55 protein-coding genes (2 of these 55 cut by a window edge) are annotated in these 57,671 nt (G+C 39.7%); 18 read left to right on the plus strand and 37 right to left on the minus strand.

Annotated features, from left to right (window positions below; translation table 11 throughout):
• Window positions 1–40 carry the 5' end (the start) of a sulfite exporter TauE/SafE family protein gene (locus tag JGE69_RS15595; RefSeq protein ID WP_199114092.1) on the minus strand. It extends 764 nt beyond the left edge of the window, so 40 of the gene's 804 nt are visible here — the first part of the coding sequence; it begins with the start codon at window positions 38–40; the stop codon falls past the left edge of the window.
• Between the two features lie 30 nt (window positions 41–70).
• On the opposite strand from JGE69_RS15595, the gene JGE69_RS15600 reads away from it, so the two are divergent.
• Window positions 71–823, plus strand: a complete 753-nt coding sequence (locus tag JGE69_RS15600; RefSeq protein ID WP_019767930.1) for a biotin--[acetyl-CoA-carboxylase] ligase — start codon at window positions 71–73, stop codon at window positions 821–823.
• A 15-nt stretch (window positions 824–838) separates the two neighbouring features.
• Window positions 839–1,573, plus strand: coding sequence for a pantothenate kinase (locus tag JGE69_RS15605; protein WP_039756295.1), 735 nt, complete (start codon window positions 839–841; stop codon window positions 1,571–1,573).
• A gap of 49 nt (window positions 1,574–1,622) precedes the next feature.
• Here JGE69_RS15605 and ffh read toward each other — a convergent pair whose 3' ends face one another.
• Window positions 1,623–3,035 (minus strand): signal recognition particle protein, encoded by a 1,413-nt coding sequence (ffh, locus tag JGE69_RS15610; protein ID WP_199114094.1) that lies wholly within the window; start codon window positions 3,033–3,035, stop codon window positions 1,623–1,625.
• Between the two features lie 140 nt (window positions 3,036–3,175).
• Here ffh and JGE69_RS15615 point away from each other — a divergent pair, with 140 nt between their 5' ends.
• Together JGE69_RS15615 and JGE69_RS15620 are read left to right on the plus strand one after the other, a co-directional pair.
• Window positions 3,176–3,985 carry an inner membrane protein YpjD gene (locus tag JGE69_RS15615; protein WP_068556772.1) on the plus strand — a complete coding sequence of 270 codons (810 nt, stop codon included), beginning with the start codon at window positions 3,176–3,178 and terminating at the stop codon, window positions 3,983–3,985.
• Window positions 3,986–4,070: 85 nt separating this feature from the next.
• Entirely contained in the window at window positions 4,071–5,015 is a 945-nt protein-coding gene (locus tag JGE69_RS15620) for a tRNA dihydrouridine synthase (protein ID WP_068550862.1), read from the plus strand.
• Between the two features lie 80 nt (window positions 5,016–5,095).
• Here JGE69_RS15620 and JGE69_RS15625 read toward each other — a convergent pair whose 3' ends face one another.
• The 7 genes from JGE69_RS15625 to JGE69_RS15655 all read right to left on the minus strand — a co-directional run bounded on the left by JGE69_RS15625 (window position 5,096) and on the right by JGE69_RS15655 (window position 14,572).
• Window positions 5,096–6,049 (minus strand): DUF6160 family protein, encoded by a 954-nt coding sequence (locus JGE69_RS15625; protein WP_199114095.1) that lies wholly within the window; start codon window positions 6,047–6,049, stop codon window positions 5,096–5,098.
• A 161-nt stretch (window positions 6,050–6,210) separates the two neighbouring features.
• Window positions 6,211–8,622, minus strand: coding sequence for a DUF6160 family protein (locus tag JGE69_RS15630; RefSeq protein ID WP_199114096.1), 2,412 nt, complete (start codon window positions 8,620–8,622; stop codon window positions 6,211–6,213).
• A 32-nt stretch (window positions 8,623–8,654) separates the two neighbouring features.
• Window positions 8,655–9,380, minus strand: a complete 726-nt coding sequence (locus tag JGE69_RS15635) for a DUF6160 family protein (protein ID WP_069124188.1) — start codon at window positions 9,378–9,380, stop codon at window positions 8,655–8,657.
• Between the two features lie 15 nt (window positions 9,381–9,395).
• Window positions 9,396–11,432, minus strand: coding sequence for a hypothetical protein (locus JGE69_RS15640; protein ID WP_199114097.1), 2,037 nt, complete (start codon window positions 11,430–11,432; stop codon window positions 9,396–9,398).
• A 217-nt stretch (window positions 11,433–11,649) separates the two neighbouring features.
• A complete protein-coding gene (locus JGE69_RS15645) occupies window positions 11,650–12,990 on the minus strand; it encodes a hypothetical protein (RefSeq protein ID WP_060466141.1) in 1,341 nt (446 codons plus the stop codon).
• Window positions 12,991–13,294: 304 nt separating this feature from the next.
• Window positions 13,295–13,864, minus strand: coding sequence for a dCTP deaminase (gene dcd / locus JGE69_RS15650; protein WP_003653416.1), 570 nt, complete (start codon window positions 13,862–13,864; stop codon window positions 13,295–13,297).
• 114 nt (window positions 13,865–13,978) lie between these two features.
• Entirely contained in the window at window positions 13,979–14,572 is a 594-nt protein-coding gene (locus JGE69_RS15655) for a LysE family translocator (protein WP_005071033.1), read from the minus strand.
• 362 nt (window positions 14,573–14,934) lie between these two features.
• Here JGE69_RS15655 and JGE69_RS15660 point away from each other — a divergent pair, with 362 nt between their 5' ends.
• Entirely contained in the window at window positions 14,935–15,501 is a 567-nt protein-coding gene (locus tag JGE69_RS15660; protein ID WP_063098197.1) for a DUF2062 domain-containing protein, read from the plus strand.
• 32 nt (window positions 15,502–15,533) lie between these two features.
• Here JGE69_RS15660 and JGE69_RS15665 read toward each other — a convergent pair whose 3' ends face one another.
• The 3 genes from JGE69_RS15665 to JGE69_RS15675 form a co-directional block, all read right to left on the minus strand.
• Entirely contained in the window at window positions 15,534–16,406 is an 873-nt protein-coding gene (locus JGE69_RS15665) for a 5'-methylthioadenosine/S-adenosylhomocysteine nucleosidase (protein ID WP_069124185.1), read from the minus strand.
• 144 nt (window positions 16,407–16,550) lie between these two features.
• Window positions 16,551–17,741, minus strand: a complete 1,191-nt coding sequence (gene apbC, locus JGE69_RS15670) for an iron-sulfur cluster carrier protein ApbC (RefSeq protein ID WP_039756274.1) — start codon at window positions 17,739–17,741, stop codon at window positions 16,551–16,553.
• A 145-nt stretch (window positions 17,742–17,886) separates the two neighbouring features.
• Window positions 17,887–18,387 carry a hypothetical protein gene (locus JGE69_RS15675; RefSeq protein ID WP_199114098.1) on the minus strand — a complete coding sequence of 167 codons (501 nt, stop codon included), beginning with the start codon at window positions 18,385–18,387 and terminating at the stop codon, window positions 17,887–17,889.
• Window positions 18,388–18,671: 284 nt separating this feature from the next.
• Here JGE69_RS15675 and metG point away from each other — a divergent pair, with 284 nt between their 5' ends.
• Window positions 18,672–20,738: a methionine--tRNA ligase gene (gene metG, locus JGE69_RS15680; protein WP_199114139.1), complete on the plus strand. Its 2,067-nt coding sequence runs from the start codon at window positions 18,672–18,674 to the stop codon at window positions 20,736–20,738.
• Between the two features lie 82 nt (window positions 20,739–20,820).
• Here the strand turns inward: metG and JGE69_RS15685 are convergent, their stop codons facing one another.
• The 3 genes from JGE69_RS15685 to JGE69_RS15695 form a co-directional block, all read right to left on the minus strand.
• Window positions 20,821–21,156, minus strand: a complete 336-nt coding sequence (locus tag JGE69_RS15685) for a calcium-binding protein (RefSeq protein ID WP_199114099.1) — start codon at window positions 21,154–21,156, stop codon at window positions 20,821–20,823.
• Complete coding sequence (locus JGE69_RS15690) at window positions 21,137–21,325, minus strand: NF038215 family lipoprotein (protein WP_199114100.1); 189 nt, start codon at window positions 21,323–21,325, stop codon at window positions 21,137–21,139. Before JGE69_RS15690 ends, JGE69_RS15685 begins: the two co-directional genes overlap by 20 nt.
• 162 nt (window positions 21,326–21,487) lie before the next feature.
• On the minus strand, window positions 21,488–22,111 hold the full coding sequence (locus tag JGE69_RS15695) for a LysE family translocator (RefSeq protein WP_199114101.1): 624 nt from the start codon (window positions 22,109–22,111) through the stop codon (window positions 21,488–21,490).
• A gap of 180 nt (window positions 22,112–22,291) precedes the next feature.
• On the opposite strand from JGE69_RS15695, the gene JGE69_RS15700 reads away from it, so the two are divergent.
• From JGE69_RS15700 to JGE69_RS15720, 5 genes are all read left to right on the plus strand, one after another.
• Entirely contained in the window at window positions 22,292–22,861 is a 570-nt protein-coding gene (locus JGE69_RS15700; protein ID WP_002120318.1) for a TetR/AcrR family transcriptional regulator, read from the plus strand.
• Window positions 22,858–24,501, plus strand: a complete 1,644-nt coding sequence (locus tag JGE69_RS15705; protein WP_199114103.1) for an MFS transporter — start codon at window positions 22,858–22,860, stop codon at window positions 24,499–24,501. Before JGE69_RS15700 ends, JGE69_RS15705 begins: the two co-directional genes overlap by 4 nt.
• A 39-nt stretch (window positions 24,502–24,540) precedes the next feature.
• Window positions 24,541–25,659 (plus strand): HlyD family secretion protein, encoded by a 1,119-nt coding sequence (locus JGE69_RS15710; protein ID WP_199114105.1) that lies wholly within the window; start codon window positions 24,541–24,543, stop codon window positions 25,657–25,659.
• 65 nt (window positions 25,660–25,724) lie between these two features.
• A complete protein-coding gene (locus tag JGE69_RS15715) occupies window positions 25,725–26,606 on the plus strand; it encodes a 1-aminocyclopropane-1-carboxylate deaminase/D-cysteine desulfhydrase (RefSeq protein WP_199114107.1) in 882 nt (293 codons plus the stop codon).
• Window positions 26,607–26,723: 117 nt separating this feature from the next.
• A complete protein-coding gene (locus JGE69_RS15720; RefSeq protein ID WP_199114109.1) occupies window positions 26,724–27,923 on the plus strand; it encodes an NAD(P)/FAD-dependent oxidoreductase in 1,200 nt (399 codons plus the stop codon).
• Window positions 27,924–27,935: 12 nt separating this feature from the next.
• Here the strand turns inward: JGE69_RS15720 and JGE69_RS15725 are convergent, their stop codons facing one another.
• The 3 genes from JGE69_RS15725 to JGE69_RS15735 form a co-directional block, all read right to left on the minus strand.
• Entirely contained in the window at window positions 27,936–28,106 is a 171-nt protein-coding gene (locus tag JGE69_RS15725; protein ID WP_199114112.1) for a hypothetical protein, read from the minus strand.
• Between the two features lie 127 nt (window positions 28,107–28,233).
• Window positions 28,234–29,937 carry a mechanosensitive ion channel gene (locus tag JGE69_RS15730; protein WP_199114114.1) on the minus strand — a complete coding sequence of 568 codons (1,704 nt, stop codon included), beginning with the start codon at window positions 29,935–29,937 and terminating at the stop codon, window positions 28,234–28,236.
• 225 nt (window positions 29,938–30,162) lie between these two features.
• Window positions 30,163–30,390 carry a hypothetical protein gene (locus tag JGE69_RS15735; protein ID WP_005803268.1) on the minus strand — a complete coding sequence of 76 codons (228 nt, stop codon included), beginning with the start codon at window positions 30,388–30,390 and terminating at the stop codon, window positions 30,163–30,165.
• 290 nt (window positions 30,391–30,680) lie between these two features.
• Between JGE69_RS15735 and JGE69_RS15740 the strand changes: the two genes are divergently transcribed.
• On the plus strand, window positions 30,681–31,100 hold the full coding sequence (locus JGE69_RS15740; protein ID WP_014205905.1) for a hypothetical protein: 420 nt from the start codon (window positions 30,681–30,683) through the stop codon (window positions 31,098–31,100).
• Between the two features lie 48 nt (window positions 31,101–31,148).
• Here the strand turns inward: JGE69_RS15740 and JGE69_RS15745 are convergent, their stop codons facing one another.
• Window positions 31,149–31,910, minus strand: a complete 762-nt coding sequence (locus JGE69_RS15745; protein ID WP_199114115.1) for a ferredoxin--NADP reductase — start codon at window positions 31,908–31,910, stop codon at window positions 31,149–31,151.
• 86 nt (window positions 31,911–31,996) lie between these two features.
• On the opposite strand from JGE69_RS15745, the gene gigC reads away from it, so the two are divergent.
• Window positions 31,997–32,881, plus strand: a complete 885-nt coding sequence (gigC, locus tag JGE69_RS15750) for a LysR family transcriptional regulator GigC (protein WP_002120024.1) — start codon at window positions 31,997–31,999, stop codon at window positions 32,879–32,881.
• Between the two features lie 19 nt (window positions 32,882–32,900).
• Here gigC and JGE69_RS15755 read toward each other — a convergent pair whose 3' ends face one another.
• From JGE69_RS15755 to ndhC, 15 genes are all read right to left on the minus strand, one after another.
• Window positions 32,901–33,194: a cold shock domain-containing protein gene (locus tag JGE69_RS15755; protein WP_032004297.1), complete on the minus strand. Its 294-nt coding sequence runs from the start codon at window positions 33,192–33,194 to the stop codon at window positions 32,901–32,903.
• A gap of 116 nt (window positions 33,195–33,310) precedes the next feature.
• Complete coding sequence (gene upp, locus JGE69_RS15760) at window positions 33,311–33,946, minus strand: uracil phosphoribosyltransferase (RefSeq protein WP_002120045.1); 636 nt, start codon at window positions 33,944–33,946, stop codon at window positions 33,311–33,313.
• Between the two features lie 100 nt (window positions 33,947–34,046).
• Window positions 34,047–35,540 carry an NADH-quinone oxidoreductase subunit NuoN gene (nuoN, locus tag JGE69_RS15765; RefSeq protein ID WP_002120035.1) on the minus strand — a complete coding sequence of 498 codons (1,494 nt, stop codon included), beginning with the start codon at window positions 35,538–35,540 and terminating at the stop codon, window positions 34,047–34,049.
• Between the two features lie 2 nt (window positions 35,541–35,542).
• Window positions 35,543–37,141 (minus strand): NADH-quinone oxidoreductase subunit M, encoded by a 1,599-nt coding sequence (gene nuoM, locus JGE69_RS15770; protein WP_199114117.1) that lies wholly within the window; start codon window positions 37,139–37,141, stop codon window positions 35,543–35,545.
• Window position 37,142: 1 nt separating this feature from the next.
• Window positions 37,143–39,032 carry an NADH-quinone oxidoreductase subunit L gene (gene nuoL / locus JGE69_RS15775; RefSeq protein WP_199114119.1) on the minus strand — a complete coding sequence of 630 codons (1,890 nt, stop codon included), beginning with the start codon at window positions 39,030–39,032 and terminating at the stop codon, window positions 37,143–37,145.
• Entirely contained in the window at window positions 39,029–39,337 is a 309-nt protein-coding gene (gene nuoK, locus JGE69_RS15780; protein WP_000529822.1) for an NADH-quinone oxidoreductase subunit NuoK, read from the minus strand. Before nuoK ends, nuoL begins: the two co-directional genes overlap by 4 nt.
• Complete coding sequence (gene nuoJ / locus JGE69_RS15785) at window positions 39,337–39,855, minus strand: NADH-quinone oxidoreductase subunit J (protein ID WP_014205902.1); 519 nt, start codon at window positions 39,853–39,855, stop codon at window positions 39,337–39,339. Before nuoJ ends, nuoK begins: the two co-directional genes overlap by 1 nt.
• The gene (gene nuoI, locus JGE69_RS15790; RefSeq protein ID WP_002120012.1) at window positions 39,855–40,397 is read right to left on the minus strand and encodes an NADH-quinone oxidoreductase subunit NuoI; all 543 of its coding nucleotides are present in this window, start codon (window positions 40,395–40,397) and stop codon (window positions 39,855–39,857) included. Before nuoI ends, nuoJ begins: the two co-directional genes overlap by 1 nt.
• Window positions 40,398–40,415: 18 nt before the next feature.
• Window positions 40,416–41,432, minus strand: coding sequence for an NADH-quinone oxidoreductase subunit NuoH (gene nuoH / locus JGE69_RS15795; protein WP_004703499.1), 1,017 nt, complete (start codon window positions 41,430–41,432; stop codon window positions 40,416–40,418).
• 3 nt (window positions 41,433–41,435) lie between these two features.
• The gene (gene nuoG / locus JGE69_RS15800) at window positions 41,436–44,120 is read right to left on the minus strand and encodes an NADH-quinone oxidoreductase subunit NuoG (RefSeq protein WP_014205900.1); all 2,685 of its coding nucleotides are present in this window, start codon (window positions 44,118–44,120) and stop codon (window positions 41,436–41,438) included.
• An 11-nt stretch (window positions 44,121–44,131) separates the two neighbouring features.
• Complete coding sequence (gene nuoF / locus JGE69_RS15805) at window positions 44,132–45,463, minus strand: NADH-quinone oxidoreductase subunit NuoF (protein ID WP_002120030.1); 1,332 nt, start codon at window positions 45,461–45,463, stop codon at window positions 44,132–44,134.
• Window positions 45,460–45,969, minus strand: coding sequence for an NADH-quinone oxidoreductase subunit NuoE (nuoE, locus tag JGE69_RS15810; RefSeq protein ID WP_199114121.1), 510 nt, complete (start codon window positions 45,967–45,969; stop codon window positions 45,460–45,462). Before nuoE ends, nuoF begins: the two co-directional genes overlap by 4 nt.
• A 13-nt stretch (window positions 45,970–45,982) precedes the next feature.
• Window positions 45,983–47,770, minus strand: coding sequence for an NADH-quinone oxidoreductase subunit C/D (gene nuoC / locus JGE69_RS15815; RefSeq protein WP_002120052.1), 1,788 nt, complete (start codon window positions 47,768–47,770; stop codon window positions 45,983–45,985).
• An 84-nt stretch (window positions 47,771–47,854) separates the two neighbouring features.
• Window positions 47,855–48,532, minus strand: coding sequence for a NuoB/complex I 20 kDa subunit family protein (locus JGE69_RS15820; RefSeq protein WP_002120034.1), 678 nt, complete (start codon window positions 48,530–48,532; stop codon window positions 47,855–47,857).
• 6 nt (window positions 48,533–48,538) lie between these two features.
• Window positions 48,539–49,090: an NADH-quinone oxidoreductase subunit A gene (gene ndhC, locus JGE69_RS15825; RefSeq protein ID WP_002120061.1), complete on the minus strand. Its 552-nt coding sequence runs from the start codon at window positions 49,088–49,090 to the stop codon at window positions 48,539–48,541.
• A 424-nt stretch (window positions 49,091–49,514) separates the two neighbouring features.
• Between ndhC and JGE69_RS15830 the strand changes: the two genes are divergently transcribed.
• The gene (locus tag JGE69_RS15830) at window positions 49,515–50,933 is read left to right on the plus strand and encodes a sensor domain-containing diguanylate cyclase (RefSeq protein ID WP_199114123.1); all 1,419 of its coding nucleotides are present in this window, start codon (window positions 49,515–49,517) and stop codon (window positions 50,931–50,933) included.
• Between the two features lie 92 nt (window positions 50,934–51,025).
• Window positions 51,026–51,379, plus strand: coding sequence for a hypothetical protein (locus JGE69_RS15835; RefSeq protein WP_199114125.1), 354 nt, complete (start codon window positions 51,026–51,028; stop codon window positions 51,377–51,379).
• Between the two features lie 21 nt (window positions 51,380–51,400).
• Here JGE69_RS15835 and bfmS read toward each other — a convergent pair whose 3' ends face one another.
• Genes bfmS through JGE69_RS18165 form a run of 3 tightly spaced genes read right to left on the minus strand, consistent with a single transcriptional unit; the run spans window position 51,401 to window position 53,978 of the window.
• Window positions 51,401–53,050 carry a sensor histidine kinase BfmS gene (gene bfmS / locus JGE69_RS15840; RefSeq protein WP_002120020.1) on the minus strand — a complete coding sequence of 550 codons (1,650 nt, stop codon included), beginning with the start codon at window positions 53,048–53,050 and terminating at the stop codon, window positions 51,401–51,403.
• Window positions 53,051–53,082: 32 nt separating this feature from the next.
• Window positions 53,083–53,799, minus strand: a complete 717-nt coding sequence (bfmR, locus tag JGE69_RS15845; RefSeq protein WP_000076440.1) for a response regulator transcription factor BfmR — start codon at window positions 53,797–53,799, stop codon at window positions 53,083–53,085.
• The gene (locus JGE69_RS18165; protein ID WP_320158877.1) at window positions 53,796–53,978 is read right to left on the minus strand and encodes a hypothetical protein; all 183 of its coding nucleotides are present in this window, start codon (window positions 53,976–53,978) and stop codon (window positions 53,796–53,798) included. The genes bfmR and JGE69_RS18165 overlap by 4 nt, the downstream gene beginning before the upstream one ends.
• A 353-nt stretch (window positions 53,979–54,331) precedes the next feature.
• Here JGE69_RS18165 and JGE69_RS15850 point away from each other — a divergent pair, with 353 nt between their 5' ends.
• From JGE69_RS15850 to JGE69_RS15860, 3 genes are all read left to right on the plus strand, one after another.
• A complete protein-coding gene (locus JGE69_RS15850) occupies window positions 54,332–57,166 on the plus strand; it encodes a ribonucleoside-diphosphate reductase subunit alpha (protein WP_199114127.1) in 2,835 nt (944 codons plus the stop codon).
• A 55-nt stretch (window positions 57,167–57,221) separates the two neighbouring features.
• Window positions 57,222–57,356, plus strand: coding sequence for a hypothetical protein (locus JGE69_RS15855; RefSeq protein ID WP_002120013.1), 135 nt, complete (start codon window positions 57,222–57,224; stop codon window positions 57,354–57,356).
• Between the two features lie 138 nt (window positions 57,357–57,494).
• Window positions 57,495–57,671: the 5' portion of a ribonucleotide-diphosphate reductase subunit beta gene (locus tag JGE69_RS15860; protein ID WP_199114129.1), read on the plus strand. 1,107 nt of this gene lie beyond the right edge of the window; the window shows 177 of its 1,284 coding nt (coding positions 1–177); it begins with the start codon at window positions 57,495–57,497; the stop codon falls past the right edge of the window.

Here is a 57,671-nt window from a genome sequence, read left to right on the forward strand (position 1 = left end):
CAGCAATTGCACCAATGAGTAAATATATGATTAACTCCATAAATGTTTTACCACTCTGCTCATATTCAACATGGATTTAGAGACTCGCCAACTACAACAACTTTTAAGCGCAAAAAACCAGCTTCCAGAAGTGGTTTTATTAAAAGCAACCACAACTTCGACCAATGATGATATTCGTGAAATTGCCCAAAAAGGCATTACAACGGGCTTGGTTTGCAGTGCTCAACAAACTCAAGGGCGAGGTCAACATCAACGGCAATGGATTTCACCTGAAGGAAACATTTATTTAAGCACATTGGTGCAAACTCGAACACCCTTAGATGGTCGCTTAGCACTTGAAGTTGCTCTGAATATTTTGCAAATCCCCCAGTTACAAGCTCTTAATCTGCAAGTGAAATGGCCAAACGATTTATATAGTGCTCAGGGTAAATGGGGTGGAATTTTAGTCGAACCACTGTCTCAGCATCAGGCTATTGTAGGTGTAGGCATTAATTTAAAAACACCACCAGTGACTGATAGTGACCAACCGATTACGTCTCTAGAGGATTTAGGTCTAGAGCAAATGGGTCGTCTTGAGTTAATTTCAGAGCTTTATGTTGCTATTCAAAATGCTGCTCGCTGGTTTGATCATGGCTGCTACAATTTAGCGGGACGTTTTAACCATCATGCGGCATGGATTAATCAGCTAGTTCAGTTTGAACATAGTCAGGGACTGGTACATGGTCGTTTTGTTGGAATCTCCAATGAAGGTGCAGTAATTCTTGAAACTCCAGAACCACAGCAGTTTTATCAAGGTCGCCTAAGACCACAAACAACTCAGTAATCAGGTATTTTCCCCATGAAAAGTTTATGGCTTGATATCGGAAACACCCGTTTAAAATACTGGATTACTGAAAATCAGCAAATTATTGAACATGCAGCTGAGCTACATTTGCAGTCTCCTGCCGATTTATTACTTGGGTTAATCCAACACTTTAAACATCAAGGCCTGCATCGAATCGGGATTTCTTCGGTACTCGATACCGAAAATAACCAACGTATTCAGCAGATTTTAAAATGGCTTGAAATTCCAGTAGTTTTTGCGAAAGTTCATTCTGAATATGCAGGCTTACAGTGTGGTTATGAAGTTCCGAGTCAGCTCGGAATTGACCGCTGGTTACAAGTACTCGCTGTAGCTCAAGCAGATGAAAACTATTGTATTATTGGTTGTGGTACAGCGCTCACAATTGACCTAACCCAAGGTAAACAGCATTTAGGAGGTTACATCCTGCCTAATTTGTATTTGCAGCGAGATGCTCTTATTCAAAATACCAAGGGTATTAAAATTCCAGACTCAGCTTTTGATAACCTAAATCCGGGCAATAACACTGTAGATGCAGTACATCACGGTATTTTATTAGGCCTCATTAGTACCATTGAAAATATTATGCAGCAATCTCCTAAAAAGCTGCTGCTAACTGGTGGCGATGCAACACTATTTGCCAAGTTCTTACAAAAATATAAGCCTGTTGTGGAAACCGACCTTTTACTCAAAGGACTACAGCAATATATTGCTCATTATCCTAAAGACTAAAATACACAACAAAATAAAAGGCGCTATATGCGCCTTTTATTTTATGGATTTATTTCTTTTGGTCATTGTTACCAAACAGTGGTCCCATTCCGCCACCGCCGCCGCCAAATTGCTTTTGCATATTGCCTAATGAACGCATCATTTTGCTCATACCAGATGGATTCGCAAATTTCTTCATCATTTTAGCCATTTGCGCTTGTTGCTTAATGAGTTTGTTCACTTCAGCAACATCCATACCACAACCTGCCGCAATACGTTTTTTACGACTTGGGCTCATCAGGTCTGGATTACGGCGCTCTTTAACAGTCATTGACTGGATAATCGCTTCCATCTTCTTGACTTGTTTTTCAGGGTTCGCTTGCTCAATCGCTTGCTGAATTCCTGCACCGCTCATGCCAGGCAACTTGTCTAAGAAGCCCATCATGCCGCCCATTTTTTTCATTTGCTCAAATTGCATCAGCATATCTTCAAAGTTGAAGCTACCGCCTTTTTGCAATTTTTTCGCCATTTTTTCGGCTTTTTCTTTGTCGATTTTACGTTCAACTTCTTCGACTAAAGAAAGTACGTCACCCATGCCTAAAATACGTTGAGCAACACGGTCTGGATGGAATGGTTCTAAAGCGTCAAGCTTCTCACCCATACCCAAGAACTTGATTGGCTTACCAGTAATAGCACGCACAGAAAGTGCAGCACCACCACGTGCATCACCATCAGTTTTAGTAAGAATCACACCGGTAAGTGCTAAAGCATCATTAAATGCTTTTGCTGTATTTGCAGCATCCTGACCTGTCATGGCATCAACCACAAACAAAGTTTCAGTCGGCTTAACTGCTGCATGCAATTCTTTAATTTCATCCATCATGTCTGCATCGACATGTAGACGGCCTGCCGTATCGACAATCAACACATCAGCAAACTGGATTTTTGCCTGTTCAATTGCACGATTAACAATATCAATTGGCTTTTCAGAAGGATCTGAAGGAATAAAGCCTGCACCAACTTCATTTGAAACAGTTTCTAACTGTTTAATCGCTGCCGGACGGTAAACGTCGGCAGAAACAGTCATTACTTTTTTCTTTTGACGTTCTTTTAAGAAACGTGCCAACTTGGCAGCAGTTGTGGTTTTACCTGCACCTTGTAAACCAGCAAGTAATACTACAACAGGAGGTTTCGCACTTAAATCAAGTGTTTCATTCGCCTCACCCATCATCTTGGTGAGTTCGTCATAGACAATTTTTACAAATGCCTGGCCTGGTGATAACTGAGTCATCACTTCTTGGCCCAATGCCTCTTCCTTAACTTTCGCGATAAATTCACGAGTTACAGGTAACGCGACATCGGCTTCAAGAAGTGCCATACGTACTTCACGTAAGGTATCTTTAATATTGTCTTCGGTCAGCTGCCCTGAGCCAGTAACATTTCTTAAACTCTGTGTGAGTCGTTCTGTTAAGGTATCAAACATTGCAAAATCCGCTTAAAATGGCTAGTTGCAAAAAAATCTTTCTCGAAATAGAAAATTTATGCATAGAATGCTATAGGATACTTTAGTTCGCAGCGAATTTATATCTTATATAGATGAATTAATCCTGAAAAAGGTTTGACATGATTAGCCTCCCCTTGGTTTATACAATTTTGGCACTCATCGCATATACCACTTCTTTCTGGTATCTGTTTATTCGTTTAATGTCAAAACGTGAACCAAACTCATGGTTATTTGCTTTTGTTACTATCCTGGCATTAGTACTACACAGCACTGTTTTATGCGATGCCATGCTTACACCAGCAGGAATTAACTACGATGTATTTAACCTGATGTCTTTTACATCGGGGCTTATGTTATTGTTAAGCTTAATTTTTAGTACTTTCCGCCCTATTCTGCCGTTAAACTTGTTAGGCATTCCTGTCGCAGCTATTGGTCTTATTTTAGGATTTGCCTTTAGTCGACCAGATCAATTTATTGAACAGCATTCGTTAGGACTTGATACTCATATCATTCTTTCGCTTTCTGCCTATGCAGTTTTACTGATGGCAACCATACATGCGATCTTGATGTGGTTCCAAAATCGTGAACTCAAAAAGAAACAAAAAAAACGTTTCTGGGTCAACTTACTCCCGCCGATTCAGGCAATGGAATCTTTATTATTTGATCTGATCATTACAGGTTTTATTTTATTAACGATTGCGCTTACATTTGGTTTTTTAACAATTGATAGCTTCTTTGCTCAGCATCTCGCTCATAAAACCGTATTTAGTATTATTTCTTGGTTTATCTATGGCTCATTACTGATCGGCCATTACAAACTTGGCTGGAGAGGCCAAAAAGCAATTCGTTTTACCTTAATGGGTTTTGTACTTTTAGCGATCGGATTTATCGGTAGTAAATTTGTGCTTGAGATGATCTTAGGGCGCTAGGAAAATTAAAATTTAATCGATACTAGACAGCGTTATGCATATCCCGTATAACGCTGTTTTTCGTTTTACTCAGGTGACACAGACTGTGAAACTCATACTCGCTCCAATGGAAGGTTTAACTGACCCGATCATGCGGGATACACTCACATCTGTTGGTGATTTCGACTGGTGTGTGACCGAGTTTATTCGCGTTACAGACAGTATTTTGCCAGACCACATCTATTATAGTTTTTGTCCTGAACTAAAAAATGATGGTAAAACAGCAGCAGGTACGCCTGTTCATGTTCAGTTCCTAGGTAATAACCCAGATATGCTGGCAGCAAATGCAGCAAAAGTTGTTGAATTGGGTGCACCTGCAATCGACCTTAATTTCGGTTGCCCTGCAAAAACCGTTAATCGACATCGTGGTGGTTCAGTACTTCTCGATGAACCAGACGTGGTACATCTGCTGATTAAAGCAGTAAGAGATGCGGTACCTGAACATATTCCTGTTTCAGCAAAAATGCGTTTAGGTTATCTTGATGAAAACCATACGATGGAAAATGCCCACGCTGTTGAAGATGCAGGTGCCAGCTGGTTAACTGTACACGCTCGAACTAAAGCAGATGGCTATACACCACCAGCTTATTGGGAAAAAATTCTACCCATTAAAGAAGCTTTAAAAATTAATGTCATTGCTAACGGTGAAATCTGGACCAATGCTGATGCTAGAGCTTGTCAGCAACAGTCTGGTTGTGAAGACTTAATGATTGGCCGTGGTGCGGTAACGACTCCAGATTTAACCCAATGCATTCGCCAAAATATGGATGAAGCATTATTTAATTGGGAACAACTCGTTGACTTACAAATTCGCTTTTTAAACGGTCAAGCAAAAACAGAAATTGGAATGGTGGGTCGTTATAAGCAGTGGTTAGGCATGATGACCAAAGCCTATCCTCAAGCGAAAGAATTATGGGACCAAGTGAAACGTATTAAAGCTTTAGATGAAATTGTTCAACAATTAGAACACACCAGATCAGATACTATTTAACTCGGCATAGCCTTTAAAAAAAGAGGGCGATTATTTTCATAGTCGCCCTCTCGTATTTCAGGTTAAGCTATTATTCTTTTTTAAAAGCCGCTTACTTTCATTTTAAAGTCAGTTACAGAAACGCCAGTGACACCAAAACTCCCCATAGAACCATTAGGTAAATTATTAAACGTTGTTGTATTTTGAGTACCCATATTTCCTAAAGTGACATTATTAAGTGAAGCATCAAATTTACTAGATGCACCTGTATTACCAAAAGTTAATCCAGTTGGATCAACTCCTGCATAAAAACCATCTAATACAAAACCAGTTGAGGTATTTGTTCCTGCAAACTTAAACCCAAATGTAGCACCTGTATTATCGGACACTAAAGTAATTGGACAACCCGTAGCAGCAGAACAAATAGATTGAATTGCTCCACCAAATTTAACCATAACGGACTGGGCAGCATGACCCAGTTGAATGTTTAAACGGGGTTTATTGGTTTGTACAAAGTTAATATCTAGATTTCCAGTAGAACGAATGATTTCTTTTACACCTGCATTTACTGTCATTCCCGAACTAAAAATTGATTTTGGTGCATAACTTGTTAATGCATAATCGGATGGGTTAGATAAAGATGTACTTGGGGCTAAATAAACTGAAAAAGGTAGAAGTCGAATTCCGTTTACATCATTCCCCATAGATATAGCTAAATTTAAAAAAGGATTTCCCCCCCCAGCATCGGTATCCATTGCAATATTAAAAGAAGGATTACCCGATACAGCGGCTTTAATAAACTCTATACCAGGAACTGGATTAGTAGAGTTTCCAGCAATGACAAAACCAGCCTTACTGTTATAAGAAGTTGAAGCAATACCGTTAGTATCAATGAGTGCGACTTGGTTAAATTTAACTTTATCGGCCTGAATTCCTAAAGTTAAGCCATTTTGGCCCGTCGCTGCTGCAAGGCTTTGATCATCCAAAGGTTGCATTGCAAATACACTTGAACTACTGGCAAGTAGCAGCCAGAACCCTATATTTTTATTCTTCATGTCGCTCTAATCCTTAAGAGACAAACGCTTATTATTTGTTCAGACTATCAGAATAATATTCAAGTACAAAGCAATTATCTCTATAACCCGACGAATGCAAATCCAATCACACTAAAATAAAATTTATATAAAAAAGTGACGATAATCGTCACTTTTATTTATTAGTTAAAGGCCCCATTTCTAGGCACAATACTAAAGCTACTATTTAAACGTCCACCAGTAATTGCAAGCTCACCTAAACGTGCTCCAGCTCCTGTTGAAGGTGGATAGAAATTAATATCTTTAACACGTAATGCGCCGTCAATGCTCTTATCAGGGTTGAAATAAACCGCTGTATTTACCCCAACTTTACCTAAACCACTTGTTGTATCTTTACCCACAACCAAAGCGGTATTAAACGCTAGCTTTCCTGTAATACTGTCAAAACCAATTGCAGAACCATCAATCGGATCACTAATTTGAACCGTATTTCCAGTTGCTGTCGCAGGCACTGTGAAATCGCCTAGTACAGTTAAAGCACTACCATCTGCAATTGAACTATTTGGCACAATTGATAAGTTAAGATCGCCACCTAAACGGAGTTTTAGACCAAATAAGACATCATTATTTTTGGCAAAATTATCTATAGGTGAAGTACATGAACCCGTCGCTGGACAAGTTTTATATTTAGCCCCTGGTAAATAACCAGCTGCAATTTCTGTTGATAAAGCAAGTAGCATCTCTTTTAAACTAATATTAAGACTGCCATTTTCTAAACCAATACTTCCATTGCCTTTGAGGAACATATCGATATTACGTAAGCCCATGTAATAATCAGTAGGACTACCACCATTATTAGCATTTGGAGAACCATCAATTAATAAAATTGAAGTTGTTTTAGTTCCAGTCGCATCACGTCCCGTAGTTCCAGCAGCAATACCAAAACCTAAACGCGAAGTCGTTCCAGATGTAGCCACAACATTTCGAATAGGCTTACCATTTGCATCTTTGGTATAGTAATAAGCACTATTTGCTGGTGCATCTAAACCATATACAGCAGCGTTAGCATTTAAATTATAAAAAGGTAATGCTAAGCCCCACTGGTTATTTGCACCATTGTCTGCAAACTGATTGGCAGCAGCAACATTTGCACTTGTCGTAAAACGACCGCGTCTTGAAAATGCTTGAAACTCTGCTCCACGCATCGCAAGAATTAAGCTAAACGGATTAGTGACCGTATCACGGTGAATGTTATGTTGATAATCAGCAGTTGTTGTTAAAGTACCCGACCCTAAACGAATTGCATTTAAAGTCGCGTTGTTTGGCATTAATAACGTTTTTGTATCAGCAAGATTTAAATAAATATTTCCGCTATCAAAATAACCACGCGTAGCTGAGTTAAGGCCTGTTAAATTACCAAATTCGAAACCATAAGCATTCAGACCTGCTCCACCAATTTCTAAAGTGGTTGCTTTGCCATCTGAGCCTAGCATTGAGTCATTATCTTTAGTGAATTCACCTTTCATACGAAAGGCAATTCCAGAATTACCTAAAATACTATTACTTGAGCCCGTACCCGCAGCGGTATTTGCTGTACCTAATATTGTTGTATCTGACGTACCATCCATACCACGGACTTGTAAATAACTATTTACCATACGTCCGCTAGCACCTAAACGAATCAAGCCTTTCGCATTTTGGGGACTATTGGTTGCATCTAAAGCATAAGGGTTAGTTTTATCGACATTAGAACTTAACATGACCTCAATATTCAGGCCTGAATTAGTTACTTTTCCACTACTGTCTACATATGTGCCTGCTGTTAGACCAGAAGCTGAATCTGCTACACGATTAAAATCAACATAGCCATAGGTACTATTTGGGGTTTGTCCTACACCAGCGACATTAGTTCCAGTATTTGTCTGTAAAACCACGCCACGAATTGGGTCAATCAGCATGGCTCCTTTACCGACAAAATTAAAGTTAAAATTTCTTAAAATTAACTGATTTAGCTGACTACGAGCATCTAATTGCCCTAAATAAATATTGGCATTATTAATACCAAGCGTCATGCTTGACTGACTATTTGCATTAAATAGACCATCTTGGGTTGTAAGTGCCAAATTTAGAGGAGAAGTCGTTTGAATAGCCAGCTGGCCCATTGTTGGTGAACAAGTAGCAGAGGTATTACATACTTTAAAACTATTTACAGTTATAAGTGATGGACTGCTTTGCATAGAAAAGTCGAGTCCAGTTTTACCCGTAGTTGGGTTACTCCCTACATCTAAACGGTAATTTGTACTTAAAGGCTGACTAGATGCATTACTTTTTTGAACTTTTATCCCGCTCGCTTGAGCTCTTAAGACCTGATCTGCACTACTAGGTGTACCTGCATGGTCATCCCAGTAAGCATTATCAATATTGATTTCATTAAACGTCGTTTGAATCGAAATCCCATCTTGCCCATTAACAGCACTCAAGTCAGCATCAGTTAAAGCTTCTAAAGCAAAAACATGTCCGCTCACTAACAACATGCTGGTTGTTAATGCGTTTAAAATAAACTTTGCGCTGTGATTTTCTTTATTTTTTTTCATCACTTCAGTTCCTTTGAAATCTACATTAACCCTTAACAACGAGGATGGCTGCCATCACAGCTAAACACCATGACTTTTCCTTGGATAGCCAAATTCCCATTCATCATCAAGCCCATAAAACCAGTTTCACGTCCATGGTCATACGCCGATGGTGTTGCAGTAGCAACTTGCTGGTTTGCATTATTAGCAGTGGCCGCATAAGTTGGCTTTTTGAAATATGCATAATCATACATATTTCCGCTCGACCCTTGCGCTGTTGTTGAGCTGGTAAAGTTATCTTGCTCAATTGATAAAGCATTAAAACCAAAGTTACGAATTAAAATTGGCTGTGCCGCACTAAAACTAAGCTGAATAGCAGGCTTAATCATTTCAGTATTATTTTTATCCAAATACTTTAAATCAGCGCCATCCAAACCCATTTTTTGAATATTTAAAGTACCTTGTACACCTTTAAATACAAGCCAAAGTTTATTACCACTATCACTATTTTCGGCCCAACCACTTGGTTTGGTCGCATCTGCTTGTACAAAACGCTTATTAATTGCCAAGCCAATATGGCAAAACTCTACGTTTTCACAGACACCACCACTACCATTGTCAAATACGCCGCTAGCAGTCTGGTTTAAATTAAGCATTAAAGATAAATCAGCACCAGCCTGACCATTTATCGCCTGTAATGCTTCATTGTCTAAAGTTTGTAGCTCTGCATGAGTAACCGTTGCACAAAGGGCGAGGATTAAAGTACTTATTTTTTTCATAGCATTCTCCTCCTCTTATAGACCTTTAGTTGTCAGTTTCAAGTGCTGGATTAAAACACCGTCAATGACAGCAGACCCCATGTTATTACTAATCGAAGAACTAATTTGTGAACTGGATAATTTATATGTATTCAAGTCAGCATTAGGCGTGGTTGTAGACCAACGTCCATTGTTATAAAGTGCATCAGGTAAAGGCGTACCATTTGGTACAACATATTGTGTACCATTACCCGCATCTGTGGTGGTATAACCTGTATTATTTACTGTCGGGTTATAATAAGAAGTACTATCAATATTAGCCCAATTCGCTCCTTGAGAATCAAATTTTAATCCTGAACCCGCATTTCCAGTCCAGCCTGTTGCTGTACGATATTGCCAAGTATCATAACAAGTAAAAATTAAACTACATGTATAACTACCCGCTCGACGTTCTTGATTTTGTAGTTGATAAAAGTTTTTAGTTTGTGTGGTAGCGGCAACTGTACCTGTTGGCAATTTTCCAAATGAAATGCCGACTGCATCTTGAGTACTATTCCCTTTAAATGCCTCTAAGGTATTATTCGCCGCATTATAAACAGTTGATCCTATTGAAATACTACTATGCGTTGCGCTAGAACCCTGATAACTTTTACCACCCAATGTTAAATTAGTGCCACATTGATAAATATTACAAGTAGAACCGAGATAACTACTATCAGTTCCAGTATAGTCAGTATAGATTTTCTTATAAATTTCAGGTTTATTCGGAATACGAGCTAGTTCTAAACTAAAGTTTTTACCATCCGAGCTTAAAACCAATGGTTGATATAAAGAGCCCAACACAAGGTTAATATTCGGGTTATAGAGGTATAAACCTTCATTCGCATCAAAAGTTGGGGCAATTCCCCCATTAATTGCAGGGGTTACCAAATTACCCTGCCCAGTACCAGATTCACGTGTGCTTAAACGTAACACATTACTCGTTGCATTGTCAGTTGGTGCAGTCCATGAACCAGTTGATGTAACAGTCGTAGTCTGGCTCCGAATACGATATAACCAGTCTGAACTTGGCGAGTTATTACTTGGTGCCCCAGTATATTGGGTGCTATAGCGATTTACCCATGGTCCAACTGCTGATGTAGGAGTATTTGAAGTAATCGTTGCTCTTAAATTAGAGGCATCCCCACTATTTAAACGTACTACTCCAGCAAAGCCTAAAGTATTATTGTAGAAGGGGCTCATTCCTCCTGCAGATGTCGCTCCACCTAGTGTCTGGAAAAGCTGTAAACGACTGCCGTTTAAACTAAAGTTATTCCACACTCCTTGTAAACGAAGACGGTTTGCACGGCTTGCATCTGTACTTGTGCCGATCAAACCATTTGCATCACCATAATTAAATTGATCTGACGCACCATTTATTTTATTGGGATTTCGGACAAAAATATCTGTCCATAAGCCTAGTTTTAGCTTATAAGCGTCAATACCTGCAGAATCCTTCGTTCCGACTTCATATAAAGGGGCTTCTAAAGCTAAGTAAGTTACCTGACATGTTGGATCAGTCGCACCTGTACAATTATTAGCACTAAAATTCGGCACTGAGTTTTCAGTCGCAACTTTGAAAATCCAAGGGTTAACAGCAGTACCCCAGCTTGAGATTGCAGCAGCTGCATCAGTAGAAGCAAGGCGAGTATTTATATCATTATCAGATTTAGAAAGTGCCAAGCCATAAAGAAAAATATCAGCTTTACCTACTGCACGGTCGCCAGAATCAATCGAACCATTTTTATTAGTATCAGCCGCTGTCATACTTAACGGACCAACAGGTACGTAATTGATATAACCTGTATCTTTAGTACGATCAGTTAAAATCTGATTTGAGGTTTCATTAGCACCTGCGCCACGAAATACCATATAAGTATTCTGTGGCAAGATAGCAATACCTTCACCTGTAGTTTCACTTAAACCTGCATCAGAAAGTTCTTCAAGCGCGAAACTAGATTGGCTGATACAAAGCCCGATTAAACTTGCTAAAACGGTTTTTTGAAACCTTACCGTATAATTAAGTGTAGTCATCTTGACCTTCCTGTTTTATACGATGCCGTGCACCATATTTATTTTTCTTTAACAATCCTTGAGGTCAGGTGAATTTCTCCTTTTCACCTTATACAAAGAGACAAATCTAAAAGATATTGCCAACTTTTCCACATTTCCATTATGTGCAATATTTGCACAAATGCAAAAAAAAAGGCATAAAAATCTAAATTTCCGATGAATGAAATAGTTTAAACTTTTAGCAAAATTTTACATTTGCTCCATGACAGTTAGGTGCGAAACTTTGATTTTTTAAAACCAAATTGCTTAATGACATCTGTACTGGAGTTGCACCTGCTAAATTTAAGTTGCCAATATTAATCGTGCTACCACCAATACAACTTAAAAGACCTACAGCACCGCAGTCTACTTTTGTATCGCCTCTTGTACCCGTACTTAATTTCTCACTTACAAGTGCTAAAGTCTCTTCAATTGTTTTATTTGCAATACTTACAGAATCGACCGGAGTAATATCTCCAATATCAATTGGATTTGAAAGTTCTAACCACCAGCCTCGCTGCGCTATCGATTTAGAACCAGGCCAACGTATATCATTTCCCTGAAGCGATAATGAAACAGGGGAACCATTTAAGTTAGCCTTATGAAAGAACCCCAAATCTTCTGAAATATCAACATTTACAGTTAAATTATTAATAGAACCTGTAACAGATTTATCTAAATTTAAAATTCCTGCCGCCATAGCCTTAATATTACCTGATACATTAATACCACTTACCGTTGCTGTGGCTTTTAATGGCGCTACAGAAATACGTTTACCAGTAATTGTTTGCTGAGGTAGAACTAAAGTACCAGTCAATTTATCAGTTGAGTTGCCAGCTGCATCTGTCGTTAAATTCAATGTATAGTCATATGTCTTAAAAGGTACACAAGCTAGATATCCACAAGCTTCACCAGAGATTTGAGTATTATTCACATCAGCTGGTCTCAAACCACTTACAGGATTTACTTTAACTGTACCTCCAGCTTGAGCAACCTCCATATAACCACTTAAAGAATTAATACCACTTTTAGTTGGTCCATTTTCAGTACCAAAAGTTAATAAACCTTCGATAGCCTCTGCACTTACTCGCATCCCAGTTACTTCGCGTAACGAAGTACTATTAGGATTTTTAATTGCAAACTCAATAAATGGATTAGTTATTTTTGCAGATGAACTAGCGCGGCCATCATTTGTATCAGAAATACCACTCAAACTTAAGTTATCAATATCAATATCACATGCTCCAGTACCATTAACACCGCCACACCCTAATTGAAGCTTGCGTATATTAGTATTAATTTCGACATCAGCATCTAAACCTAATTTATAAAAACCCACATTGCTATTACTATCACGCAATTTTTCTAAGTTTGCAGAGTCCGTAGGCGCAATATAAGACATACTCATCAAGGCTTGGCCCCGAGTTGCTGATAGTTCCGAATCTGACATAGGGACTAGTGTAGAAGCAGCGTAAGCTGAAGAAAAACATAAGCTTCCGAGTGTCAAAAGTGCTACTCGAAGAGACGTAAACTGTCGCATGGCCGACCTCCGTATCCGTGGGGGCATAATCCTGTTTAATTTCTTTTTATTTGGCCTATCTACATTTGATAATGTATTTAACTAAACATTATCAAAGAGAGCCTATATCAATCATATTTGCTTTTAAATTCTGTGATGCAGAACAAAAAAACAAATCAATTATTGATCATTTTATATCATTTTCTACAAAAGGAAACTGTCGTTTATCATAATTCCGATAAACGCTTCTCACAAAAATTTTATTTATAAAATTGGGCCACCTAAGTGACCCATTATTTTTTAAAATCTTTTCATCGAGGAAACATTAAGTTTTAGGAAGTGTAACACCTGTTTGACCTTGGTATTTACCACCACGGTCTTTATAAGAGGTTTCACATACTTCATCACTTTCAAAGAATAGCATTTGTGCTACGCCTTCCCCTGCATAAATACGTGCAGGTAAATTTGTTGTATTTGAAAATTCTAAAGTAACGTGACCTTCCCATTCAGGTTCTAATGGAGTCACATTTACAATAATACCGCAACGAGCGTAGGTCGATTTACCTAAGCACACTGTTAACACATTGCGAGGAATACGGAAATATTCAATTGTACGCGCTAGGGCAAATGAGTTTGGCGGAATAATACAAACATCAGACTCAATATCGATAAAACTTTTGTCATCAAAATTCTTTGGATCGACAATTGCAGAATGTACGTTTGTAAAAACTTTGAATTCACGGGCACAGCGTACATCATAACCATAGCTAGAGACCCCGTAGGAAATCAACTTTTCACCATTTTCATCAAAACGGACTTGATTCTCTGCATAAGGTTCAATCATGCCGTGTTTTTCGCTCATCTCGCGAATCCAACGATCAGACTTAATGGCCATGTATTTTCTATCCAAAAGGTAAATTCATTGATTTCGACGTACTTTAACTTAAAAAACCAATTATGAAAACAACACAGAGCTACTCAAATAAATAAGAATAGCTCAGCTGCACATTTAGAGGTTCAATAAAGCAGAATAACTAATTGGAATTGAAAAGCTGACCAATACAAGTGAAGCTGTTTTTTGTAAGTTAGTTTGATTTAACCAACCTACTTTTTTAGAAGCTAAAACCGATCCCAAGAAAATCCAGAACAATGCAATTGGGGTAATAAGCGCTAAATAAGCCATCATATGAATTAAATAAATATGAAAATTACTCCATGCAGCTACCGGAAAAATTGCTGAGGCAAAGAGTAAGGCTTTTGGGTTTAATAAAGTGGCGCAGAATAACTCACGAGCACGAATCGTTGGCTGATTTAATTCAACTTCTTGATTTGCCGTATGCCATAACTTGATGGCTAAGAAAATAATATAGCAAGCGCTCAATAGCTTTAGAATAGGCGGCAGCATTGGTAGTGTGCTAGACACTTTTCCAATCAGCATTCCCCATGCAGAAATAGAGATGACATAACCCAAAACTTCTGCTGGAATAAGTTTTACTGACTTCCTTAAACCCACTTGTACCCCTGAAGAAGCGAGTAGTGTATTGGTTGGGCCTGGAGTAAGTAAAATTGTGGCTACTAAGCCAATAAAAAGCCATGAAATCATTGAATGACCTCACAATATAGTCATCTCAGATTAATAGATATCCTGTCACAAGGCAAAAGGTAATTGTAAGACAAAGTATTTCAAATTATTTTCAAAATTAAAATAAAGTATATAAAAACAAATATTTATAAAATTATTTCAAAAATTAGAGAAGAAAACTTTACGGTCAGTTGTGATGCTTTTCAAATAGATTACGCATTAAGTAACATAAGTATTTTTATTTTAAGTCTATTTTTCCATCAAAAGTCTTTATAATAAAAAATATATAGTAATGGTAAGTTTAAATTTTAAGCTTTTAATAAGTTTCAATTCATATATTGTTTCTGATTTTTTATATAGAGCATCGCGCTTTACTACCCTTAATGATTATGGCAAAGCATTTTTTTCAATCTTGGCTTCCCTCCCCCGAGAAAGTTTCAAATATGAAATTTCTAAGGATTTTTGGTAAAAAGACCCTTAATCCTGTGCTTTGGTATGTCAATCGAAAATCAATTACCCGAGCTGTTTTTGTCGGAACTTTTTTTGGTTTACTGCCTATTCCTTTTCACAGCATATTTATTGTGATGGCTGTATTACTATTCGAAGTAAATTTACCAATTAGCTTGATGCTCGCTTGGTTAAGTAACCCGCTTACATTAGTTCCTATTCTATATATCGGTTTTTGGTTCGGTGCTCACATTTTTCATGTGCATATGATTAACAAAGAAATGTTACTGGGTGTATTGCATCAGATTTCTCGTTGGATTACTCATTTCGGCCATGGCCACATTGATTTTAGTCTCGCGAAAATCTTGATGACAGGTCTAGTCGTGGAAGCTTTTGTATTTGCCGTTATTTTATATATATGCACAGAAATTTTCTGGCGCTGGATGGTCGTTAAAAACTGGAAAAGTAGACATCGTCAAAAGAAGCAAGAAGAGGTTTTATAAAATTTTCACTCTTCTTGCATAAGTTTAAATCATTATTTTGGCAGTTTTGATTTCATATATTCTTCGGCCACATTAAGTACATACTCTTGGCAAGCCTCTCCTGTACCAGGGTCATAAGCTCCATTATTGGTAATATTATTAGATAAGATTCGAATGCCGAGGAAAGGAACATTAAACTGGCTTGCGATTTGTGCAACAGATGCTGCTTCCATTTCTTCAACAGAAGTACCATAACGTTGATGGAAAAATTGAATACGATCTAGCTCATTATTCCAGACATCTGCTGAACCAATCGTTCCTTCAACCACATCACCTTTATCATAACGGACTTTATGTGCTGCCATTAACAACTCTTGGTCACCTTCAAATTTGCGTATTGCAATCGGTTCTGGATTTGATTCTTGAGTTGGCAAAACATCAAAAGCCTCAACCCATGTGAGTGAGTCTGAACCACCGCCCACTGGCTGTTTAGGTGTTCTAAATGCACCAATATTGGTTGTATATTTTCCTAAAACAATATCGTAAACGTGCAAATCAGGATCATGTCCACCTGAAGTTCCCTGATTAATGATCGCAATTGGTTTATAACGCTCAATCGCTAGAGCAGTTGCTGCAGCAGAGTTACTCATACCCATGCGAGTTTTAGAAATAATCATTGGATAACCGTTATAGGTACCCTTCCAGAATTTCCACCCACCAATTTCTTCAATAGTCTTATTCTCTAATTTTGAAGCCATTTTTTCCGATTCTACTGGCAAAGCACCCTGAATAATGATCGGCTGTAACTTCTGTTTTTGTTCCTGAACTGTTGGGGTTTGTGAAGCAGATGAGTTGTCATCGTTACATCCAACAAAAAATAAAGCGCTACATAAACTGATTACGCCCAAACTATACTTAAATTGCATTTTTTAACCTTTCTTTTTAAAAAGTGTAAGGTAGCAATCTACATGCCAATTTCAAGTTCAGCTTTGTTATTAGGATTCAGTAATTTAATTTTTTATTTTAATCAGATGATAAAAAAACCCGACTTAAAGCCGGGTTTTAATAAATTAGAAAATACGCTTATCATCACGTGTGCGTTGAGGGATTTTTTCAATCTGCTGCCAGACTGCTTTAGCAATCTCAATATAACTATCAGCCGCATCATCCATTGCCACAACGCTCGGTTTACCCTGATCAGCATGTTCACGTATTTGAGCATTTAGAGGCAAACGGCCTAGCAATGGAATATGGTATTGCTCGGAAAGCTTATCACCACCACCGATACCAAAAATTTGCTCTTCATGACCACAGTTTGAGCAAATATGAGTCGACATGTTTTCGACAACACCTAATACGGGAATACCCACTTTATTAAATAACTCAATTCCTTTGGTGGCATCAAGCAAGGCAACATTTTGTGGAGTAGTCACAATGATGGAGCCTGTAACCGGAATACGCTGTGCAAGCGTAAGCTGAATATCACCAGTACCTGGTGGCATATCAATCATGAGTACATCTAAATCAGGCCAAAGTGTTTGATTAAACAATTGCATTAGAGCGCCTGTTGCCTTTGGTCCACGCCATGCAACAGGTGTGTTGTTATCACCTGTTAAATGACCAATAGAAAGTACAGCCATACCGTAAGCATCTAACGGTACAAAATTTTCACTTTCAATAAGTGGAGTTTTGCCAGCGTTTCCTAGCATTGTGGGAATACTTGGACCATAGATGTCAGCATCTAATACCCCAACCTTAAGACCCATTTTTTGCAAGGCAAGCGCCAAATTGACGGTAGTTGTCGATTTACCAACGCCACCCTTTCCAGATGAAACTAAAATAACATTCTTAATGCGAGGGTGAAGTGGAACATCTCTTTGTTGCGGAGCGGCTTTTTGAATCGGTGGATTATTTGGATCTGCTTCTGATTTAGGTGAGGCATCAAGCACAGGAGGTAAATTTGAACTTTCTTGTGTAGGGCGCTTTTGTTGAACCACGTGTAAATTAAGTTCTTCAATACCGCACTTTTCTAATGCACCAGCTAAATCATCATGGATTTGCTGCAAATGCTCTTTTTCATCAGGAAATGTATTAATCGTAAGTTGTAATACACGACCTTGAACTTGAAGCTGACTAATGCGCTCCTTTAAAGCATCTTTTGAATGGGGTAGTAAATAGTTTTGGAGTACGGTTTGGATTTCATCTTCTTTCACCTCTTGTGCGGGTGAAAAAACGGACTTTAATGAAGAAAGCCAAGACATATTGTTTACTCCAAAAACAGATCATTACAGCTTAATGGAGATAGTGTAACAGTATTGCTCCGCACTCGCTCACCTTGGGATGAATAATTACTAACTTCACATCTCATCTTTTAGGTAAGGAGTGCAGATTTTAGTTTAAATCAGCTTATTCAGCAGAATCATGGTTCTTTAATTTATTGAGTTTATCGGTCGCAGTTTTCTTCAACTCATCAAGTTTTGCGGTTGCTTGCGTTTTCAACTCATCCAATTTTGTAGCAGCCTCTTCCTTTAATTCCGCAGCTTTGGCTTTAGCATCGTCAAGTTTATGAGCTGCTTCTGTACGCAAGTGATCAAACTTATCTTGTAGACTATGCTGAGCATCCTCAAGTTTACCTTTTAAATCAGTTGCTTTTTCTTCAAGAGCCTCTTTACCAGAAGCTTGTTTCTCTTTTACATTTTCCTTTAAATCGTCCAAAGCTTTTTCGCCTTGTACTTTCGCATCAGCTGCTTTTGCTTTTAATTGGTCTACCTTATCTTCAACTGCTTCTTTACCAGCAGCTTGCTTCTCTTTTACATTTTCCTTTAAATCGTCCAAAGTTTTTTCACCTTGTACTTTTGCATCAGCCGCTTTTGCCTTTAATTCATCTAATTTATTTTCTGTAGTCATCGTTGTTATCCTCATAGTTAATTAAAAAATTACCTGAATAAGTTACTAGTTATACATCGTTATGGCTTATTTTCTGACCGTAACTGCAATTTGAAACAAAGACAATACAGGAAGATTCAAATATTTTTCGATTTGTTTATCTGTTCTAAAGAGAAACCACCTCTAGCCAAAATCCATTTTAATAGAAATCTCTTATGCCAAGCCGGAGATTATTAATCTTTGCTTATCTCCGTGCATCAGTTAAAATCTTCCACCTTATAAATACGAATGAGAGAATGAAATCCGTGCGTAAAATTTTAGTCACTAATGCCCTCCCTTATGCTAATGGTCCAATTCATATGGGTCATCTACTCGGTTACATCCAGGCAGATATCTGGGTTCGTGCCATGCGAGCAATGGGTCATGATGTGACTTATGTATGTGCGGATGATGCTCACGGTACAGCAATTATGCTACGTGCCGAAGCAAATGGTATTAGCCCAGAAGAGCAAATTGCGAATGTTCAAAAAGAACACATCCGTGATTTTGACGGTTTTGGCGTACATTTCGATCATTACGATTCAACGCATAGCGATGCAAACAAAGCACGTTCAACAGATATCTATATTAAAAACCGTGAAGCTGGAAATATTGCAGTTCGTCCTGTAACTCAATTATTTGACCCAGAAAAAGGGATGTTCTTGTCTGACCGTTTCATTAAGGGTACATGCCCAAAATGTAAGTCAGAAGATCAATACGGCGACTCATGTGAAGTGTGTGGTACAACTTATAATGCGACCGAGTTACTTAACCCGCGTTCGACTTTAAGTGGTGCAACACCAGTTGAAAAATCATCAGATCACTACTTCTTCAAACTTCCTAACTTCGCTGAATATTTGCAGAAATGGACGCGTGATGAAGGACGTTTACCTCTTTCAATTGCGAACAAGTTAGATGAATGGTTTGAAGCTGGCTTAGCAGACTGGGATATTTCTCGTGATGCACCATATTTTGGCTTTGAAATTCCAGACGCGCCAAATAAATATTTCTACGTATGGGTAGATGCCCCAATTGGTTATATGTCTAGTTTTGAAAACTATATCAAAACTAAACGCCCAGATTTAAACTTTGATGATTTCTGGAAAAAAGACAGCCAAAACGATGTTTATCATTTTATTGGGAAAGACATCGTTTATTTCCATGCTTTATTCTGGCCTGCAATGCTTGAAGGTGCGAACTATCGCACTCCAACTGGTCTTTTTGTAAATGGTTTCTTAACTGTAAATGGACAAAAAATGTCTAAGTCTCGCGGTACTTTCATTAAGGCCGAGACGTATTTACAGCATTTAAACCCAGAATATTTACGCTACTACTTTGCGTCTAAACTTTCAGATAAAGTTGAAGACTCTGACTTAAATCTTGATGACTTTGTTCAAAAAGTAAATTCAGACTTAGTCGGTAAAGTCGTTAATATTGCTAGCCGTTGTGCGAAATTCATCAACAGCAGCTTTAACAATACGTTATCTACTCAATGTGCAGAAACTGATTTAGTACAAAGTTTTATTGATGCTGGCGGTTCAATCGCTGCTGCATATGAAGCACGTGAATTCTCTACGGCGATCCGTGAAATCATGGCGCTAGCTGACCGTGCAAACCAATATATTGATGAGAAAAAGCCTTGGGCACTTGCTAAACAAGAAGGTCAAGAGCAACAAGTTCTTGACGTCTGCTCTGTGGGTATCAACTTATTCCGTCAACTCGCAGTGTACTTAGCTCCAGTTCTACCAACTTTAGCTCAACAAGTTCAAGATTTCTTAAAACTTGAAAGCTTCGATTTCGAGTCACGCAAACAAATTCTTGTAAGCCATGAGATTGCGCAGTTCCAACCGCTTATGCAGCGTGTTGATCCAAAAGCTGTTGCAGCTATGGTTGATGCATCTAAAGAGTCTTTAGGTGCTCCTGCTCCAGAAGCAGCAAAAGCGGCAACGAAAAAAGACAAAGCAGCTGAGAAAAAAGCAGCCCCTACTCCAGCAGTTGGTGAAGCTGAAATTATCGGTATTGAAGATTTCTTAAAAGTTGACTTACGTGTTGCTCAGGTCGTTGAAGCAGGTACAGTTGAAGGTTCAGATAAACTACTACAACTTACTTTAGACGTTGGTGAAGCTGAACCACGCAATGTATTCAGTGGCATTCGTAGCCAATACGCACCAGAAGACCTAAAAGGTAAATTGGTTGTTATGGTTGCTAACCTTGCACCACGAAAAATGCGTTTTGGTATTTCAAACGGTATGGTACTTGCTGCCGGAAATGGTGAAGGTATTTTCATTATTTCTCCAGACAGCGGTGCGAAACCTGGCGATAAAGTTTCTTAATCTGCTTTCAAAAAAAGCTCCCTAAATTGGGAGCTTTTTTATTTTTAAGGGCTTTGAATAGGTTTAAACGGGGCTTACTAAATTAGGACCACGGCCACCCTTCGCAAGGGTTATTAAATAAAACGTGTATATTTCCCAACTCTTCATTTGTTAAATAGCCATTCTTATTTTCATCTAAATAATGAAATAGCTCTGTCTGCTTGTTTTCACCTTGAAAACGCTTATCACTCGGCCAGTTATAAGGATAAAAGTCTTCAACCCGTTGAAATTCTTTTTGGCTATACATGCCATCATGATTTAAATCATATTTTTCCTGAAAAAGCTCCCAATCTAAAGAAGCAGGCTCACATGCACTTACCATATTCAAAATAAAGTAAGTTGCACATCCAGCAAGTAACTTAATAGTTAGATTGCTCATGATTATTCACTTGTATATCGGAAATTTTATAGTCCTTTTCGTGAACTGGAGAACCAGCAATACTCATCGCCCGTTCATTTGAAGGTTGTTGCTTACTCATCGTTCTCATCTCACATCCTGTAGTTAAGATGAGAAAAACTACAGAAATGCTCACCATTAGTTTTTTCATAACGTGATCCTCATTTCTTTTTGTTTTATTTATTAAGTTACCACTTTTAAAGTATTTAAGTGCTAAAAAAGATATTTCAATTTGTATGTATTTTGCGCAAAAATAAAGCCAGACTATAAATAGCTGACTTTGGATTTTTTAGATATTTTAATTAAAGACTTATCATTTGAAGAAAATTAACTTTAAGCCTAATACACTCACAATACTTCCAGCAACTCGATCCACCCCTGTTTTTGCTTTTAAGTACATTTTTCGAGGCTTCTCTGAAGATAACAGCATCGCAACACATGAATACCAACCAGCATCAATCATAAAACAAATCACTGGTAATGCGACATAGTAATAATTTGGAATTTCTTTTGGCAACAAAGCAGTAAATACACTGGCTAACACAACTGCGATTTTTGGATTACTTAACTGGGTAATTAAGCCATATCGATATGCCTGTTTATAGGTCATTTTCGATTTGCCATCGTTTTCCATCGCAATTGGTTCTTTAGAATGTTTAATAATTTTAAAGGCCAGCCAAAGTAAATATAGACCACCACCAATTTTTAAAATTAGATAAGCAGAAGGCACCGCCAATAAAACTGCTTGCAATCCCATAACTGCTAATAGACCAAAAAGTGCTGCACCTGTCCCCGTCCCTAAAGCGGTAAACAACCCATGTTTACGTGATTTAGAAATTGAATTTTGTGCAACATAAATAAAGCTTGGCCCAGGACTTATTGCTCCAAGCATCAATGCCATCGCAATTGAAAAAAGAGGAATAAGGGACTCAAACATTGTATTGACCTAGCATCACGCAATTGCGCGGTATTCTAACAGCTTTTTGTGACACATATAAAAATGGCGAAGATATAAATGATGAAAATTGAATTTTCATGTTTTTACAATTTAAATCTTCACAACGGACAAAAATGTCCGTTAAATATATAACCTTTAGAACTCCCCCAAACCGATGACATGAGTAAACGTCAAAAAATTGCTGCCCATAATCGGGATGAATTACTCAATGCAGCCGAAGAATGTTTTCGTATTCATGGTATTAATGTTCCCTTACAAGTTGTGATTGACCACGCTGGTGTAGGCAGAGCGACGTTCTACCGTAACTTTTGTGATCGAAAAGCTTTAATTAGTGCACTTTTAGAACGTGCGATTACACAGCTAGAGCAAAAAGCAGCTCATTTTCAACAATTCGAGGATGGTTTATTTCGTTTAATTGAAGGACATATTGGGCAACTTCCCAAACTCGCAATTTTGCAAGATTTTTGGAGAGTGATTGATCGACAAGATCCAATTATGTTAAAAATTTATGAACGGCGAAATAATGCACTTAACCCACTGATTGAAAATGCGATAGAACAAAAATTGTGCCGAGCTGATCTGACCGCCGATGACTATGCAATGGTCACAGCAATGTTGGGTTCTTCATTTCAAGGACATGAGCCAGAAGAACAGACTCGCTTAGCAAAACGAGCAATTGAATTACTATTTCATGGTATTCAAATACAAAAAATTCGAGGGATAGAATGAGTAAAACGCCTCGTTACTTAGAAACACCACCCGACTGGACCCCAGAAGAGCAACCGACTTTACCTGGTTCACCAGCAGCTATTGCACACTCTGTACCTAAGCGGTTTATTTACTTTTTTATTGGTTTATTTATCGCCCTTTCGGCAAGCTTAAGTAATGGTTTTATTACGGCAAATTTACCTTTAATCCAAGGTGAGTATGGTCTAACTCCTTCCGAAGCGGCTTGGTTGCCTGCTGCTTATGTCATGGCAAATGTCAGTTCAAACCTGATTTTATTTAAAGCCCGGCAACAGTATGGTTTGAGAGTGTTTTCAGAAATAGGACTCGTGATTTTTATTGCGGTTTTGGTATTACATATTTTTGTGCATACCTATGAAATGGCACTATTCGCTCGAGTTGTGGCAGGTTTAGCTGGTGCGCCATTAAGCTCTTTAGGTATGTATTACACCATGCAAGCTTTTAAAAAAGCAGACATGGCAAAAGGTATATATATTGCCTTTGGTTTTCAGCAGTTAGGTGTTCCCCTCGCCTGGATTATTTCTCCATTTCTTGTAAATACAGACAGTTGGTCTGTTCTATATACCTTTGAGCTCGGCTTAGCACTTTGTTGTTTAGCCATGGTCGTTTCATTGAAATTACCGCGAAGCTTAAGAATTTATGTTTTTGAGAAGCAGGATTTCTTTACATTTGCTTTATTGGCTCCAGGTTTTGCCTGCTTGTGTATTGTGCTCACGCAAGGTCCAATTTTATGGTGGTTTAACAGTGAATGGCTTGCTTACGTCTTAATTGCAGGTTTTAGTTTAGTTGTTTTGGGGTTGCTCTATGAACACTATCGTGCCAATCCATTAATTATGACACGCTGGTTAGGTGCCGCTTCGACCCTACGCTTCATTTTTGGTGCCTTTGCTATTCGACTTTTAATGTCAGAACAAAGCTACGCAGCTGTTAATTTCTTAAAAACCATGGGAATGGGTCCTGACCAATTTGTTCCACTCTATGTGGTCATATTGATAGGGATTTTAAGCGGAACACTTTTTAGCGCACTGACTTTTTCACGCGAACGGATTATCTTCCACTTACTTTTTGCAGAATTTTTAATTTTAGTCGCGTGTGGATTAGATTATCACTTAACCAGTGATGTCCGACCTGTTAACTTCTTTGCAAGTCAGTTTTTAGTAGGCTTTGCAGGTGGTTTATTTATTGGACCATTGCTCCTGATTGGCTTTGCGCAAACATTGGCTAAAGGCCCTTCGTATGTGGTGACTTTTATTGTGCTGTTCTCTGCAACTCAAACCTTTGGTGGTCTTGTGGGGTCTTCTTTCTTCTCGACCTATCAACAACACCGCACGCAGAACTATCAAGTCGAGATTATTAAAGATTTAGAACAAGCAGACCCTCTAGTTGCTCAAAGGCTCTCTACATATCAACGCAGCGCATCAGTTACGACTACTGACCCAGTATTACAAACAGCTCAATCCATGCGTTCACTTAATCAAGTGGTCACTCGTGAAGCGCAAGTACGTGCCTACAATGACGTTATTGCATTAAACGGTATTTTTGCTATCGCACTCCTCTTGTGGGGTGGATTTAATATTGCACGTAGCAAATATCTACAACGCAGAGGAATTAGCCGTCCTTAATGGCTTCTTTATTGATGAAATAGAAATTGAGATTGATATATGTCAGATGATCAAAACAAGCCAGAACAAGCTCCACCTCAAGCAGCTCCCGCTCCATCTAATGAACCGGCACCTGCGAGTAAACTGATTCCCACAAAACGCTCAACTTTATTATGGATGCTAGTTGTGCTCATTGTCGGTATTTTAGTGATTTTGTGGGCATGGAGAATCGGACCTTTCGCAACAAGCGTTCAGCAAACTGACAATAGTTATGTTAAAGGTAAAACAACGATTTTATCGTCGCAAATTAATGGCTATGTTAAAGATGTATTAGTTAAGGACTTTGACCACGTTAAAAAGGGTCAAGTATTAATGCATATTGATGCAACCACTTACGACCAAAAAGTAGCGCAAGCGGCTTCTGGAGTTGAACAAGCTAAAAATACTTTAGCCAATCAGACACAGTCTATTGCTCAAAAACAAGCTGATATTGTGGCTGCACAGGCTAAAGTTGAACAAGTTAGGGCTCAATATGAGCTTTCTTTAGCACAACTTAGACGATATCAACAGTTAGGAAATAGTGGAGCAGCATCTAAATCTGAGCAAGATAAAGCCGCAGCAGATGCTGAAAATAACCTTGCAGCACTGAAGCAGGCAGAAGCCAATGTTTTAGTTGCCAAAGAAGCACTTAAAACGGCGCAGGTTGCAGAAGCTGGCTTAGAAGCGCAAGTCTCAAGTGCTAAGGCACAACTAGATCAGGCACAAACTACCAAAGACTATAGCGTTATTGTTGCTCCAATGGATGGTCAACTTGGTGAGGTGAACCCTCGTGTTGGGCAATATGTGGCCGCAGGATCACAGTTACTCTATCTGATTCCACAGCAAACTTGGGTGATTGCCAACTTTAAAGAAACCCAAATTGCCAATATGCGAGTTGGACAAAAAGCGTGGTTTACAGTCGATGCCATGAAACACAAAAAATTTACAGGACATGTTGAGCAGATCTCACCAGCTGCGGGTTCCGAGTTCAGTGTGTTAAAGCCTGACAATGCAACAGGAAACTTTACCAAAGTGGTTCAAAGAATTGCCGTGCGTATCGCCATAGATCCAAATCAAGAAGGAATGGAACACTTACGCCCTGGCATGTCAGTAATTACTTCTGTCGATACAAGCTCTTAATCAGCTTTTTAAAAACCTCTTTAAAAAGCTACAATGTGATCAATCATTATTTTTCTCAATTTCTAATGTTTGATCACATTGCCCAACCTGTTTCCTATCAGCACATTGAACTCCCCTCTTTAGTTCATCTCGACATTAAGCGGCTAGATTTAATTCATCCCCAAATCTCAGGTAATAAATTTTTCAAATTAAAATACAATTTGCTTGCCGCAAAACAACAAGGTTTATCGAGCATTTTGACTTTTGGTGGCGCTTATTCCAACCATATTGCCGCAACTGCGTATGCAGCTCATCTTTTTGGCTTAAGAAGTATTGGAATTATTCGTGGTGAAGAGTTAGCTGACAAACCTCTGAATCCAACCTTAGCAAAAGCTCAAAGTTTAGGAATGCATCTACATTTTGTCTCACGCAATGAATATCGCTTACGAGAAGATGCAAACTATCTTCAACAATTACAGCACCAATTTCCTGAAACTTTCATTATTCCTGAAGGCGGTACCAATGAACTGGCAGTTCAAGGTTGTCAGGAAATTATCAGTCAAAGCGATTTGCAAAACTATGATGTGATTTGCTGTGCAGTAGGAACTGGCGGAACGATTTCGGGTCTTATTGAAAGGAGTTCAGCCGATCAAAAAGTCTTAGGATTTTCGGCTTTAAAAGGTGACTTTTTACAACAAGAAATTCGGCAGTGGACCAAAAAACAGAACTGGTCTGTGACAGATGCATACTGCTGTGGTGGGTATGCAAAAACTTCACCCGAGTTATTGGCGTTTATAGAAAGTTTTGAAGAGCAGCATGCGGTACCACTTGAACCGATCTATACGGGAAAGATGATGTTTGGTCTGTTTGATCTTATAAAGAATAATTACTTTTCTGAAGGTACTCGCATTCTGGCAATTCATTCTGGTGGTTTACAGGCAGATATAAGAAATAAATCACATCAATAACTTATTAGCTTTTAGTGCACATTACTCCGCATAGCAGTAAATGTCTTTAGCATGACTAAGGCTCGGCATGATAGTATATGCCCCTTTTAAATTTTCACGATTAATCGAGAATCTCTTATGTCTAACAGTCATGTCGATGTCATTGTCTTAGGTGCAGGTGCTTCTGGACTCATGTTGGCTGCCCATGCTGCTAAACGAGAGCGCTCGGTTTTAATTTTAGAAAAAGCCAATAAAATTGGTAAAAAGATTTTAATGTCAGGCGGTGGTAAGTGTAACTTTACCAACCTTTATGTAGAGCCTGACAACTATATTTCTCATAATCCACACTTCGTTATTTCTGCCCTATCACGCTATAGCAACTGGGACTTTATCGGTTTGGTATGTGATTATGGAATTGCTTATGAAGAACGAAAACACGGGCAATTATTCACGCTAAACGGCGCTAAAGAAATTTTAGAGATGCTGGTGAGTGAATGTAATAAAACCAATAATGTTGATATCCAAACTCAATGTGAAGCTGTACAGATTGACCCATTAGAAAAAGGCGGTTTTACTGTACACACAAACCAAGGCCGATTTAGCTGTGAGTCATTAGTGGTTGCTACAGGTGGTTTATCCATCCCAACTTTAGGTGGTTCTGGATTTGGTTATGAACTGGCACAAAAATTTGGACATCAGGTTTTCCCAACTCGCGCAGGATTAGTCCCATTTACTTTTTCAGATCATATTAAAGAAGTCACTACACGCCTAAGTGGTAATGCTTTAGATGTGACTCTAAGTAACTCGAAGAATAGCTTTACTGAAGCCTTATTGTTTACGCATCGTGGTTTGAGTGGTCCAAGTTCTTTACAGCTTTCAAACTATTGGAATACAGGTGAAAGTTTTAAAATCGACTTTTTCCCGAGCCAAGATTTAGCAACTTATTTAAAAGATAAAAAGAAAGCCCAACCTAAAGTTTTATTGCGTACTCTTCTGAATGAATTTACTGCAAAAAGTATTGTACAAGAGTTACAACAACTTATATGGCCAGAGCAGAGCGAGACTGCAATTGGTAATATCAGTGATGCACAGCTAGATCATATTGCTGAGCAACTACATGGTTTTGCTGTGAAACCATCAGGCACAGAAGGCTATCGTACTGCCGAAGTTACTTTAGGTGGAGTTGATACAAGTGAAGTATCTTCCAAAACAATGGAAAGTAAAAAGCAGAAAGGACTGTTTTTTATTGGGGAAGTACTTGATGTGACTGGCCATTTAGGAGGTTATAACTTCCAATGGGCTTGGTCTTCCGCTTATGCAGCAGCACAATACGTTTAACTGATGAATAAGCTAATTTGAGCCTTTCGAATCATTTAACGATTTTTCAGAATTACGCGTATGAGTTGTTGTCTGTTTTGATGAATTAGATTTGTTAAATACAAATTTATAAGCACTTGCTAAAAAACCTACGGTAATTCCCGCAATGACAATCGGTGCTAAAAAACGACCTGGTTTCTTCATCGTATTTTCCTCACTTATTTGTTTTTATAACGACCAAAAAAGGACGACCACTCAATATAGAGTGGTCGAACTTATCACAAAAATCAAAGATTTTTTGTACTGTTTATCTGAAAATTAGTTTTACTTACTAAATTTCGTCATTTTCTCCAGTAGATCCAAACGGTTTGTTTACTGGTGGTTCTGCTGGATTTACTTGTGCAGAGTCAGCAGGTTTTGCATCAGATGAAACTGTTGACGGTGAAGTTGTAGTCGTTGGTACAACTGTAGATGTTGACGAACTCGTAGTTGCAGATGAGTTACCTGCAGATGGACTGCTTGTTGTCGTAGTAGAAGGCGGTTGATAAAGCGGATTTGGTTCATTCGCTTCTTTTTTAGCTTTATCTAGCAAATCGCTCAACAGTCTTTCTGCTGGTTGGCGACCGCCTAAACCAAATGCAAGAGCGAAAGCAACTGCAACTGCGCCTAGAGTCAAACCAAATGCAAGATTAACGATTGAATCTGCAATACCCATCGCTCTTAAACCAAGCGCAAGTACAAGACCAATAATTAACACACGAACTAAACTACCTAACCAACGCGAGCTATTATATTCGCCGCGTTGAACCACGTTCGCCACAACATTGGCAAGCCAAAAACCAATAACCAAGATTACTGCGCCCAATAGAATGTTTGCACCGAAACGGATAAACATTGCGATTAGACCACTAATTTGATCGAAACCAAGACGATCCGCAGCTTCAGAAACTGCAAATAGCATCGTAAAGAATACAATTAACCAGCCAACTGCATTAGAAACTTTAGTTTGACCTAAAAAGCGTTGTACATCTAACTTTGCAGGAATCTCATCAACACCTGTACCTGCAATTAATTCTGCAACTAAGCGGCCAACAAAACGAGAAACAATATAAGCAACCAGTAGAATTAAACCAGCAGCAATAATGTTTGGAATCGCCTGCAAGATTTCATTGAGCATTGCAGTTGCTGGCTGAGAAATTGTCTCAATACCTAAAGCTTCAAACGCTACAATCAATGTTGTAATAATGATGATTGCGAAAACAAATGAACCTAAGAATTTGCCTACGTTAGAGCTTTTGAAAAGACCAATTTTTTCAGCTTGAGCCTGAACACCTAAGCTATTTACTAAACCTTCAACAATACCGCGTACAATTTTTGCCAAGATATAACCAACAAAAACGATAACACCAGCAATAAAGATATTTGGTAAGAATGCTACAGCATCATTTACCATATTTTGAACTGGAATCAGTAAGCCTGTTAATCCTAATATTGAAAGAACAATCGGAAGGAAAAGTAACAATACAAGCCAGTAAAGAATTTCACCAATATTCTGGCTAATTCCACCTACACCCACTTCACTGCTTAACTTATCGTCAAGTTGAGTTCGGGATAAAACATTGGTCACCCCTGCTCGCACCAGTCGAGCAACGATCCAACCAATAAAACCCACCACAACAGCAGCAATAATATTTGGAATATAGACGAGTACCTGATTCACCATATTACTGAACGGGCCGCTTACTCCACTAATGTTAAGTACATTGAGAGCTGCGACAACAGCTAAGATTAGAATAAACCAGAATACGACTTTTGAAATAAGACCTTCTATGTTTGGAGCACGCCCAGTTGCTGAAGATAATTTTGCATTGGTATTTACTTTTTGCAGAAGTTTTTTTACACCTGCCGCAACTAATAAAGCGATTATCCAGCCAACCAGTAAGATGACGATTGCAGCTAAAATAGGATGAAACTGATCCCAGTAATACATCGCATCAAACTGAGCGCCGCGAGGCCCATCAAAAAATTCATTCATATTGTTATGTCCTCAATTGTTATGTTCTTTTCAGTGCCATCAATTATGAAAAACACCATTCGTTGTTAAAAATGACGATAAATGCGGTCTATCTCACCTTATGTTTTGAGTATTTTCTAATCAACACACTTCTGCATAAATACAACAAATTGATGCAAAAGGTTGCAAAAAAAGCCTTCAGGTCACATCCCAAAGGCTTTCTATAAAGATATACTGGTTAGCTTATTACCCTTTATAAATATTCAAATCTGAAGTGCTCTTAATGACATGTGGTGTGGCCTCATGTTGAAAAGCGGCTTCTTCTTTAGGTGTTTTGCTGTGATCAGCAACCATGTAGACGATGAGTGCAATAAGAAAAAGCCCAACAATAATTAAAATGTAAACTGGCAATCTTCTTTTTTTCGCAGTTTCTTCAGGACTCGTCACATGAGGTGGTTTTGAAAAATCATGCATCTTCTTTCCCCTCTTCTTTTATCATTAACTTTATAATCATCATAGCAATTTGGTTTGTTGCATTGTGTGAAAAAGCATTATGCTAAGGTGTCTGTAGTTGCAAAACTCTACTATTAAAATAATAAAAACAGTATAAAATTTAGGCAAAATTATTTAGCCATTTAAAAATATTGATAAATTATGCTCGAGCTTCTTTAAGGTTCTATTTGTAATACTATATGTTTTAGCGCTTACTTTTTATAAAATAGGCTATAATAAGCCCCCTTGTTTTAAAGCTGCTCTATTTTATGATGTATCGTCAGCAAAACGTAACACTTGATCTCGACACTGACGTCACACATCAATGTTATATACATCAGACGAGAGACGAACATCTCATTGGTATTATTGAATTTAATAAACCAAGTTATGAACTCAAATGGGGTGATTTAGAGTATTTTCGTCGCCGTACTGAAGAATTTTCCGTCATGCCATTTCCTGACTGCATTAATGCCATGATTGTTGATATTCGTAATATCAATATTTTTCTAGACAATGATGTTCCGATTTTACCTTGGCGCTTACTAGAAGAAGACTGTCCTGTTCGCTTAGTCGTTCCACAAGATCGTTTGGAACATTATGCGGGTCTTTTTGAGCCAACTTGGCTTTCAACCGATGTAGACAGCGCAATTTCAGAAATTCGCGAATTTATGGATATGTTTGTCCACTAATAAACATATCCATAAAATTAATTATAAAGTTGTTTTCACCGCAATTTATTACCAGTAATTTTCTACCGCAATATTTCCCTCACCTCGACGATTCATCGTCAAACCACTGCGCTTTAAAGCCTCTTTAGTGTCATCTACCATTTGCGGATTTCCGCAAAGCATGACGTGGCTTGTGGCAGGATTCAGCTCTATACCAGCAGATTTTTCTAATTCACCATTTTCAATCAGAATCGGCAAACGATCATGCAATGGCGCAGATGGATCTCGAGTAATAATCGGAATAAATTTAAATCCGTTATGTCCTTCCCCAAAAGTTTCAGCAATCTCTTGAATACGATCAACGTAAGCTAACTCAGCTGCGGTACGGACACTGTAGACCAAATTAATTTTTTGATATTTAGACCATGTATCGAAGTCTTGTAACATCGATAAAAATGGAGCTAAACCTGTACCCGTTGCCAATAACCATAAATCATGCGGTAAAGGTTGTTGATAGCGAGCTAAAGTCAAATAACCATAAGGTGTTTTTTCTAAATAAAGCTCATCTCCTACCTTTAAATGTTGAAGATTTGACGTAAATGCACCGTCTGGTACTACAATCGAAAAAAACTCAAGCGTTTCATCAAATGGTGATGAGACTACCGAATAAGCACGAACAACGAGTTCTTCTCCAACTTTTAGCCCAATACGTGCAAATTGCCCAGCAGTAAATTTAAAATGTGCAGGGCGAGTCATGGTGAAACTGAAAAGAGTTGGAGTCCAGCGGTGTACAGATAAAACTTTTTCTACGCTAAATTTTTCAATTGACATGATTTCAACGTGGCATGAAATAGTGCGCTCATGTTAGCATGACAGCCGAAATAATGAATACTTTTAAACGTTAAGGCTTTTTAAACATGCGCATGACATTACGCCAGTTGGCTGTTTTTGTAGCAGTCGCTCAAGAAGGAACTGTCACCAAAGCGAGTGATGCGGTCAGACTGACGCAAAGTGCAGCAAGTATGGCTTTAGCCGATTTAGAGGATGGTCTTGGTGCACCTCTATTTGATCGTTTAGGTAAACGATTACAGCTTAATGATTTAGGTCGTTTTCTATTGCCTCAAGCATTAGAAATATTAGGTCGCTGTGAAGCTTTTGAGCAAGCTGCAAAAGGTGAATTGCAAAGCATTGATTTACGTATTGGGGCCACTTTAACGATTAGTGATTACCTCATGCCAGATTTAATGGCAAACTTTTTACAGCATCACCCTAAAGCGCATTTGCAATTACAAGTGGGCAATACACGCCAAATGATTGAAGCAGTCAATCAATTCCAACTTGATTTAGCTTTAATTGAAGGCTCATGTCACTTACCTCAACTCCAATGTATTCATTGGCGTGATGATGAGCTTGCAGTTTGCTGTGCCCCAAATCACCCTTTAGCACGTTTAAATAGACCTCTAACAGCGCATGATTTTCTTCAAGTCGAATGGATTTTACGTGAAGAAGGCTCAGGAACTCGTGAAGTGTTTGATAATGCGATATTGCAAGATCTGCCAGACGCGAATATTCGCTTAACCCTAGGTCACAATGAAGCAATTTTAAAAATCGTTGCTGGTGGTTTAGGTATGTCATGTATTTCTAAACTAGCCATTGAACCTTTAATTGAAAAGGGACAATTAGTAATTTTAGATACACCATTCTGGCAGCTTACCCGTCCGCTTTATATGCTGGTACACCGTCAAAAGTATCAGGGTCCAGGCCTCAAAGCATTCTTACAATTCTGTGAAGATCAGGTTTAAAACCTGATCTTTTCATTGATTAGCGTCGAAAATTTGATAGCAATTCGCTTGTGATCGCTTTATTGTGATCCGCAATTTTATTTTTCTTGGTTTTCGCAGGATTTGGGTCAACACGCTCAATTTTGATCGCTTTAAATTTGCCCTGATTATCTGCGGCAAGAAACTTCACTTTTTCATTTCTTTTCGGTTCGCCCTCTGATGCAGGAAAATCAGAAATATGAAAGAAAATATCTCCTTCACTAGTTTCAATAAAACCAAACCCTTTATCAGCGTTATATTGTTTTACCCATCCAGTATAAAACTCTTGCTTCATGATCTTTCCCCTACTTTTCCAATCCAGTTGTTGCGGTAAATAAAAAAGAGACTCACGATTCCGTTTTTAAAATTATACGGTTGAATGAAGTCTCTTTTTAATGCTATTTCAAAAAATTAATCTTTTTGTACACTACCAAAAATTTTATCGCCAGCATCGCCCAAGCCAGGAACAATATAACCTTGTTCATTTAAGCCATTATCAATAGATGCCGTATAAATTTGCACATCTGGATGAGCCGCTTCAACTTTAGCAACGCCTTCAGGTGCAGCAACCAAGACCATAACACGGATATCTTTACAACCACTTGCCTTTAACACATCAATAGCAGCAACTAACGAATTACCCGTTGCTAGCATTGGGTCAATAATCATCGCAAGACGATTAGCCACATCTGGAACTAATTTTTTATAATACGTACGAACTTCTAATGTTTCTTCATTACGCTCAAGACCTAAAACACTCACTTTGGCGCTTGGAATCAGATTAAGTACGCCATCCAACATACCAATTCCGGCACGTAAAATCGGTACAATCGTTATTTTTTTACCAGCAATACGCTGAGTAGTAACAGTTCCAGCCCATCCATCAATTTCACAATCCACAACTGGTAAATCTTTTGTTGCTTCATAAGTCAACAACATAGTCACTTCCTGAGCAAGCTCACGGAAATTCTTAGTACTGATGTCAGCACGGCGTAACAAGCCTAATTTATGACGAATAAGTGGGTGACGAATTTCTTGAATGGCCACAGATGTTACCTAAAAATATAAAAACGTATTTATTATAATCTTTTTTTAACGCTCAATAAAAAAAAGCCTCCAGATTTGGAGGCTTTTTTGTACACCAGAATTACTGTTGTGAAAGCATGAAATGTAATGGAGATAAAATTTCTGCTTTTAATGCCAAATTAATCATTGGATCTGGATAAACACCCAAAATAATAACTAATGCAGCAGCAGCCAATACCATTAAACCACCCACTTTTTGTCCCCAATGAGCATCTGCATCAATACGAGGAGTTTCCGGTGGTGTCATGTACATTACAACCATCACACGTAAGTAATAGTACAAACCGATACCACTACCCACAATAATCATTGCAGCTAAGAACCAGTGTTGAGTTGTTACAGCAGCCATTACCACCAAGAACTTACCAATGAAGCCTGCTGTTAATGGAATACCAGCCAAAGATAACATCATGACTGTTAAAGTTGCTGTAAGTACTGGACGACGCCAGAACAAACCACGGTAATCTGCAAGGCTTTGTGCTTCATCTACGTTGTTATATGGGCTAGACATTAACGCTACCGCACCAAAGGCACCGATAGTTGTTAATACATAAGACACCACATATACAGTTACGCTACCTAAGCTTGCATAAGTCATGCTAATTAAAGCAATTAACAAATAACCGAAGTGAGCAATAGATGAATAACCAAGAATACGTTTTAAGTTAACTTGACGAACAGCCAGTAAGTTACCAACCAAAATCGACAATACAGCAATGATTGTCAAAATAGTTACTAACGAGTTCACCATCATTGCGCCTGAAGCAAGCATATAGCGCACGAATAAACCAATTGTTGCAACTTTAGCAGCAGTTGCTAAGAAAGTTGCCATTGGTGCTGGTGCGCCTGCATATACATCCGGAGTCCATTTATGGAACGGCGCAAGCGACAATTTAAATGCAACAGCAAAGATAATAAGTGCTAAACCTAATAACACCATTGGCTGTTTGATTGCTTCAAATAATGCTTGTACAGAATCATAGAATGAAAGTGAACCTGTATATGCATAAATATATGCCATACCCATCAACAACATTGCAGAAGCTGTCGCTGAAAGTACAAGGTACTTAATACCCGCTTCAAGTGAGTTACTACGTTGATAAGTATAAGCAAGTAAGCCATATACAGGGATCGACATTAACTCAAGGCTAATGAAGAACGATGCATAATGAGAACTTGCAACCATCAACATTGCACCTGCTACAGAAGCAAGTAACAAAAGGTATAACTCTTCGCGGTTGTCTTTATAAGTTTCGATGTAAGCATGAGACAAAGTACAACATGCCAATGCCGCAATCAAAATCATAAATTGATAGAACATGGTAAATGGATCAACCATAAACATGCCCATCACATTTGCCGGTACAAACTTACCGCCAAATACTGCAAATAAAATATAAAGTGCAGCAAGGTTTAAACCGACAACAGAAGCAGTTGCGATTAAATTATGATTACGCTTAATTGAAATTAACAACATGACGACGATTGTTGTCAAAGCAACAATCATCACCGGAGCTAAAGGCATAAGCGTAGAGAATGATACTGTGAAGTTCATGATTATTGGATCTCCACATGGTCAAGTTGAGTAGCTGTTTGCTGAACAGTTTCAACGACTTCTTGTACTGGCACATAACTATTGACCAACCACTGCATGCTTGAATGAGATACATCCAAGAATGTTTGTGGGTAGATACCAAGCCAAACGAGACCAATCGCACAAATCATCAAAATACCAACTTCACGAGCAGATAAGTCTTTCAATGGACTAGTGTAATGTTGCTTTTGTTCAGGATTTGGTTCACCAAATAAAGCACGGTGAATCAAGATCAAGCCATATAAACCTGCAAATACAAGGCTGATAGAAGCAAGAATCGTGAAGACAGGATATTTATTAAATGAACCCATCAAAATCAGGAATTCACCAATAAAGTTACCTAAACCTGGTACACCTACAAGAGCAGCAACGAAGAACATCAAGAAAAATGGCAAGTACTGAAGCTGGCCACGAAGACCACCCATTAAACGTAAATCACGTGTATGTAAACGTTCGTAGATTTGACCAGACATAATGAACAATGCAGCTGATGACAAACCATGTGCCAACATCATGATCATTAGACCTTGGAAGGTCAAAATATTACCTGCATAGATTGCAAGTAAGATAAAGCCCATGTGTGAAATCGACGTATACGCAAGTAAACGTTTCATGTCAGTTTGCTGGTAAGCACACCATGCGCCGTAGAAAATACCAATCAAACCGAAAATAATCGCAATATCTGCAAACTGTGCAGAAGCTGTCGGGAAGAATGGAATAACAAAACGAAGCAAGCCATACGCAGCTGTTTTAATCAAGATACCTGCTAAGTCTACAGAACCTGCTGTAGGAGCTTGAGCATGCGCATCTGGCAACCAACCGTGTAATGGGAATACTGGTAACTTCACCGCAAAACCGATGAAGAAACAGATCATGAAACCATACGCTAAGCCAGCAGGTAAATGGTTAGCTACAGCTAATAAATAGTTGTAATCAAAACCGATCATGCCTGTCATCATGTAGCCATAAACTACAAGACCTAGGATACCGATTAACATCACTAGACCGGCAATCTGCGTGTAAAGGAAGAACTTAGTAGCAGCATAAACACGTGAACGACCGTTTGAACCTTTATGACCCCATAACGCAATCAAGAAGTAGATTGGTACAAGCATCATCTCCCAGAAGAAGAAGAACAAGAACAAGTCAATCGCTAAGAATACACCGATAACGCCACCTAAACTCCATAATAGGTTTAAGTGGAAGAAACCAACGTTCTTTTGAATCTCACCCCATGAACAACCAACAGCAAGTACACCAAGTAACGCTGTTAATAACACCATGAGTAAAGATAAACCATCCACAGCTAAGTGAATGCCAATACCGAGTGATTGAATCCACGGTAAATAGAACTCAGCAGACCAAGTTGGGATTTTAGAACCCAACTCGTAGCTATAAGTTCCATTTTGCCAAAGTGCAAGACCTAAGCCCAAAGTAATGAGCATACCAATTAAGGCAATCCAGCGTGGCAAAGTTTTGTCGAGCTTATCGACTAACCAACAAATAAAACCGGCAATGAACGGAACAAGGATCAGCGCGGGTAAAATTAAATTGTTTTCCATTTTATTTCCCCACTACCTGAATAACGATCAAGATCATCAATAACACCACTACACCGAGTGACATGCTTGATGCGTATTCACGCAATGAACCTGTTTGACGTGAGCTTGTAAAACTATTTCCGCCTTTCACGAGTGCAGGAAGAACTAACCACAAACCGTCAATCGGATCACGGCCAAAGATTTTGGCGAAGAATAAATAAGGTTTAACAAAAACGATGTCATACAATGCATCAAAACCAAAAGCAGTACGGCAAATATGTGCCAGACCTGAACCCAAACTTGTTTGAGCGAATGATTTCACTGCACCATAAGCAAATGTAAATAATGCTATACCAACAACTAGACCAACTAGTGCAATACCTACTGCTAAGTGCTCTGCCCCATGCATGCCTTCTACAAATTGTTCAGCGACATGGAATTCAGGAATTTTTGCAGTATTCAGAATACCTGCTACCGGTGCTTTTAATACCGCACCAACAAAAGTAGACAATACAGCTAAAATACCCAATGGAGCCCAGTAAGTTGCACCTTTAATTTCATGGTAAGGCGTGTTTTCTTGACCAAAGAATACAACCCAGATTAAACGGAATGTATAGATTGAAGTCAGGAATGCACCTGCTACACCCACCCAATATAAGGTGTGATATAAAGCAACTGTTTGACCTTGCACCCAAACTTCACCAAGAATCGCATCTTTAGAGAAGAAGCCAATAGTCAAGAATGGAATCGCTGCTAATGCACCGCCACCAATCGCGAAACAAGCAAACAGGAATTTGTTACGTTTGAACAAACCACCCATTTTGAAAATGTTTTGCTCGTGGTGATAAGCCAGAATCACCGCACCAGAAGACAAGAATAATAATGCCTTAAAGAATGCGTGAGCCAACATGTGGAACAAGCCAGCTTGATAAGCTTCCGCACCTACAGCCATAAACATATAGCCAAGCTGACTCATTGTTGAGTAAGCCAAGATACGTTTGATATCTGTTTGAACGAGTGCAGCAAAACCTGCAACTAACAAAGTTACCGCGCCAGTTACCGAAATGAATTGCATCACTTCAGGAGCAAGTTCAAATACGCTGAATAGACGGCAGCATAAGTACACACCAGCCGTTACCATTGTTGCTGCGTGGATTAATGCAGAAACAGGTGTTGGACCTGCCATCGCATCTGCCAACCATGTTTGCAATGGAATTTGAGCAGACTTACCAGCAGCACCCAAGAACAACATTAATGCAGTCCAGATTGTAAGTGACGAACTCTTCGTCATTACTTCTGCTGCGTGTTCAACGATGTACTGAGTATTCAGCGTACCAAATTGTTGGTAAAGCAAGAATAAAGCAATAAGCAAGAATACGTCACCAACGCGGGTCACTGTAAACGCTTTGATCGCAGCCCAACCATTTGCAGGGTTTGCATAATAGAAACCGATTAGCAAGTAAGAGCAAAGACCTACACCTTCCCAACCTAAGAATAACAACGCCAAGTTGTCACCCAATACAAGCACAAGCATGCTTGCAACAAACAGGTTGAAATACGAGAAGAAACGCGCATAACCCTCTTCACCACGCATGTACCATGATGCAAAGATGTGGATTAAGAAACCAACACCCGTGATCATGCCCATCATGAGTAAAGATAAGCCATCTAAATGTAAGCTAATGCCCGGAGCAAAACCGCCAACATTGAACCATGTCCACAAGTTTTGAACAAAAACTTGCTGACCACTCGTGGTAAATGCCATTCCAGCAATGAGTGCAAATAATGCAGATAAGCCTACAGAACCTACGCCAATAACTGCTGCAACATTTTCAGAGAGTTTGTCTCGTCCTGCCGCCAATAAAATAAAACCGATTAGCGGAAATAATACTGTTAGATATAAATAACTCATCCGCGCATCTCACTAGCAGCATCCACATCCAAATGATGGAAGCGATGATAGAACTGAAGGACAATCGCAAGACCGATACATGCCTCTGCTGCTGCAAGGGTCAAAATCAGAATGAACATCACTTGCCCATCTGGTTGTGCCCATACGCTACCTGCAAGAACAAATGCCAATGCTGCAGCATTCATCATGATTTCAAGGCTCATTAACATAAATAATAGGTTGCGTCGCACCATTACACCGTAAAAACCGAGTGCAAAAAGGATGGTTGCAACAATCAAACCATGTTCTAAAGGAATCTGGCCCATTATTCTTTTTCCTCTTCTGCACCTGGTTCACGTTTACCTAAGTGGTATGCTGCAACAAGGGCTGCTAGCAATAACATCGCGGCAACTTCAACCAATAATAAATAGTGAGTAAAGAGTGCTTGACCAACTACTTTTGGTCCAATCACTTGTGCCCCAAGCGGTGCTGAAATAGTGGTGTATTCACCACCCAGCATCCAAACTAAAAGCAAGCCGAGCAAGAAACTCATGAGTGCTGGATATGCCCAAGCATCTGAAGAAAGCCATTTACGTTCTTGTTCAACGGTGTGTTGACCTAAGTTAAGCATCATCACCACGAAGACAAACAGAACCATAATTGCTCCGGCATAAACAATGATTTCAAGAGCACCTGCAAAAGGCGCCCCCACGATCATGAAAATACCAGCAACAGCAAGCAATGAAACAATTAGACTAAGTAGAGCGTGTACAGGGTTCGTGTTAGTCACTACACGAACCGTAGAAACGATGGCCACGAGTGCCATCAAATAAAACGGCCACATCATGGTAATAGACTCCGTACATCGATTGGTGCACTTTCTTTTTGTGCTTGACCTTTCTCTTTACCGTTAATTGCCATACCCGTTACACGGTAGAAGTTGTAATCTGGGTATTTGCCTGGACCTGAAATGAGTAAGTTTTCTTTCTCATAAACAAGGTCTTGACGTACATATTCGCCTAACTCGAAGTCTGGTGTGAGCTGAATCGCAGTTGTTGGACAAGCTTCTTCACACATACCGCAGAAAATACAACGTGAGAAGTTGATACGGAAAAACTCCGGGTACCAACGACCATCTTCTGTTTCTGCTTTTTGTAGTGAGATACAGCCAACCGGACATGCAACCGCACATAGGTTACATGCTACGCAACGCTCTTCCCCATCAGGGTCACGCGTTAATACGATACGACCACGAAAGCGTGGCGGCACAATCTGTTCAGCCGGAACTTCTGGATATAAAATCGTGTCACGTTTACGCGTTGCATGGCTAAACACCATGAGTAACGTACGTACAATTGATCCGAATCCAGCTAGAAATTTATACATTTTGTACTCCCTGCTGTCCTAGGCCTGATTCATCAGAATCACAGCACCAGTCACTAACAAGTTGACCAACGCCAATGGCAAACAAATTTTCCAACCAAAGTTCATGACTTGGTCATAACGTGGACGCATTAAAGAACCACGTGCCAATACAAACATCATTACAAAGAATGCTGTTTTAATCACAAACCAGAATACTGGTGGAACAAATGGAATTTCTAAATTGAATGGCGCTAACCAGCCACCGAAGAATAAAGTCACGATCAATGCAGAGATTAGTACTACGTTGACATATTCAGCAACGAAGAACATACCCCATTTCATACCGCCATATTCAACATGGTAACCTTCTGCCAATTCTTGTTCTGCTTCTGGTTGGTCAAATGGATGACGGTGAGTTACCGCAACACCAGCAACTACGAAAATCAAGAAACCTAAGAATTGTGGAATGACGAACCAAACATCGCGTTGTGCTTCAACAATTTCACGAAGGTTAAATGAGCCTGCAATTGCAACCACACCCATTAATGAAATACCCAAGAACACTTCATAAGAAATGGTTTGAGCAGCTGAACGTAAACCGCCAAGCAACGAGTATTTGTTATTTGAAGCCCAACCACCAAACAATACTGCGTAGACAGCAATACCAGCCATTGCCATGAAGAACAATAAACCGATACTCATGTCAGCAACACCCAGTGAAGGACTCACCGGGATTACCATGAATGAAAGAACCGCTGTTGCCATTGCAACAGCTGGTGCTAAACGGAATGTAAGTTTGTCAGCAAACTTTGGGGTCCAGTCTTCTTTAAACATGATCTTGAGCATGTCGGCAACGATCTGGAACATACCACCAGGACCAACACGGTTTGGACCATAACGGTCTTGCCACCAAGCGAGTAAACGACGCTCAATAAAAGACATCAACGCTGCAACTAAAACAACAACAAGCAAAATTACAACTGCTTGGACGACAGCGTAAGCAATCGGCCAGTTTTCAGCCCAAAGTGGCGTTTGACGTATAATTTCTTGATTCATGAATTACACTCCTAAAGCCACTGAAACAGGCTCAGCTAGTGACACCATTGGTGCTAAACCAACTGGGTAACCAATATAACCTGTAGGTAAATATTCAATTACTTGTACAGGCAAGCTTACAGTTGTTTCGCCTGCTTTTACTGTAATGCGTTGACCTTCTTGAAGGTTCAAACGAGTTGCATCTTGTTCGCCCACTGCAAACACAGCTTCAGGAATACGAGTTTCCATTGCAGGTGTTTTAATCGTGAATTCGCCAGAACCAAAAATATGGTGCATTGGAACTAAGCGGAAACTTTCAGGATTTGCAACTACTGGCACTGGAGCAACGTAGCTACGTGCAGGACGTTTTGCCAAGCGATCGAATAAACGAACACCAGAATCACCACCTTTTAAGTGACCACCGACTTCATCTTGGTATTTATTCCAAGATTGTGGAGAGTTCCAACCCGGAGCCCATGCAAATGGTACTAATGATGATGCTTTTTGCGGACCAACATAACCTTCCATTGAGAATGTTAATGCTGAATCTGGATCGGTAGGCTGTTTAGGCTCATGAACCGATAACGGCGCACGCATTGCTGTACGACCTGAATAACGACGTGGTTCACGCGCGATTTTCAAGCCATGTACACGGTAACCTGCATCAGGCGCAACATCTTGGATAGCTTCAAGTACTGGTACATTTTTCACGATGCTTTCAATTACATCGTCAAGCAATGTCCAATCTACAGCCTTGCCTTTAATGCCAGTTTCAATAGCATGTAACCAACGCCATGATTCTTTAATTGCGTATTCAGGTTTGTAATAGCTTGGATCGTAAACTTGATAGAAACGCTGTGCACGACCTTCTTGGCTTACAACAGTACCATCACCCTCTGCAAAGCTTGCTGCTGAAAGAACGATATCAGCCTGTTTTACAGTTTCAGTTTCACTGTGATCAAGCACGATTACTGTTTCAGCTTTATCTAATGCAGCTTGTACTTGTGCAGCTGGTAAGCGACGGAACAAGTCATTTTCAACAATAACAAGTGTGTCGTAGTCTTGAGCAAATGCTTGTTCAAGGCTTAAACCACCGAACAATGCCAAGCCCATAGAGTTCACTTCAGGAACTACAAGACTTAAACCAGCTTTAGAACCTAAGTTCTGAGTCAACTGTGCTGCAGCTTCCATAATAGAAGCATCTTGCAAGCTTGTACCCGCAATAATTAATGGTTTGTTTGCTGCTTTTAGAGTGTCAGCAATGGTTTGAGCAAATGCTTTTGCATCTTCATCTAAACCACTTACAACTTCACCATTTACTGCCGCAGCAACTGCAAAGCCTAAACGTGCGATGTCATTTGGAGAAGCAACCACTTCACCAGTTGCAACGTCAGCAAGACGAGTTTGAGTTGCAGCTAAAATGTAAACCGGAGATTTTGCTTCTTGGCCAATACGTTGTACAGGCTCAGCTAACCAATCTGGTGTACGTGTTTTTGCAGCCATTTCACGTGCTTTGTTTTTCGCAGCTTGGCGAACAGACAATGCCATACGAGGTGCAGTTTGAGTTAGGTCTTCACCTAAGATCAGAACAGCATCATAGCTTTCAATTTCACGCATATTCGGGTTATAGATACCCTCGGTTTGCATGATAGATGCAGCAAGTTCAACAAGTTTTTGCTCTTTTTGTGCAATACCAGTTGAATAATTTGCCTGACCTACAAGCTCACGTAATGCATAGTTCGATTCCAAACTTGCGCGAGGAGAACCAATACCCAAAACTTTTTTGCCTTGAAGCTTAGCAATCGCTTGATCTAGAGCTTGGTCGACAGAAACAGTTGCAACAGTTTCACCATTACGGAACTGAGGCTGACGTGGACGGTCTGCACGGTTTACATAACCTGTGCCAAAACGACCTTTGTCACAAAGGAAGTATTGGTTAACCGAACCATTAAAACGGTTTTCTACACGACGGATTTCACCATAACGTTCACCCGGAGAAATGTTACAACCAGAAGAACAGCCTTGACACACGCTTGGTGCATACTGCATGTCCCACTTACGGTTATAACGCTCTGAATGAGTCTTATCAGTAAATACACCTGTTGGACATACTTCAGTCAAGTTACCAGAGAATTCAGACTCTAAAGTACCTGATTCTGGACGACCAAAATACACACGAGATGCATTGGCATATACGCCAAAGTCTGTACCGCCCGCATAGTCTTTGTAGTAACGAACACAACGGTAACAAGCAATACAGCGGTTCATTTCATGCGCAATGAATGAGCCGAGTTCTTGGTTGTAATGCGTACGTTTTGTAAAACGATAGCGACGACGGTCATGACCTGTCATTACAGTCATATCTTGTAAATGACAGTGACCACCCTCTTCACAAACTGGACAGTCGTGCGGGTGGTTGGTCATCAAAAATTCAACAATAGATGCACGGAAATCCGTTGCTTCTTTGTCTTCAATTGAGATATAGGTATTGTCAGATGCTGGTGTCATGCAAGACATGACTAAACGACCACGCGTATCTTCTGGATTCGCATATTGCGTAACAGCACATTGACGGCAAGAACCAACCGAACCTAAGGATGGATGCCAACAAAAATATGGGATGTCGATGCCCAGACTCAAACATGCTTGTAGCAAGTTTTCCGAGCCGTTGACTTCATACGATTTTCCATCGACATGAATTGTAGCCATAGTCGAATTCCTTAAGCTTGTTCTACGTTGCTGGTTTGCACGACAGGACGATTCGTCACTTTCGCTTCAAACTCACCACGGAAATGTTTGAGTGCGCCCATAAGCGGCTCCATCGCACCTGGTGCGTGGGCACAGAAAGTTTTACCAATCCATAATTTACGAGTTAGTTCTTGTAAATGGTCGATATCTTCTTTCTTACCTTCGCCTGCTTCAAGTGCTTTAAGCGCTTTAACAGCCCATGGCAAACCATCACGACATGGTGTACAGAAACCACATGATTCACGCGCAAAGAACTCTTCTAAGTTACGAGTGAGCGATACCATACATTGGGTTTCATCTACCACCATTAACAAACATGTTCCCAAACGAGAACCTGCTTTCATAATCGTGTCTGCATCCATTGGTAAATCAATGGTATCTGCTGGTAAAAAGTCAGTTGAAGCACCACCTGGCAACCATGCTTTGAGCTTTAAGCCCTCACGCATACCACCTGCATGATCTTCAATTACTTCACGTGCAGTTGTACCAAATGGCAATTCCCAAAGACCTGGGAATTTAACTTTACCCGATGCACCATAAATTTTAGTGCCTGGATCTTTTGATTTACCCGCTGACAAGCCGATATACCACTCTGGTCCACGAAGCATGATTGCTGGCAAGTTGTTATAAGTTTCAACGTTGTTCACAATCGTCGGACGGCCCCATGCTCCTGCAACTTGCGGGAACGGTGGCTTAGTACGTGGGTTAGCACGACGGCCTTCAAGCGAGTTAATCAATGCAGTTTCTTCACCACAGATATAACGCCCTGCACCCGTATGTACATGCAGATCAAAATTCCAGCCAGAACCTAAGATGTTTTCGCCTAAATAACCTTTAGCACGAATCTGTTCTAACGCTTCATTTAGATATTGAGCAGCCTCGATGTATTCACCACGGATAAAGATATAACCTTGAGTTGCTTCTAAGGTATAACCCGCAATTAACATCCCTTCGATCAATTGATGTGGAAGTTTTTCCATCAACAAACGGTCTTTAAAGGTACCTGGTTCCATTTCGTCGGCATTACAGATCAAGTAACGTGGACCACCATCATTTGGTGCCATCAATGACCATTTAATACCCGCAGGGAAACCCGCACCACCACGACCTTTTACAGTTGCAGCTTTAATGACGTCTAACACTTCAGCAGGTTTCATGCCTAAAGCTTTTTTAAAGCCAGCATAGCCTTCAAGTGCTTCGTAATCATCAGCACTACGTACCGCTTCTTGTTTGCTTAAACGCCAAGTGAGCGGATGAGTTTCCGGATTACCGTCGCCATAAATTGGTTTTGGTTCAGTATTCATACATACTTCTCCAATAACTGTTTAATTGATGTCACTTCGACTAAACCGTGAGTATCTTCATCAATCATTAAAGTTGGGCCTTTGTCGCAGTTGCCTAGGCAGCAAATTGGAAGCAGCGTAAAACGACCATCTGGTGTCGTTTGACCATACTGAATTCCTAATTCACGCTGGAATGCTTCAGCAAGAGTTTCTGCACCCATTAAGAAGCAAGCAATTGAGTCGCAAAGCAAAATTACGTGACGACCTACCGGATGACGATAGATACGGTTGTAAAATGTTGCAACGCCTTCCAAATCAGCAACACTCATCGACAACAACTGTGCGATGGCATTCATTTGAGCGTCATCTAACCAACCATTACGGCGCTGTACACACTTCAATGCATCCAAAGAGGCTGCACGAGGGTATGGATAGTGACCAATGTGATGTTCGATTTCGTGAATTTCTTCCGCAGTCAAAATCCCTTCGACATTCACACGTGGTTTTTTATCAGTCAAAATCATCATTATGTGTTACCTCTTAGCGATCCACGTCAGCCATAACCACGTCAATGGTCGCCAGATAAATGATTAAGTCAGACACTAAACTTCCGTTAATCACTGAAGGCATTTGCTGTAAGTGAGTAAACGTCGGTGTACGAATACGAGTACGATAACTCATAGTCGCTTTATCTGAAGTCAAGTAATAAGTACTTGCGCCTTTAACCACTTCAGTCATAAATGATGACTCGCCCGCTGGCATGACAGGACCCCATGAAACGCTCAAGAAGTGCGTAATCAAGGTTTCAATATCTTGTAATGTCTTATCTTTCGGTGGTGGAACAGCCAATGGATGATCCGCTTTGTATGGACCAGAAGGCATGTTATCCAAGCACTGTTGAATAATTTTTAGCGACTCGGTAATTTCACGGAAGTGAACAAGCACACGTGCATAAGCATCACCTTCATACTCAACCGGCACATCAAAATCGAAGTTTTCATAGCCGCTGTATGGACGATATTTACGAACGTCAAAATCGATACCTGTTGCACGTAAACCAGTACCAGTTACACCCCATGCGAGTGCAGATTTGGCATCGTATTGTGCAACATTACGCGTACGACCAATAAACACAGAGTTTTTCAATGCAGCTGTGTAGTATTCGTTTAAGCGTTTAGGCATCCACTCTAGCAATTCTTTAACAAGCTTTTGCCAGTTGTTTGGAAGATCGTGTGCTGTACCACCAATACGGAACCATGCTGGATGCATACGGTAACCAGTGATTGCTTCAACAATGTCATAAACTTTTTGACGGTCTGCGAACATATAGAATACTGGTGTCATACCACCAGCATCCTGAATTGCCGTACCACAGAATAACAAGTGGTTATTAATACGGAACAATTCGTTCAACATGACACGAATCACTTGTGCACGTTCAGGAACTTTAATGCCTGCCATTTGCTCTACAGCCATTACATACGGCATGTTTTGAGCACAACCACCTAAGTAGTCAACACGGTCAGTATAAGGAATGAAAGAATGCCATGTTTGACGTTCAGCCATCTTTTCCACACCACGGTGGTGATAACCGATATCAGGTACACAGTCCTTCACTTCTTCGCCATCTAACTGCAATACAACACGGAACGCACCATGTGCAGATGGATGGTTAGGACCCAAGTTCAAGAACATGAAGTCTTCGTCAGCGTTACCACGCTTAAGACCCCAGTCTTCAGGTACAAAACGTAAGTGCTCTTGTTCAAAGTCTTGTTTCGCTTTGTCTTGCATGTACGGCGTATATTCTGTCGCACGTGCTGAATATTCTTTACGAAGCGGATGACCTTCCCAATAGGTTGGCAACAAAATACGACGGAGCATTGGATGCCCTTCGAAATTGATACCGAACATATCGTAAGCTTCACGTTCATACCAGTTGGCATTTGGCCAGATATTTGTCGCTGTCGGAATGTTTAGATCATTTTCGTTCAAGGCAACCTTGATACGAATGTCACTATTACGCTCAAGCGATAATAAATGATAGAACACAGTGAAGTCAGATGCTGGTAAACCATCACGATGAACACGTAAACGTTCATCCATCGCAGATAAGTCAAACAGCATTACATACGGACGTTCCACTTTACGCAGGAACATAAGGACTTCTTGCACGCGTGCGCGCTCGACCCAGACTGTTGGAAACTCTTCAAAAGTCGCCTGCACGTAAAAGTTCTCACCAAATTTGGTTTTGAGCTCTTCTACGATTGCAAATGCTGGGCGTGAATCAACTGCTGTTGACTCTGGCATAGCAATGTCAGTTTCAGCCATTGGCTTGGCTTCCTATTTAATACAAATTCTGTCAATTTTCTCGATGAACATATCAGTTAGATATGTCAAAACACCGTCAAAAAATTATTTAATCTCATCCATAGAGCGTAAGTTTTTAACGGCAATACGCTCAGCATTCTTACGGTCACGTTCTGGCATCATCTTTGGCTTATATACTGGCTGAAGATCATCACCGATCACGGCAGAAAGCGGGCGTCGCTCTAATTGAATCTGGTCTTGTAAAAGCATTAAAGCTTGAATTAATGCTTCAGGACGAGGCGGACAACCTGGGACGTACACGTCAACAGGAATAATTTTGTCTACACCTTGTACTACTGAATAGATGTCGTACATACCTCCAGAGTTTGCACAAGCACCCATCGAGATGACCCATTTAGGCTCTAACATCTGTTCATACAGACGCTGAATAACTGGTGCCATTTTTACGAAACAGGTACCTGCAACAATCATCAAGTCAGCCTGACGAGGTGAAGCACGGATAACCTCTGCACCGAAACGTGACAAGTCATGCACACCTGTTAAGGTCGTTGCATATTCGACGTAACAACATGAGGTACCAAAGTTAAATGGCCACAAAGAGTTTTTACGTCCCCAGTTTACTGCTGTATGCAAGACATCCTCTAAACGAGTCATGAATACGTTTTTATTCACTTCCTCTTCAAGCGGATCCGTCACAATTTGACGTTCTTGCAATGGGTATTGATCAGCATCCGGATTCGCGCGGGTCAGAGTATATTTCATCCCGACTTACTCCTTTTCAGATGACAATGCAGGTGTAGTTTTTGACTTAACACGACCTGATGATTGAGCTGGGATCTGGCCTGTAGGGTCAGTTACGAGCTCTTCAATAGAATTAAAGCGTGTAATTTCAGCAATGTTCATTGTTGGTGAACCGATTTTAACCGCCTCACCTGCTGATTTACGGCGATCTGCTGGTGACCAACTTAAAGCACCTACAGAGAAGGCATAAACAAGCGCAATCAATAAATCAACGACAAAGATCACGACAGTGGTATATCCCAACCACCCTACTTCACGCACAGAAGTAGACCATGCATAGAGGTAAAGTGCCTCTAAGTCGAAGACAACAAAGAAAATTGCAACTAAATAGAACTTTGCAGACAGGCGAATGCGAGCGCCACCAGCACTCACGACACCTGATTCAAACTGCTCTTGCTTAGCACGTCCCCACGATTTTCCCCCGAGGAGTAAGGGAACTGTGAGCATAAAGACGCAAAGAAATGTAACGCCGATCACGAAGGCGATAATCGCCCAGTCGTATGGAGTAATGGCACTCATGCGGGGATAACTCCTGGCAGGCCTATTATTTAACAAAGAATGTATGTATTGGCCTTCAAATACACCAAACACAAAATTAATCCCGCCAATTGTACCTGATTTCTAATTTCCCATGCTAGTTGAAGCGTCTTAGTCTTTCGGATGATTTTCTATACAAAACTATTCATCTATGTGTTGTAAGGGGGGTTTCACCGCACATAATCGGTTTAATTAATAGTTTCTTTAATTATGATGATTTTTTTCATTTTTTAATTTTAGAATATTTACACAGTTGAAACGCTTATTAACTTTTTATAACTTACTTTTTTATAATATTAGTTTGTTTTTTATTGTATTCAGCTTCCCCTCTGAATTATGATGAATGTTTAATCATGCATAATATTTACTACTCTTGGATAAGAGTATTTATCATTAAGGGCAGCTGATGCCATACCCACTTCGTGAATTTTCATTTCTCTCCTTTTTAAAGTTTTTTCTCCTATTTAGCTTCATTATTGCAATATGTTGTTTCATTGGCATCGCATCTCGTCCTTTAAGTTTTCTTGCATTCTTTTGGCCTGCCAATTCGGTTTTGCTCGGGTTGCTTATTCGTTTTCCAATCACACGCCGACCAAGCGCATTTTTAGGTGCCTATATAGGATATGTGATTGCTGACTTATTTCAGGGCACTCCATTTGCTCTCACACTTGTTTTAACAACATCAAACTTTCTTTATGTTGTTACTACTTTTGCGCTCTATATGTTTTTTAATCAACATATTAAGGCGGCCTATCGCGGTTATTCCTACCTCTTTTTATTTGGATTATGCGCAATAGGTAGTGTAGTAGGTGCATTGTTTGCAGCAACTTTCGTGCCTATGTTTAATACCAAATTTATGCTTGGTGGTTTATGGGATGAGTTCGGCTACTGGTTCACTTCAGAATTACAAAATGCCTTGCTTCTTTTACCTATCATATTAAACATACCTCAATATAGTCAGGTAAAACATTATTTTTCAAGAAATCGTGGCCTAGAGCCAACCGACCTTTTACCTTTTGGGGCTGTGCTCATTTCGATTGCAGCCAGTTATTATGACTCTGGTCCTGGTTCGCTACTCTACCCAATTGCTGCACTAATCTGGTGTGCCATTCGCTACAAACCTATTGTTGTTGCACTTATCACAAGCTTCACCAGCGCCTACATTATTTATCATGTTTCTGGGCATTATCTTTTACTCTATCCACATGACTATTTCAGTAACACGGTTTCAATCCGCATTGGATTAATTATGATGACCATCGCTCCCCTTACAGTTTCCAGTATTAGCATTTTACATTCAGAATTAATTCAGAAGCTTCAACATGCCATTGCACATGACGAGCTGACATCTAGTCTCACTCGACGCCAGTTTTTACAGTCAGTTAGATTACTTCAAGAAAAAGTACAAAAAGAAAATAAGACCTCAGCCTTTTTCATGCTTGATGTCGATCACTTTAAACAAGTTAATGATAACTATGGCCATCAAATAGGTGACCGTGCGCTACAAACTTGTGTCATCACCATACAAAATATTTTGCATCCCCACGATTTATTAGGCCGCTTTGGTGGTGAGGAGTTTGCCATTTTTATTGCAGATACCACTAAGGAAAGTGCATTTGAACTGGCTGAACAAATTCGAATTAAAATTAGTCAGCAACCGATTTATATTTATGGGAAATTACCAATTTTTATACAGGTAAGTATTGGGATAAGCTTATATTCGCCATCGTCCCATCGAGCTATTGAAAGTTTATTTAAAGAAGCAGATGACGCTTTATATCAAGCAAAACGCCAAGGACGTAATCGAGTGTTTATATCTTTATAACTTTTCCATTTCATTATCTAGTGTAATGAATTTTATACAATAACCTGTATTTTGCCATGTATGCTAATAACAGATAATAAGGAGAAAAATGCATGACTCTAGAATATACGCACAAACCAAATTACTACTTGTTTGCACAGCTACTTGTGCGACATATAGAAAGCTATATTCACAAACATCCAGATGCGAATAATGCAATTTTTGACTTGCGGGATGTCTATGAAATATTTAGACAGGATTTTGCGTCAACGACAACAAACCTAGAAGGCATTTTGCACATTGCTGATGAATATAAAATAGAAACAATTAATGGAGACCAACCTCTTATTCAAAAATACCAGATTGATGCAAAAAATAATTCATTACTGATCGACTTTAATTCCGATGCGTTAGCCAGCTTAAGAAGCGGAAAACCTATTTTGGAACCAGATGCGACTCAACTATAAATAGATCAATAAAAAAGCACCTTATGAAGGTGCTTTTTTATTGGCTTTTAAAGGAGGCTGTTTAAAGCGTTTTGCTGGCCATGTCATGATAAAACGGGCGCCACCCAAGGTTGGGCTTTCATCCACTTTAATTTCACCGCCAAACCAATAGGCAATACGGCTTACGATAGACAATCCTAAACCATAACCACCCGACGCACGTGTACGGCTATCGTCTAGACGGGCAAAAGCTTCAAATACTCTTTTACGGTCTTGTTCAGGAATACCTGCACCATCATCTTCAACACAAACAAAGGCCATGCCATCACTGTGGATACCACCGGTAATCCGAACTTTATTATCGCAATAACGAACCGCATTACCCACCAAGTTTTGAACAACACGATGTAAGTAACGACGCTCAGCATCTACTTTTACATAAAGTGGAGGAGCAACAAGTTCAATTTCTTTTTGCGTTTTTAAAGCTTCGGTTTCGACCGCAACCTGATCTAACACATCAAATAAAGTAATTTCATCAAAATCTAGTGAAGGTGTACCCTGCTCTAGTTTTGCATAAGTCATGATTTCATCAATTAAGGTATTGAGTGCCTCAATATCTTTATCAATCATATCGACCTGATGCATACGATGATTGTAATCATCTTCTTCCGCCAACATCTCTGTACCAAAGCGAATACGGGCAACAGGTGTTCTAAGCTCATGAGATACCGCTCTCATTAACTCACGCTGAGCCTCGATTAAACGCTGAATATGATCAGACATGTTGTTATAACTTGATGCCAAGTTTGCCATTTCGTCACTTCCTTCAATAGGAACACGCAATGACAAATCACCAGACTTCATACGATTTAATGCATAACGTACTTGGCGAATTTTACGCTCTAGCGGCAAGATCAACCCATAAACACCTAGACTCAGTAAAAACAAGCTAAATAAAGTAATCCCTGCTGAAAGCTGCAAAGGCATCCAGTTAAACATCGGAACTGGTCCAAGCACGAGAACCCGTGTAGGCTGATTCGGAATTGGAGAGACGATTGAAATGGTTGTACCGCGTACTGTCGCACTGTCTTTGTACAACATGACGCTTTGGTCTTGGCGTAAACGACCAATTTGTTCCGAGTCCAGATTAATATCTTGAATATTGTAGATATTAATTGGGTAAGAGAAATGCTTTTGAATCTTGGCAAGATATTCTTGTTCTTGCCCCGGATAAAACATTAGATAATCAAGTACAAAAATAGGGAGAGCCTTCATTTGGCGCTCAGTAATTTTGTCGACTTTTATAGATAAAAAATGCTGAGGGTCGTCACGCAAGCCAATAATGATATACGCAATACTATTACTGGCATCGTAACGGACAACAGATTTTTGAGCTTCGATTCGTTTTTTCTCCGTACGAGATAACTCAACCTTGCTTGCATCAGTATAGTAAATTGGAAGTTCCAATAAATCTGACGCATCTGAAACCCAGTCTATTTTCTGTTGCTTCCCAGGCTGTCGAGCGACTCCCTCACTAATGACATAAGAAATACCATCGGTTAAAGATTCTCGATATTCTTGTGCCCGTTGATAATTGATAATTTGTACAAGCAAATAACCAAAGACAGCAACCAGAACAACAAGAATTACCAGTCCCGCATATATTCGCAGGAATATACTGTGTTTAAACACTCGACCAACCTTATAGGAAGTTTATTCAGACCTTATAACCCGTTGGTTTCTTTAACAAACAAGTAACCTTTACTACGTACTGTTTTAATACGCTTTGGATTTTCAGGATCATCACCAATTTTTGGACGAATACGTGAAATACGGACGTCGATTGAACGATCCTGACCATCGTATTCGATACCACGTAAACGTTCGAAGATATCTTCACGCGATAAGATACGACCAGCATTTGATGCAAGCAACCATAATAGGTCATATTCTGCGCTAGTGAAGTCAACAAGTTCACCATTTAGCGTTACAGAACGACCGCCATTATCAATTACAAGGTCATCGAACTCGATACGTTGAGCAACTTCATCTTCTACAGTTTTATCTGTGCGACGTAATAGTGCACGGATACGCGCTAAAAGAACACGTGGTTGAACTGGTTTAGCAACATAGTCATCTGCGCCCATTTCCAAACCAAGCACCTGATCCATGTCTTCTGTACGTGCAGTCAACATCAAAATGGGTTGATGGTAATGTGGACGAACTTCACGGCAAACTGTTAAGCCATCGGCACCCGGCAACATGACATCCAAAACTACTAGATCTGGTTGTTCACTAATAATACGACGAATTGCACGGTTACCATCAGTTTCTACACCAACTTCCAAACCGTTGCGAATTAAATATTCTTGAGTTAATCGCGCTAAGCGCTCGTCATCTTCAACGATCAGAATCTTTGGTAACTTTTCTTCTTGGCTCATATCATTGCCCCTATAAATCTCGTTTCATGCATCTTAAAAATCTTGCAGATACATTCGTTTATCATTTGCAATATACACACGTTTACATTGTAAACAAGTAGGCGTTCACCAAACTGATACATGACCATCGTATTTTGTTTCATTTTATTAGCCTTTGAATTTTCACGTGTTTTTAAGATTTATTTATTGTTATTAAATTTCATATTCTATTCATATTTCCAATGTATGAATATTAAACAAATTATTTCTCTGTTTAGTTTAAATTTATTTAAGTGTTTGTTTTTTGAGTTATCCACAAAGTTATCTATAAGCGTTTTTTAACAGCTTTGCTATGCTATCTCCCATCAAATCATACAGATAAAAAATTACTAAAAAGTCAAGATTGATCTGCTATGAAAAATCCCGTATCTTGTGTTGAAAATAAACTTTAACTACTAAGTCTTGTGTTTATCCCTCAAATATCGTGGCATGTTTTTTGCTCGGTTCAAACGGTCTATGAACATAACAAAAGTGACAATGGAGCTATGCTGGCATGAGCGTAATTACTTCGACTCCCGGTCAAATTCAGGTGATTAAGCGCACTGGAGATGTTGCTGCATTTGATGCAGAGAAAATTTCAGTTGCGATTGGTAAAGCTTTTCTTGCTGTGGAAGGTCAACAGAGTTCGGATTCTAGCCGTATTCACGACCGTATTACCCAGTTGACGGAAATGGTCTTAAATACTTTTACTCGCCGTTTACCATCGGGCGGTACGATCCATATTGAAGAAATTCAAGATCAAGTAGAACTTGCTTTAATGCGTACTGGGGAACAAAAGGTTGCCCGCGCTTATGTGATTTACCGTGAACAACGTGCTAGCGCTCGTCAGCAAACGAACTCAAACCACCACCCTACTTTACAAGTTACCGACAAAAACGGTCAGCTTCAGCCACTTGATTTAAGTGCATTGCAAGCAACTGTTTCTAAGGCAGCTGAAGGTTTAGAAGGTATTGACGTTCAAGCCATTGTCGATGAAACCGTTAAAAACTTATATAACGGCGTAAAAGAAAGTGATATTGCCACAACAATGATGATGGCAACACGTACCCGTATTGAACAAGAACCAAACTACACTTACGTGACTGCACGTTTGCTTTGTAACGAATTAGTGAGCACTGGTTTAACGTTCTTAGGCTTATCAACAGATACACCAGAAAATAATGCACTTGAAGCATTCTTGAAAAAAGGTGTTGAGCTTGATTTGCTTTCACCTGACTTGCTTGACTTCGACTTAGAAAAATTATCAGCAGCAATTCAGCCAGAGCGTTCTAATCAGTTTACCTATTTAGGTTTACAGACTTTATTTGACCGTTACTTCATTCACTCAAACGGCGTTCGCTTCGAATTACCACAATTATTCTTCATGCGTGTGTCGATGGGTCTTGCACTCAATGAGCAAGATAAAGAAGAGCGTGCAATTGAGTTCTATAACTTATTGTCTAGCTTCGACTACATGGCTTCTACGCCTACCCTGTTTAACTCAGGTACATTACGTCCACAGCTTTCAAGTTGTTACTTAACAACAATTGGCGATGACCTTTATGACATTTATGGCGCAATGCGTGACAACGCGATGCTTTCTAAATGGGCTGGCGGTTTAGGTAATGACTGGACGCCTGTTCGTGCCTTGAACTCTTATATTAAAGGTACTAACGGTAAGTCTCAGGGTGTTGTTCCATTCTTGAAAGTTGCGAACGATACAGCTGTTGCAGTAAACCAAGGTGGTAAGCGTAAAGGTGCTGTGTGTGCATACCTAGAAACTTGGCACTTAGACATCGAAGAGTTCTTAGAGCTTCGTAAAAACACGGGTGATGACCGTCGCCGTACTCACGACATGAACACTGCGAACTGGGTTCCAGACTTGTTTATGCAACGTGTATTTGAAGATGGTGAATGGACATTATTTACCCCTTCTGAAACTCCAGACTTGCACGACTTAACTGGTGCTGAATTTGCTGAGCGTTATGCTTACTATGAGTCTGTAGCGAAAGAAACCAACATGCTACACAAGAAAGTACGTGCTAAAGACTTATGGCGCAAAATGCTTTCTATGTTGTTTGAAACTGGTCATCCGTGGATCACATTCAAAGATGTATGTAACTTACGTTCACCACAACAACACGTTGGTGTAGTTCACTCATCTAACCTATGTACTGAAATTACCTTGAACACAAATCAAGACGAAATTGCAGTATGTAACTTGGGTTCGATCAACCTTGTACAACACGTTCAAGGTGGTGTGTTAGACCGTGAGAAGTTAGCTCGTACTATTAAAACAGCAGTACGTATGCTCGATAACGTAATCGACATTAACTATTACGCTGTACCACAAGCGAAAAACTCGAACTTGAAACACCGCCCTGTGGGTATGGGTATCATGGGCTTCCAAGATGCACTATACGAAATGGGTATTGCTTACGGTTCAGACGCTGCTGTTGATTTTGCTGATGAATCAATGGAAGTAATTAGCTACTACGCGATTGAAACTTCAAGCAACTTGGCTGTTGAACGTGGTGCTTACTCAACATTCAAAGGTTCATTGTGGGATAAAGGTATCCTTCCAATCGACTCTTTAGAAATTGTTGCGAAATCTCGTCCAGAGCGCATGTTCGAAGTTGACCGTACTCAACGTTTAGACTGGGACACTTTACGTGCCAAAGTTCAAAAAGACGGTATGCGTAACTCAAACGTGATGGCGATTGCTCCAACTGCTACCATCTCTAACATTTGTGGTGTTTCTCAATCTATTGAGCCAACATTCCAAAACTTATATGTGAAATCTAACTTGTCTGGTGAGTTCACTGTTATTAACCCATACCTTGTTCGTGCATTAAAAGAACGCGGTCTTTGGGACACAGTAATGGTTAACGACCTTAAACACTTTGAAGGTTCAGTACAAAAAATTGCTCGTATTCCTGAAGAATTAAAAGCAATCTTTGCTACTGCGTTTGAAGTAGATACACGTTGGATCGTTGATGCTGCATCACGCCGTCAAAAATGGATTGATCAAGCTCAGTCGCTTAACCTTTACATCTCTGGTGCAAATGGTAAGAAACTTGACATCACTTACAAGATGGCATGGTTACGTGGTCTTAAGACGACTTATTACCTCCGAGCTTTAGGTGCAACTTCTGCTGAAAAATCTACAATCAACACAGGTGCTTTAAACGCAGTTAAACCTGCGACTGTTGAAGCCGCGGCGGTTGCTGCCCCTGTTGTAGAAGCGAAGAAACCAGAAGCAGCGGTTGAAGAAGAAGGCTTTACTCAAGCAGCTCCTGTACCAATGGCTTGTTCAATCGATAACCCTGATTGTGAAGCTTGCCAATAACATTTAATAAGATTGCTCTTTTCACTAAAGAGCAATCTTAAAAGAGGTAAAGATTATGCTTTCTCATCTCAGCCATAACTATATGCTTGGTGTTGGAGTTTTAATCTTTGCCTTTATTTTCTTTTATATGCCGATGGTTTACGCATTTATCACAATACGTAAGCAACAGCGTAAACAAAATAAGTTGTAGGGAGTAGAGACCAAAGGCCCAAAATTTGGTCATGCATCAATAAAACTTAATTTTGTTTACACATTAAAAGCGTATAGTAGGGACATCTTCGTTTAAGAGATGTCAAATATAGATATATACAACGAAGAGAGAACAAAAATGTCTATCCTTAGTTGGGACGATTTTGAAGATGATTCGCAAAAACCGACTACACCTGAACACAAGTCTGCGCCCGTCCAATCGGAAAAAGCGTCAGATTCGCAGAATGTATCTACTGCGCAGCCATCATCGCCGGGCGTGGCAGCTCCACAATCCGCTGGAACCCATTCCGTGCGA

Origin of the sequence: Acinetobacter sp. C13 (genome assembly GCF_016809775.1) — a bacterium.
Classification (GTDB): domain Bacteria; phylum Pseudomonadota; class Gammaproteobacteria; order Pseudomonadales; family Moraxellaceae; genus Acinetobacter; species Acinetobacter pittii.

Bases quoted from the DNA above. Each gene is read 5' to 3' on its own strand.
- JGE69_RS15600 (WP_019767930.1), top strand. From the start codon at position 71: ATGGATTTAGAGACTCGCCAACTACAACAACTTTTAAGCGCAAAAAAC.
- JGE69_RS15605 (WP_039756295.1), top strand. From the start codon at position 839: ATGAAAAGTTTATGGCTTGATATCGGAAACACCCGTTTAAAATACTGG.
- ffh (WP_199114094.1), bottom strand. From the start codon at position 3,035: ATGTTTGATACCTTAACAGAACGACTCACACAGAGTTTAAGAAATGTT.
- JGE69_RS15615 (WP_068556772.1), top strand. From the start codon at position 3,176: ATGATTAGCCTCCCCTTGGTTTATACAATTTTGGCACTCATCGCATAT.
- JGE69_RS15625 (WP_199114095.1), bottom strand. From the start codon at position 6,049: ATGAAGAATAAAAATATAGGGTTCTGGCTGCTACTTGCCAGTAGTTCA.
- JGE69_RS15630 (WP_199114096.1), bottom strand. From the start codon at position 8,622: ATGAAAAAAAATAAAGAAAATCACAGCGCAAAGTTTATTTTAAACGCA.
- JGE69_RS15635 (WP_069124188.1), bottom strand. From the start codon at position 9,380: ATGAAAAAAATAAGTACTTTAATCCTCGCCCTTTGTGCAACGGTTACT.
- JGE69_RS15640 (WP_199114097.1), bottom strand. From the start codon at position 11,432: ATGACTACACTTAATTATACGGTAAGGTTTCAAAAAACCGTTTTAGCA.
- JGE69_RS15645 (WP_060466141.1), bottom strand. From the start codon at position 12,990: ATGCGACAGTTTACGTCTCTTCGAGTAGCACTTTTGACACTCGGAAGC.
- dcd (WP_003653416.1), bottom strand. From the start codon at position 13,864: ATGGCCATTAAGTCTGATCGTTGGATTCGCGAGATGAGCGAAAAACAC.
- JGE69_RS15655 (WP_005071033.1), bottom strand. From the start codon at position 14,572: ATGATTTCATGGCTTTTTATTGGCTTAGTAGCCACAATTTTACTTACT.
- JGE69_RS15660 (WP_063098197.1), top strand. From the start codon at position 14,935: ATGATTATGGCAAAGCATTTTTTTCAATCTTGGCTTCCCTCCCCCGAG.
- JGE69_RS15665 (WP_069124185.1), bottom strand. From the start codon at position 16,406: ATGCAATTTAAGTATAGTTTGGGCGTAATCAGTTTATGTAGCGCTTTA.
- apbC (WP_039756274.1), bottom strand. From the start codon at position 17,741: ATGTCTTGGCTTTCTTCATTAAAGTCCGTTTTTTCACCCGCACAAGAG.
- JGE69_RS15675 (WP_199114098.1), bottom strand. From the start codon at position 18,387: ATGACTACAGAAAATAAATTAGATGAATTAAAGGCAAAAGCGGCTGAT.
- JGE69_RS15685 (WP_199114099.1), bottom strand. From the start codon at position 21,156: ATGAGCAATCTAACTATTAAGTTACTTGCTGGATGTGCAACTTACTTT.
- JGE69_RS15690 (WP_199114100.1), bottom strand. From the start codon at position 21,325: ATGAAAAAACTAATGGTGAGCATTTCTGTAGTTTTTCTCATCTTAACT.
- JGE69_RS15695 (WP_199114101.1), bottom strand. From the start codon at position 22,111: ATGTTTGAGTCCCTTATTCCTCTTTTTTCAATTGCGATGGCATTGATG.
- JGE69_RS15700 (WP_002120318.1), top strand. From the start codon at position 22,292: ATGAGTAAACGTCAAAAAATTGCTGCCCATAATCGGGATGAATTACTC.
- JGE69_RS15705 (WP_199114103.1), top strand. From the start codon at position 22,858: ATGAGTAAAACGCCTCGTTACTTAGAAACACCACCCGACTGGACCCCA.
- JGE69_RS15710 (WP_199114105.1), top strand. From the start codon at position 24,541: ATGTCAGATGATCAAAACAAGCCAGAACAAGCTCCACCTCAAGCAGCT.
- JGE69_RS15715 (WP_199114107.1), top strand. From the start codon at position 25,725: ATGTTTGATCACATTGCCCAACCTGTTTCCTATCAGCACATTGAACTC.
- JGE69_RS15720 (WP_199114109.1), top strand. From the start codon at position 26,724: ATGTCTAACAGTCATGTCGATGTCATTGTCTTAGGTGCAGGTGCTTCT.
- JGE69_RS15725 (WP_199114112.1), bottom strand. From the start codon at position 28,106: ATGAAGAAACCAGGTCGTTTTTTAGCACCGATTGTCATTGCGGGAATT.
- JGE69_RS15730 (WP_199114114.1), bottom strand. From the start codon at position 29,937: ATGAATGAATTTTTTGATGGGCCTCGCGGCGCTCAGTTTGATGCGATG.
- JGE69_RS15735 (WP_005803268.1), bottom strand. From the start codon at position 30,390: ATGCATGATTTTTCAAAACCACCTCATGTGACGAGTCCTGAAGAAACT.
- JGE69_RS15740 (WP_014205905.1), top strand. From the start codon at position 30,681: ATGTATCGTCAGCAAAACGTAACACTTGATCTCGACACTGACGTCACA.
- JGE69_RS15745 (WP_199114115.1), bottom strand. From the start codon at position 31,910: ATGTCAATTGAAAAATTTAGCGTAGAAAAAGTTTTATCTGTACACCGC.
- gigC (WP_002120024.1), top strand. From the start codon at position 31,997: ATGCGCATGACATTACGCCAGTTGGCTGTTTTTGTAGCAGTCGCTCAA.
- JGE69_RS15755 (WP_032004297.1), bottom strand. From the start codon at position 33,194: ATGAAGCAAGAGTTTTATACTGGATGGGTAAAACAATATAACGCTGAT.
- nuoN (WP_002120035.1), bottom strand. From the start codon at position 35,540: ATGAACTTCACAGTATCATTCTCTACGCTTATGCCTTTAGCTCCGGTG.
- nuoM (WP_199114117.1), bottom strand. From the start codon at position 37,141: ATGGAAAACAATTTAATTTTACCCGCGCTGATCCTTGTTCCGTTCATT.
- nuoL (WP_199114119.1), bottom strand. From the start codon at position 39,032: ATGAGTTATTTATATCTAACAGTATTATTTCCGCTAATCGGTTTTATT.
- nuoK (WP_000529822.1), bottom strand. From the start codon at position 39,337: ATGGGCCAGATTCCTTTAGAACATGGTTTGATTGTTGCAACCATCCTT.
- nuoJ (WP_014205902.1), bottom strand. From the start codon at position 39,855: ATGTGGCCGTTTTATTTGATGGCACTCGTGGCCATCGTTTCTACGGTT.
- nuoI (WP_002120012.1), bottom strand. From the start codon at position 40,397: ATGTATAAATTTCTAGCTGGATTCGGATCAATTGTACGTACGTTACTC.
- nuoH (WP_004703499.1), bottom strand. From the start codon at position 41,432: ATGAATCAAGAAATTATACGTCAAACGCCACTTTGGGCTGAAAACTGG.
- nuoG (WP_014205900.1), bottom strand. From the start codon at position 44,120: ATGGCTACAATTCATGTCGATGGAAAATCGTATGAAGTCAACGGCTCG.
- nuoF (WP_002120030.1), bottom strand. From the start codon at position 45,463: ATGAATACTGAACCAAAACCAATTTATGGCGACGGTAATCCGGAAACT.
- nuoE (WP_199114121.1), bottom strand. From the start codon at position 45,969: ATGATGATTTTGACTGATAAAAAACCACGTGTGAATGTCGAAGGGATT.
- nuoC (WP_002120052.1), bottom strand. From the start codon at position 47,770: ATGGCTGAAACTGACATTGCTATGCCAGAGTCAACAGCAGTTGATTCA.
- JGE69_RS15820 (WP_002120034.1), bottom strand. From the start codon at position 48,532: ATGAAATATACTCTGACCCGCGCGAATCCGGATGCTGATCAATACCCA.
- ndhC (WP_002120061.1), bottom strand. From the start codon at position 49,090: ATGAGTGCCATTACTCCATACGACTGGGCGATTATCGCCTTCGTGATC.
- JGE69_RS15830 (WP_199114123.1), top strand. From the start codon at position 49,515: ATGCCATACCCACTTCGTGAATTTTCATTTCTCTCCTTTTTAAAGTTT.
- JGE69_RS15835 (WP_199114125.1), top strand. From the start codon at position 51,026: ATGACTCTAGAATATACGCACAAACCAAATTACTACTTGTTTGCACAG.
- bfmR (WP_000076440.1), bottom strand. From the start codon at position 53,799: ATGAGCCAAGAAGAAAAGTTACCAAAGATTCTGATCGTTGAAGATGAC.
- JGE69_RS15850 (WP_199114127.1), top strand. From the start codon at position 54,332: ATGAGCGTAATTACTTCGACTCCCGGTCAAATTCAGGTGATTAAGCGC.
- JGE69_RS15855 (WP_002120013.1), top strand. From the start codon at position 57,222: ATGCTTTCTCATCTCAGCCATAACTATATGCTTGGTGTTGGAGTTTTA.